Origin of the sequence: Micromonospora sp. C28ISP2-4 (assembly GCF_030519385.1) — a bacterium.
GTDB lineage: Bacteria > Actinomycetota > Actinomycetes > Mycobacteriales > Micromonosporaceae > Micromonospora > Micromonospora tulbaghiae.
This window is the reverse complement of the sequence record NZ_JAUMKG010000004.1, coordinates 1-56,656: the sequence shown is the minus strand read 5'-3', so window position 1 is coordinate 56,656 and position 56,656 is coordinate 1. Positions and strand designations below refer to the sequence as shown.

Sequence of the window (56,656 nt, the reverse complement as noted above, 5' to 3'; positions counted from 1 at the left end):
GTCGCCACCGCCAGCAGCCGGGTCTCCCAGGTGCGGCCGAGCCCCAGCTCGGCGACCCGGTCGGCGCCCCGGCGGGCCACCACCACCCCCTCCTCCAGGATGTTCAGCGGCCCGGTGAGCAGCTCGGCCAGGTGCAGGTACGCGCAGGCCACGTCCTCCGGCCGGCCGGACCGTTCGGCGGTGTCCAGCGCCTGGCGCATCACCGCCAGCCCGGCGGCCGGATCCTCCAGGAACGCCTCGCTGAACCCGAGCGCGGCGCTGGCCATCACCACCTCGGAGGTGGTGCCGGGAACGTCGGCGGCGAGCGCGAGGGCCTCCCGTGCCTGGTCCCCGGCCTCGGCGTAGCGGCCCAAATGCAGCAGCAGCTCGGCCAGCCGGGCAGCGGCGGTGCACCGCTCCTGCGGTGTGCAGTCGGGCGAGTCCAGCACCCGCCGGTACTCCTGCTCGGCGGGGGCCGACCGGCCGGCGGCGGCCAGGTAGCGGGCCCGGCGGATGCGCAGCGCGCAGACCGGCGGGCCGGACGGGTCGTCGGCCAGCTCCTCCAGCAGCGTGAGGGCGCGGGCGTGCTCACCGCTGTGGTGCGCGGCCTCGGCGGCGTGGCTGAGCAGCTCGGCCCGGTCCACCTCGACCGGCTCGGGCCGTGCCCCGTCGGGCAGCACGGCGGCCGGCTCGGTGGCCAGGGTCAGCGCGGCGGACCAGTGGCGGTGCGCCTCGGCGTACCCGTGCAGCCGTTCCGCCTCGCGGGCGGCGGCCATCGCGGCGGGCAGCGCCCGGGCCGGCTCGCCCGCGTGCCGCCAGTGGTGGGCCAGCCGGGCCTGGTGCAGCTCGGCCGGTACGGCGGTGAGCGCCTCGGCGTAGCGGCGGTGCAGCGCGGCCCGCTCGGCGGGCAGCAGCTCGTGGGCCAGGACCTCGGCGACCAGCCGGTGCCGCAGCCGGTAGCCGTCGTCGGCGCCGACCAGCAGGCGGTGCGCGACCGCCTCGCGGACCGCGTCGAGCAGCTCCTCCTCGGGCAGCCGCACCACCTGGGCCAGCAGCCAGTGCTCGACCGGCTCGACGCCGGCCGCGACCGCGTGCACCACCGCGTGCGCGGGCTGGGGCAGCGCGTCGACCCGGTCGAGGAACACCTCGCGCAGCGTGTCGGAGAGGCCGTCGCGGCCGTCGCGCCGGTCGCGGGCGAGTTCCTCCACCACGAACGGGTTGCCGCCACTGCGCTGCCAGAGCTGGTCGGCGGCCTCCGGCGGCAGCGGCGCGCCCACCACGGCGGCGGCCAGTTCGTCGGTGGCGGACCGGTCCAGCGGCAGCAGGTCGATCACCCGCACCGAGCGCAGCCGGCGCAGCTCAGTGAGCACCCGGCGCAGCGGGTGCGCGCCGCGCAGCGACTCGGCCCGGATCGCCGCCAGCACGGAGAGCTGGAGGTCGCCGAGGCCGGCCAGCAGATAGAGCAGGAGCTGCCGGGTGCTGCGGTCGACCCACTGTAGATCGTCGAGGACGAGCACCAGCGGCCGTCCGCCGGCCACCACGTGCAGGCCCTGGGCGACGCGTTCCAGCAGCGCGCCGGCGCCGTCCGGGCCGGGGGTCTCCTCGTCGAAGACCTGCAACACCCCGCGGATCGCCGACGTGGTGCGCGCCTGCGCCTGCTCGGCGTCGAGCCGGCGCAACGCCTGCCGTACCGGGTGCAGCGGCGAGGCGTCTCCGATGTCGAGGCAGGTGCCGGTGAGCACCAGTGCACCGGTCTGCCGCAGCTGCTCGCCGACCTCGGTCAGCAGGCGGGTCTTGCCCACCCCGCTCTCTCCGGTGAGGAACACCGCGCCGGTCTGCCCGGGCCGCAGGTCGTCGTAGAGCGCCGACCGCAGCGTCGCCATGGTCCCGGTACGGCCGACGAGAGGTGCAGTGTCCACGTCGCTGGCCATGGGACGCAGCCTAGTCACAGGTCCCCGCACCGTTCTACGGCCTCAGGGCCGGACCGGTACCTCTCGCGTCGACTACACGACTAATGGTTGCGGGTGCCCGACATACGTCGTCCTACAGATCCCCCGAGAACCCGGTGGTGAAAGTCTGCTGAGGTCGTCGGGCACCACGATCGGGAAAGGGTGGGTGCGATGTTGATCACCACGCCCGCAGGGAGTCGGAAAGCCGTCATCGCGGCGTGCCGGCCCGTGCCCGAGGAACGACGTACCGTGACCGTCCTCTTCGTCGACATCGTCGGCTCGACCCGGCTGGTCGAGCGGCTCGACCCGGAGGACGTACGCGCGTTGCAGCGCGCCTACTTCGGCACCGTCGCCGCCGTGCTGCGCCGCTGGCGGGGCGTGGTCGAGAAGTACGTCGGTGACGCGGTCATGGCGCTGTTCGGCGCGTCCGGTTCGGACGGTCTCGACGCGTACCGGGCGGTGCGGGCCGGGCTGGACATCCAGGCCGCGCTGGAGCGGCGGCGGCCGGGCGGCGTCCGGCTGCGCGTGCGGGTCGGCGTGGCGACCGGCGAGGTGCTGCTGGACCTGGCCGGGGTCCGCGACGGCGGCCACGGCGCGGCCAGCGGCGCGGTGATCACCACGGCGGCCCGCCTCCAGGAACACGCGCCGCCGGGCGGGGTCGTGGTTTGCCCGGCCACCCGAAGCGCGGTGGCCGGCCTGGTCGAGCAGCGTCCACTCGCCACCCTGACGCTCGCCGGCAAGGCGCTCCCGCTGGACGTGTGGCGGGTGACCGGGGCGGCCGGGAGCAGGCCGGCCCGGCACCGCGTCCCACTCGTGGGCCGCCGCCGCGAGCTGGCCGGCGCGGCCGACGAGGTGACCCGGGCGCTGCGCGAGCGGCGTCCCCGGTGGATCTCACTGGTCGGTCCGCCGGGCAGCGGCCGCAGCAGGCTGCTGCACGAGGTGACCCGCGCCGTGTCGCACGTGGACGGCGTACCGGTGCGCCGCCGGGTGACGACCTGCCCGCCGTACCCGTGCGGGGAACTGGCCCCGCTGGCCGACCTGGTCCGTCCCCGGCCGGACGGCACGGTCGCGGACGGGCCGGGCGGCGTGCTGGCCGCGTTCCTCGCCGCGCCGGACGACGACCCGGCAGCGGCCCGCGCCGTGGTCGCCTGCCGCGAGGCGCTGCTCGGCCTGGCCGCCGACGCGCCGGTGGTGGTCGCGGTGGACGACCTGGACCGGGCCGCCCCGGCGCTGCGCAGGTTCCTGCACCAGCTCCACGTGGCGGCCGCCGAGCGGGGACTGCCGCTGGCGGTGGTCACCACGTGCGGCTCCGGCTCCGCCGACCCGCTGCCCGCACCGGCGCGGCGGATCCCGGTGCAGCCGCTGGGCCCGTTGGACACCGGACGGCTGCTGCGGCACCTGCTCGACCGGGCCGGCCGGCCGTCCGCGCTCGCCGCGCGGCTGGTCGCGCTGGTCGGCGGCAGTCCGGCGGTCGCGACGGCGTACGCGTCCGCCGAGCCGGCCGAGCCGGGTGGCGTACCGGCCGCCGTGCGCCGCCTGGTGGACGCCCGGCTGGACCGGCTCGACGACGCGCACCGCGCGGTCCTGCTGGCGGGCGCCGCCCGGAGCGGCCCGGTCGTGGCCGCCGTGGTGGAGGCGATGCTCGGCTGGCCCGCCGGCCGGGCCGAGCCGGCGCTGCGGGCGCTGGCCACGGCGGGGCTGGTACGTCCGGTCGCGGCGGGCGGCTGGGCGGTCGACCCGCTGGTGGCGCGGGTGGCAGCGCTGCGGCTGTCCCGGGCGGTGCGGGCGGACTTCGCCCGCCGCCTGCGCGCCGGGAAGGACGCCGCTGCGGGCCGTGTGCCGGCAGCGGGAACCGGCGTCCCGTCCGGGGACGCCGACGAGCGGGAGGTCTGCCCGCTCGGGGCGGGACGGTCGCGCCGGTCGGGGGGAGGGGCCCGACCGGCGCCCGTCCCGCCGAACCGGCCGGATCGGGCCGGCGCGCTGGGTCCGGTACCCGGGGATGTGGTCCTCGCACAGCCCGCCCGGGCCGGGCCGCCCGGGCGGGCGGGCCGGAACCGGCGAAGAACCGAGCCCGGCGGGCACATGCTCGGGCTGGCCGCATGAGCGTGACGTCCGGGTCGGAGCGGGCACGGGGCCACTCCGGCCCGGACGTCACCCGGCTCGCAGGCGTGCGGACGCGGGCCCGCAGGCGATCAGTCGCGGGCGATGGTGCGGCTGCGGCCCCGGAACTCGGCCACCACCTCGTCGCCGCGCCGCACGCTCACGTCGTAGATGCCGCTGCGGCCGTGCCGGACCCGCTCGGTGGCGTACGCCTCCAGCAGGTCGCCCTCGCGTACCGGGCGCAGGAAGCTGATCTCGCCGCCGGCCGCCACAGTCGCCGGGCCGTGGCTGTTGCAGGCAAGCGCGAACGCGGTGTCGGCGAGCAGGAACACGAAGCCGCCGTGCCCGATCGCGTGCCCGTTGAGCATCGCCGGGGTCACCCGCATGCGGGCCACCGCCGCGCCGTCGCCGGCCGAGACGAGCTCGATGCCGAGCCCCTTGGACGCCACGTCGGCGTCGAACATGTCGCGCGCCGCGGTGCGGCCTCCGTCGCCCGCCATCTCAGGACTCCCGCCGCTGGTCGACGATGCGGCGCATCTTGCCCATCGAGCGTTCCACCCCGTCCGGCTCGATCACCCGTACCGCCACCGACACCCCGATCGTGTTCTTGACCTGCTCGACCAGCGTGGCGCCGGCCCGCTCGGCCTCGTCGGCGGCGGCGCCCGCGCGCCGCTCCACGTGCACGGTGAGCGTGTCGAGCCGGCCCCACCGGTCGAGCACGCACTGGAAGTGCGGCGACAGGGCCGGGGTACGAAGGATCAGCTCCTCGATCTGCGTCGGGAAGACGTTCACCCCCCGGACGATCATCATGTCGTCGGTACGTCCGGTGATCTTCTCGATCCGCCGCATCGGGCGGGCGGTGCCGGGCAGCAGCCGGGTCAGGTCGCGGGTGCGGTAGCGGACCACCGGCATGGCCTCCTTGGTCAACGAGGTCAGCACCAGCTCGCCCCGCTCCCCGTCGGGCAGCACCTCCCCGGTGACCGGGTCGATGATCTCCGGGTAGAAGTGGTCCTCCCACAGGTGCAGGCCGTCCTTGGTCTCCACGCACTCGACCGCCACACCCGGTCCCATCACCTCGGACAGGCCGTAGATGTCGAGCGCGTGCATGTCCAGGCGCGTCTCCAGCTCGCGGCGCATGTCCTCGGTCCACGGCTCGGCGCCGAAGACGCCCACCCGCAGCGAGGTGGCGCGCGGGTCGACGCCCTGGCGTTCCATCTCGTCCACGATGGCGAGCATGTAGCTCGGCGTCACCATGATGACCTCCGGTTCGAGGTCGCGGATCAGCATGACCTGGCGCTCGGTCATGCCGCCGGAGACCGGGACGACAGTGCAGCCCAGTTCCTCGGCGCCGTAGTGCGCGCCGAGGCCGCCGGTGAACAGCCCGTAGCCGTACGCGACGTGCACCCTTTCGCCGCGCCGGCCCCCGGCGGCCCGGATCGAGCGGGCCATGAGCTTCGCCCAGGTGTCCAGGTCGCCGCGGGTGTAGCCGACGACTGTGGGACGGCCGGTGGTGCCGGAGGAGGCGTGCAGCCGGGCGATCCGCTCGCGGGGCACCGCGAACATGCCGAACGGGTAGTTCTCCCGCAGCTCCGCCTTGGCGGTGAACGGGAAGCGGGCCAGGTCGGCCAGCTCACGCAGGTCGTCCGGGTGCGCGCCGAGGGCGTCGAAGGCGCGCCGGTAGTGGGGCACGTTGTCGTACGCGTGCCGCAACGAGTGCCGCAGCCGGTCCAGTTGCAGCGCGCGCAGCTCGTCGACGCCGATCCGCTCGACGGGATCCAGCTCGTCCGGACGGGGCGTGCGCTCCTCCACGGTGACCTCCTGGCACGAGGGGCCCCGGACGCCGCCGCCCCGGGACGCTGCCGCCCACCGTACGCCCGCCGGCCCCCTTCCCCGCACCTCCCCCGCGATCTTGCACTTACCGCCCCTCGGGTCTCCCCTTTGCGAGCTTCGTCGGGGCCGAAACCGCAAGATCGCCGAGAGCGCGGGGCGGGAGCGGAGGCGGGGTTATGCTCGCGGTGGCGGTGGGGCCCGCCGTTCCGGCGGGTGCCGGGAGAACCGCGACGTCGCCAACGGTCCCTGCCAGTGACGAGTCCTGGTGGGAGGTGTCGTGTCCGATCCCCGCGTCGATCCCGACGTCGACCTGCGCGTACCGGCGGACCGGACGGAACTGTCCGCGCACCCGGCGGCGGTGCTCGGCGTGATCGCCGCCGGTGGGGTGCTCGGCGCGCTGGCCCGGGCCGGCGCGCAGGCCGCCGTGCCGCAGTCGCCGGGCGGCTTCCCGTGGGCCACGTTCGGCGTCAACGTCACCGGCTGCCTGCTCATCGGCGTGCTGATGGCGGTACTCACCGCCCGCCCGGCCCACCCGCTGACCCGGCCGTTCCTCGGCGTCGGCGTGCTCGGCGGGTTCACCACGTTCTCCGCGTACGCGGTCGACGCGCAGCGGCTGCTGACCGACGGCGCGGCCGCCACGGCGGGCGCCTACCTGGCCGCGACTGTGCTCGGCGCGCTGGCAGCGGTGGCGGCCGGCGACACGGTGACCGCCCGGCTGGCCGCCCGGGACGGGAGCCGACCGTGAGCGTCCTGCCGCCGCGCGCCCGGAACGCGGCGGACCGGCCGCCGGGCGCACGGCAAGGGGCGGACCGGTGACCGTCCTGCTCATCGCGATCGGCGCCGCCATCGGCGCGCCGCTGCGCTATGTGACCGACCGGGCGGTGCAGGCCCGGCACGGCTCGCCGTTCCCGTGGGGCACGCTGGCTGTGAACGTGGCCGGGTCGCTGCTGCTCGGCGCGCTGCTCGCGGCACCCGTCGGCCCGGCCGTGACCGCACTGCTCGGCACCGGCTTCTGCGGCGCGCTGACCACCTGGTCCACGCTCAGCTACGAGACGCTGCGCCTGGCCCGCACCGGCGAGCGCCACCTGGCGTACGCGAACGTGGCGCTCAGTGTGATCGCGGGGCTGGGCGCGGCGCTCCTGGGCTACGCGGTCGTCACCGCGCTGACCGGCTGACCGCGCCGCTCAGACGGTCAGCGGGCCCGGCGCTCCGGGTGGGCCCGGTTCCACGCCCGCATCCGCTCCGGGTAGCCGGTGCGGGCCGCCTCGTACAGCGGCACCGCGTGCTTCTGGGCGATCCTGCCTGCGGCCCGGGGCGAGCCGGTACGGCGGCGGATCCACTCGCCGTCGTGCGCGATCGCGACGACCGTCGTGTCGGTGGCCGTGGTCTCCGGCTCCAGGTAGAACTCGACCCCGCGCCGGCTGGTGACGAACGCCTCCAGCTGCGCCAGGTCCTCCTTGGTCGCCTCGCGGTCGAGCTTCGTGGGCGTCGTCGGGTCGGCGGCCCGGCGGCTGAACCAGCCCATGCCCGCCTCCTCTCCTCGGCGTTCGCTCCAGTGCAGCACGCCCGCCTGGCAGGCGGTTGGGAGCGCGGTGGGAGTCGGCTGGACCGGCTCAGCCGACCTTCGCCGCCGGAGCGTCCGCTTGCGCGTCCGGCGCGGCGGAGCGCTCCCGCAGCACCGGCACCAGCGCGAGCGTGGGCAGCAGGAGCAGCGGCACCACGACGAGCGCGGACAGCACACCGAAGTGGTCGCCGAGGAAGCCGAGCAGCGGCGGCCCGGCCAGGAAGGCGGTGTAGCCGATCACCGCGACCACGCTCACCCGGGCCGGGGCCTTGTCCTCGTCGTCGGCGACGGCGCTCATCCCGACCGGGAAGCCGAGCGAGGCGCCGAGTCCCCACAGCGCGACGCCGACGACGGCGAGGGGGCCGTTCCCGGCCAGCACGGCGAGCGCGGCGCCGGCGGACGCCATCGCGATGGTGGTGAACAGCACCGGCACCCGGCCCCACCTGTCGATGGCGACGGTGCCGACCGTGCGGCCGATCGTCATGCCCACCACGAACACGCCGAACACCGCGGCGCCGACCGCCTCGTCGACCCCGTACCCGTCGACGAACGCCACCGCGAGCCAGTCGTTGGCGCTGCCCTCGGTGAACGCCATGACCAGCACGAGCAGCCCGATCAGCAGGGTGCGGGGCTCGCGCCAGGCGGCCAGCAGCGCCTGCCGCCGGGCCGCCGGCTCCCCGGCCCCGGCCGCCTCGGCGGTGGCCGCGAGGAACGCCCGGGCGCCGACCAGCGTGCCGGCCAGGATCAGCACGGACAGGACCGGCAGGTGCACGCCAACGGGTACGCCGAAGTGCGCGGCGCCGGCACCGAGCCCGGCCCCGGCCACCGAGCCGAGACTCCAGGCGGCGTGGAACCGGGGCAGGATGGTGTAGCCGAGGCGCTTCTCCACGGCCGCGCCCTCGACGTTCATCGCCACGTCGCACAGGCCGGAGCCGAAACCGAACGCGGCGAGCCCGAACCCCACCCCGACGACCGAGCCGGCCAGGCTGGCGGACAGACCCGCCACGGTCAGGCCGAGCGAGACCAGCACCACCGACACGGCGACGGTGCGCGCGGGTCCGAGCCGCTGGGTGACCAGGCCGGCGGTCGGCATGGCCAGCAGCGAGCCCGCCGACGCGCAGAGCAGCAGCAGGCCGAGCCGCCCCGGGTTGAGGTCGAGCGCCTCCTGGGCCGCCGGGACCCGGGAGAACCAGCTCGCCACCGCGAGCCCGTTGAGGGCGAAGACGACGGCGACGCCGTTGCGGGCGTTCAGCACCGCCCGGGGCGCCGGTGGCCGCTTCCCGGCCGGTGCGTCGATGGTGCTGCTCACGGTGCGGTGGTCCCTTCCCCCGTCTGATCCCGACGACAATCGCACACCTGAGAGCGCTTCCACCACAAGCGCGGTTATGGCTTCGCCCATCCGCGCCGGAGCAGGCATGATGCGGGCATGGGTACGCCGACCGCACGTCCCGCCACGCTCGACGACGTGGCCCGCGACGCCGGGGTGTCCCGGGCCACCGCCTCCCGGGTGCTCGGCGGCTACGGGTTCACCTCGGTCGACGCCCGCACCCGGGTGCGGGCCGCCGCCGAGCGCCTGGACTACGTGCCGGACCTCGCGGCCCGGGCGCTGGTGCGCGGGGCCGGGGTACGCCTGGTGGTGGCCGTGATCGGCCGCGACGACACGGTGCTGGACGACCCGTACGTGCACCGGGTGGTGAGCGCGGCGTCGCGGGTGTGCGCGCCGCACGGTGTCGGGGTGGCCCTGGAGTGGCTGCCGCTGGCCGACCCGTCGGGGCTGACCCGGCTCGGCGTGGATCGCGGCGTCTGCGGTGTGATCCTGGTCAACACCACCCAGGCCGCGCTGGACGCGGTGCCGTCGAGGCTGCGCGGCCGGGTCGCCTCGATCGGGCAGGGCTCGGCGACGGTGCCGTCGTTCGACGTCGACAACGCCGGTGGCGCGGGCGAGGTGCTGCGCCACCTCTACGCCACCGGGCGGCGCCGCATCGTCATGGTCACCGGTCCGCGCTGGCTGACCTGCGCCGAGCGTTCGGTCGCCACGTACCGCGAGCTGATGCGGGAGTCGGGGTCGCCGGAGCGGCTGGTCACCGGCGACTTCACCGCGGCGCGGGGCGGCCGGGCGGCGCTGGAGGCGCTGCGCCGGTGGCCGGACGCCGACGCGGTCTACGCAGCCAGCGACGCCACCGCGTTCGGCGTGATCGCCGCGCTGCGCGGACGAGGCGTGCGGGTGCCGCACGACGTGGCGGTGGCCGGGTTCGACGATCTGCCGTACGCGGCCGTGAGCAGCCCGCCGTTGACCACGGCGACCCATCCGGTGGATCGGATCGCCGCCGCGGCGGCCACGGCTGTGCTGACCCGCGCGCCGGTCGCCCCGAGCACCGCGTTCCCGTCGACGCTGGTCGCCCGGGAGAGCGCCTGAGCGCCCCGTCAGTGCCCGGCGCGTCACCGTCGGCCCGGACGGCCCGGCCCCGGGTCCGCAGCGCGTCGCACGGGAGTGGACGGGTACGGGCCGGTCGGCCCTGGCCTCCGCCGCCCGGCTGCCGGTCAATGGGTACGGGCGAAGGAGGGCCTCCGATGGGCGGTGTGCTGACGTGGATGTACCGGGGCGGCCGGCCGAACCGGCCGGCCCGGATGTTGAACGCGCTGTCGGCGTGGCAGTACGGCGCCGGCCTCGCTCCGCGGCACTGGATGACCATGGAGGTGCCGGGCCGCCGCACCGGCCGGATCGTCTCGGTGCCGATCGTGGTCGCCGATCACGACGGCGAGCGGTACGTCGTGTCGATGCTGGGCGAGAGGGCCAACTGGGTGGCGAACGTGCGCGCCGCGGGCGGCCGGGTGGTGCTGCGCCGTCGGGGCCGAGAGCCGGTCCGGCTGGTCGAGGTGCCGGTGGCGCAGCGGCCGCCGATCCTGCGCCGGCACCTCGCGCTCGCCCCCGGCGCGCGCCCGCACGCGCCGGTGGACCGGCACGCCCCGCTCGCCGAGTTCGCCCGGGTCGCCGCCGGCATCCCGGTCTTCCGGATCGTCGCGGCGGAGCCGTCGGCGCGGTGAGCGGTAGAAGGAGGTGCGGGGTGGGTCAACCACACGCGGTGGTTGTCGGCGCGGGTATCGGTGGGCTGGCCGCGGCCGTCGCGCTGCGCCGGCGGGGATGGCGCGTCACGGTGCTGGAGCGCGCGGACCGCCCGCGCGAACTGGGCACCGGCCTGACGCTGATGGCGAACGCGCTGCGCGGGCTGGACGCGCTCGGCCTCGGTGACGTCGTCCGGCGTGACGGCCGGCCCGACACGCCCGGCGGGCTCCGTACCCGCGACGGCCGGTGGCTGTCCCGGATCGAGGGTGCCGCCCTGGAGGCCGCCCTGGGCACCACGGCCCTCGGCATCCACCGGACCGCCCTGCACCGCCTGCTGCGCGACGCGCTGCCGCCCGGGGCGCTGCGCACCGGCGTCGAGGTCGTCGACGTCGACGCCACGGCGCCGGCGGTGACCTGCCGGACCGACGGCGCGACCGAGGTCCTGGCGGGAGACCTGGCCGTCGGCGCGGACGGGTTGAACAGCACGCTGCGCCGCCGGTTGTGGCCGGCGGCGCCGCCACCGGCGTACTCCGGCTCGACCGCGTGGCGGGCGGCGATCACCTGGCCCGCGCCGGTCGCGACGGCGGTCACCTGGGGGCCGGGCCGCGAGTTCGGCACCGTTCCGCTCGGCGACGGTCGCCTCTACTGGTACGCCGCGGACGTCGCGCCGCCCGGCGGGCGCGAGCCGGACGAGCTGGCGGCCGTGCGGGAGCGGTTCGGCGACTGGCACGAGCCGATCCCGGCGCTGGTGGCGGCCACGCCGCCGGAGGCGGTGCTCCGGACGGATCTGCTGCACCTGGACCCCCCGCTGCCGACCTACGTCCGGGGACGGGTGGCGCTGCTCGGCGACGCCGCGCACGCGATGACGCCGCACCTGGGTCAGGGCGCGGGGCAGGCGATCGAGGACGCCGTGGTGCTGGGCGCCGTCTGTGCCGACGGCACGGCGGACCTGCCCGGCGCGCTGGCCTCGTACGACACGCAGCGGCGACGCCGCAGCCAGGCCGTCGCGCGCGCGGCTCTGCGCACCGCGCGGTACGGCCAGCAACTGCGCAATCCGGTGGCGGTGGCACTGCGCGACACGGCGATCCGGCTGACCCCGTCGAGGGCGGCGCTGCGCGGCATGGCCCGGTACGCGGACTGGCAGCCGCCGCGCTGACCGCCGGGGGTCGGGCGCACCCGGGACCGCCGGCGATTCGGCGACGCGACAATCCTTCAGAATATCGATCGCCCGCATTTTCGAGGTCGTCCGAATGGGAGAGGACGCCGGTAAGATCGGCGACAGAACCGCGACCGATCACGGACTGCCCGGCGGCCGGCACCGGCTCACACTGAGCGCATGAATACGAGACTCCGCCGCAGCCGGGCATTCCGCCTCGCGGTGTGTCTCGCCCTCGTGGCGATATTGAGCGGCTGCATGCAGCTCAACCTCGGGCTGACCGTGAACGACGACGACACGGTCTCCGGTCAGCTCCTGCTCACCGCGCCGAAGTCCGTGCTCAAGCAGCGCAACCCGGACCCGGCGGTGGCGTTCGCCGAACTGCGGCCGAACATTCCCTCACTTCCGCCGGGAGCGGAGACCCGGTACGAGGACGCCACCTCGTACGGCATTCAGATCACGTACCGGAAAACGCCACTGGCGCAATTCACGAGCGAAAGCGTGAATCTCGTTCGGGACGAAGATCTCTATCGCTTCTCGCTCCCGCTCGACCCGAAGAAATACGGCGGCAAGTTCGGGCAGCAGGACCCGCGCCAGCAACAGGCGTTCATGACCCTGATGGAGTTCGAGATCTCGGTGACGTTCCCCGGCCGGGTGCTCGACACCAACGGCACTGTGACCGGACGCTCGGTCAGCTGGAAGGTGGTCGCCAACCAGCCCAAGCCGGCCGAGTTGCGCGCCGTCGCCCAGGCGCCCCCGCCGCCCGCCACCAGCCCGGCCGCCGTGGTGACCGGGAACGGGTCCTTCCCCTGGCTGCCGGTCGTCAGCGCGGTGATCGTCCTGCTGCTGGTCGCCGGCGCGGCGCTCGTGCTGCTGATGCGGCGGCGGCGCTCCCGGGGCGGCCCGGACGCGACGGCCACCACCCCCGCCGGACCTGCTCCGGCCACCAGCGGCGCCCCGGCCGGGCCCGACGCCCCGGCCGCACCGACTCGACCCGCCGGTCCGCCGGCCTGAGCCCGCACCGACCACCCGACGGCGCCCGCGCCGACGGCCCACCACCACACCGGGCGGACCCTGGATCACGTGGCGTCACGCGACCCGGAACGCCGCCGCACCATCCCACCCCGACCGCACCACCGCACCACCGAAAAGAGGGGGATCGCCGTGAACGATCTCTTCACCTGGGCCGCCCTGGGCAGCCTCACCGGCGCCAGCGCCGCCACCCTGCTCGCCACGAACGTCATCGGCGGGCTGATCGGACCGGGCGGCGACAAGGCGCGCAAGTGGATCGCGCTGGGCTTCGCGCTCCTGCTGTCGTACCTGACCGCCGCGTTGGCCACGGACGCCGGCCCGGAGAAGTGGGTCATCGCGTTCTTCAACGGGCTGGTGATCTTCTCGGCCGCGCTCGGCGTCAACCAGCTCCCCCCTGGCAACCGGCAGGCGACGCAGGCGTCGCCGACCCAGCTCGCCCAGGGCCGCGAGCCCCGCTTCGTCCGCTCCTGGGTCTGAGAGAGGTGACCCCATGATCTTCGGCATCCTCAGCGCCGCCGTCCAGGTCGTCTTCGGCGCCGTGCTCGGGCAGCTCGCCGCCGGCACCGTCGGCCTGCTCGTCGGCGCGGCCGTCGGCCTGCTCGTCGGCGCGCCGTTCGGCTGGGCGTCCGCCTCGGCCGGCACGTACGGCGCCGACCCGAAGGGGATCTTCCTCTTCGTCGTCGACCACACCTGGAGCCTGCTCAACACGTTCGCCGGGGCGCTGTTCCTGGCGCTGCACCTGGTCTTCGGCCACCAGCTCGACCGGGTCGTCTCGGCCGGCAGCGGCCGGGTCAACGTGATCGAGGGCGTCTCCCCCCGGTACGCGACCACGATCGGCACCGTCTGCGCCGGGTCCAGCCCGGGCATCCAGCGCCACGAGGACGTGCACGTGTTCCAGGCCCGGCTGCTCGGGCCGTTCTACCTGCCGCTGGTGGCGCTCAACTACGTGCTGTTCACCATCGCCCCGGTGTGGTTGCTCTGGCACGACCACACCAACGCGCCGATCAACCGGTTCACCCGCTACTTCGAGATCGGCGTCTACCCGCACGTGTGGAACGAGGCCATCGCGTACCGGATCCAGGGGACGCCACCGCGATGACCGGCGCGATCGAGGCGGCCGTCGCGGACGTCGCGGGCTGGCTGGCCGGGGCCGCGGGTGAGCCCGTACCGGTCGGTCCGCCGCGCGACGACCCCGACGGCGGCCTCACGGTCTGGCCGCTGGAGCTGCGGCCGGCCCGGCAGACCGCGACCGGTGGCGCGACGCGCGAGCCGTACCGGTTCGTGGTCCGCCTGCTGGTCTCCGGCGGCGGGCCGGCGGCGCTGCCCGCGCTGGACCGGGTGCTCGCCGCCGCCACCACCACGGCCGGTCGGCCGGAGCTGGTGCTCGCCGCCGGCGACCCGGCGCTGTGGCGGGCGCTGGGCGTGGCACCCCGGCCCGCGCTGCTGCTGGACGTGCCGGCCCGGATCGACCGGCCGGTCCCGGCCGCGCCGCCGGTGCGGCACCCGCTGCGGCTGCGGCAGCTCGGCATGCGCACGCTCGACGGCCGGGTGGTCGGCCCGCAGGACCAGCCGCTCGCCGCCGTCCGGGTGGAGCTGGTGGGCACCGCCCAGGCCACCGAGACCGACGCCGCCGGCCGGTTCCGGCTGATCGGCGTGCCGCACGACCCCGACGCGCCGCACGCCTCCGTGCGGATCCGGCTGGTCGGCGCGGGACGCGTCCACACCGCCGAACTCGATCCGGACGGCGACCACCTGATCGTCGTCCGCGCGCCCGACTGACGTCCGAGGAGGACCGATGCCCACCTACTTCTCCCCCGGCATCTACGTCGAGGAGGTGCCCAGCGGGGCCCGCCCGATCGGACCGGTCGGCATGAGCACCGCCGCGTTCGTCGGCGTCGCGCCGAACCGTGGCGCCCACGTCGGCGAGGCGCTGGCGGTGAACAGCTGGACCGAGTTCCTGCGGCTGTACGCCGACGGTGAGCACCTGGAGAGCACCCCGCTGGCCCGCGCCGTGTTCGGGTTCCTGGACAACGGCGGCACCCGCTGCTGGATCGTCAACGTCGGCGAGGGCGGCCGGCTGACCGGCACCGGCGGCCGGCGCGGCGGCCTGGAACTGCTGGAGGCGATCGACGAGATCTCCATCCTGGCCGCGCCCGGCTACCACGACCCGGTCTCGCACGAGGCCCTGATCAGCATGGCCGAGCGGCTGCGCACCATGGTGGCGATCTGCGACCCGCCGCCGGACGTCACCGACGTCTCGCGGCTCACCCGCGTCGCCACGCCGGGCAAGCCGGCCAGGTCCGGGTCGGCCGCACCGTCCGGTTCGGCCTCGTCTTCCGGGTCGGCCGACAAACCCGCCGAGGGTACGCCGGGCGACGGCGACGACGAGCCGCCCGGCACCGGCGGCGACCGGCCCCGGCAGTCGGACTACGCCACCTTCTACTTCCCGTGGATCCGGGTCCGCGACCCGCTCAGCGGCGACCTGGTGCTCACCCCGCCGAGCGGGCACGTCGCCGGCATCTGGGCCCGCACCGACGCGCTGCGCGGCGTGCACAAGGCGCCCGCGAACGAGCCGGTACGCGGCGCCGTCGACCTCGCGTACCGGGTGACCCGGCCCGAGCACGACGTGCTCAACCCCAAGGGCGTCAACGTGATCCGGTTCTTCGCCGGGGAGGGCATCCGGCTGTGGGGCGCCCGTACGCTCGCCGCCGAGGCCAGCGAGTGGCGCTACCTGAACGTACGGCGGCTGTCCATCTCCATCGAGCAGGCCATCGCGGGCGGAACCCGCTGGATGGTGTTCGAGCCGAACGACTTCACGCTGTGGCGCTCGATCCGCCGCGACATCGGGGCGTTCCTCACCCGGGTGTGGCGCGACGGCGCGCTGCTCGGCCGTACGCCCGAGGAGGCGTTCTTCGTCAAGTGCGACGAGGAGACCAACCCGGCCGACGTACGCGACGCCGGGATGGTGGTGGCCCACATCGGCATCGCTGTGGTCAAGCCCGCGGAGTTCGTGGTGTTCAAGCTGAGCCAGTGGGCCGGCGGCACCGAGACCGAGACGATCGGAGGCTGACATGCCCACCACTGCGACGCCGCAGCCGGGAGCACCCGTCGACCCGTACCGGGCGTACCACTTCAAGCTGCTGATCAACGGCATCACCAACGGGCACTTCACCGAGGTCAGCGGCTTCGAGGTGGCGATTCCGGCGCTGTCGTACCGGGAGGCGGGCAACGAGCGCATCCGGGCCGTGCCCGGGCAGGTCGAGTACGCCCCGGTCACCCTCCACTTCGGCCTGACCAGTTCGCGCGAGCTGTGGGACTGGGTGAACGCGGCGGCGAAGGGCACAGTCAACCGGCGCAACGTGTCGGTGGTGCTGCTGGACCCGGCCGGCACCGCCGAGGTGCTGCGCTGGAACATGATCAACGCCTGGCCGACCCGGTGGCGGGGCGCGCACCTGAACACCCTGTCGCAGGAGATCGCCATCGAGGCGCTGACCCTGGCGTACGAGGGCCTGGAGCTGGAGGCCGGCGGTGCCGCCGCCCCGGCGACCGCGTGACCGGCTGGCCCGCGCGCTGCGGGCCACCGCGGATCGCCTGTCCGCTCCGGGCTCGCCATCGTCGCCGGACGGCGCGCCGCTGTCGTCGGACTTACGGGGCTCGCCGGAGGACGTGCCGCGCCCACCCGGCCAGCCGCCCGAGCACTGGCGACGCCTGGTGGCCGCGCACGCCCCCGGCCTGCTGCGGGACCTTCCCCCGCCCGCCGCTCCTCCCCCGCCTTCCGCTCCTCCCCCGCTCTCCGAGGAGCGGGCTCAGGCGCGCCGGTGGCGGGCCTGGAAGGCGCGATTGATCAACCGCCTCGCCGCCTCCGGCAATGACCCGTCGAGATCTTGGTACGAAAGGGCCCCCATAGGGGCCGTTTCCTACCAAGATCTTCCAGGGGTCCTGGAGCGTGGGACGGGGATCCCGGGAAGCGGGAAGGCGGAGCGAGGGCGCGGCGCGACATCGCCCTGGCGTCGAGCGGCGTCGACGTGGGCGGGTGCCGAGTGGGAAGCGGGCGGGGCGGTGACCTCCGCAGCGGTGGCGGACGCCGGGTCCTACTCGGACAGTACTGCGCGGGTGTGGGATACCGGGTCGCTCGGGGATCGGCCCGCAGGCCGGGACGTGGCCGAGTCGGGCGGTGCGGCCGGGGCGCCGGAGCTGACGGGAACGGCGAGCATCTCCGACGGGACTGGATCACCGAACGCCACCGGCACGACCGACACCACACGCACGACTGACGCCAGCGGCGCGTCCTCGACCCGCAGGCCGACGGTGACCCGCGCTCCCAGGCCCGCCACCACCGGCGCACGCGGCGCGAGCGGTGCGAACGGCGCACGCCGCGTGATCGGCGCGAGCAACATGACCGGTGCGATCAACGCGAGCGGCATGACCGGTGCGATCAGCGCGAACGGCGCAAGCAGCAGCAACGGCGGCACCGGTCGGCCGACCGAGCCGGGCCCGCCCACCGGCACTGGCGGGCCCGCTCATCTGACCGAAAGCCGGGACACGATCGGCGTGACGTCCCGCGAATCCGACCGGCCGTCACCGCCCGAGCGGGCCGACCTGGGCGCGGATCGGGTGGGCGCACTCCGGAACCCGGCGTCGGCCGGACGGGACCGGAATGTGGTCGCAGGAACGAGCCCGTCGCCCAGCCGGGACGACGTTCTCCCACTCCTCCTCGCCGCCGCACAACCAGACGCACGACAGGCCGCACGATCGGCCGCACCACCGGACGCACGACCGGGACCGGGCACTCCCGACGGAGGCGACCGGTTCGGGCTCCCCGAGGCGGCCACCCAGAAGCGGGGACGCGCCGCCGAGCCGTACCCCGAAGGGCCCGGCCCGGCGACCGACGGCGATCGTCCGGCGCGACAACGGCACCGGCCCGAGTCCACGCCTTCCGGCCCGTGGCCTGCCCTGCCGGACGACGCCAGCCGGACCCGGACCGCGCCGGCCGCCGCGCACCAAGCTGCCGAGGGCGGCGGGATACACGCGGACCCGTGGCCGGCCCTGCCGGGCGAACCGGCGTGGTGGAGCCCGGCGACGCGGGCCACGCCGTGGAGCGACACGGCCCGGCTGGACCGGGAACAGGCGGGTGACTGATGGAGCGCGTCGCCTTCCTCGTGGACGAGTCCGGTACCCGGGTCGACTGCCTGCTCAACCCGGAGACCGTGCAGGTGACCCGGCTGGCCGGGGTACGCCCGCGCGGCGGGCCGGACGGACCGCTCACCGGCGCCGGGCTGGCCGACGACCCGCTCGTCTTCACCGGCGGTGGGCGTACCGAGCTGGTCCTCGATCTGCTCTTCGACGTCGACTTCGTGGAGTCCCCCACCCGGCCCGAGGACGTCCGAGCGCTGACCCGGCCGCTGTGGATGCTGGCCGAGAACTCGGCGGTCGAGCACGGCTGGCTGCGCCCGCCGCTGGTCCGCCTGGTCTGGGGCAAGACCTGGAACGTCCCGGGCGTGATCACGGCCATCGCGGAACGCTTCGACGCGTTCACCCTCACCGGTACGCCCCGGCGGTCCTGGCTGCGGTTGAAGCTGGTCCGCGTCGCGGAGGGCGCGGAGGCGGCGCACGCCGGGTTCGAGGAGGAGCTGGCCGCGGCGAGCACACCCGCCGTCGCGCCCGGGTCGGCGGTGGTGGCCGCCGCCGACGGCGCGGCCGAGCCGGGCTGGTCCGGGGTGCGGTTCGACCTGCTCGCCCACGACGCGCTGGGCTCGCCGCTGCGCTGGCGGCTGCTCGCCGAGCACAACCGCATCACCGACCCGCTCACCGTGCCCGCCGGCACCGCGCTCGCCGTCCCGCCGATCGGTGCCACAGTTCCGCCGGACGCCGTCACCACGGGAGGCACACCGTGACCGGCCACCCGACCGGCGTCACGCGCCGCCCCGCCCCGGCGAACACGACTCCCCTGACCGGCGCGACGAGAGGCGCCGCGGGACCAGCGGCCACCGGGGGTACGCCGTGAGCCGGGCCGCGCTGGTGACAGTCGACGGCCGGCCGCTGGCCGACCCGGCCCGGCTGCGCGGCATCCGCGTCGCCGCCCGCCTGGACCGGCCCGCGCAGTGCGAGCTGACCCTTGCCGCCGCACCCGGCGCCGGCCCGCTCGACCCGGCGGTACGCCCCGGCGCCGCGCTCGACGTCCGGCTCGACGGGCAGGCGACGGTGCTGTTCACCGGCGAGGTGACAGCAGTCGAGCGGGAGTACGCCGGCGACGGCGTCGCGCTGGCCCGGATCCGGGCGTACGACCCGCTGCACCGGCTGCGCAAGCGGCAGGAGCTGCGGGTGTTCGAGTCGGTGACGGCCGCCGAGCTGGCCGGTGACCTGTGCGCGGGGCTGGGGTTGAGTGTGGCGGCCGAGGACGACGGGCCGCGCCTGGACCGGCTGCTCCAGCACCGGCACACCGACCTGGAGCTGCTGTGCGAGGTGGCCGGTCGGGCCGGGCTGCACCTGGGCGTCGACGGGGACCGGTTGCGGCTGTTCACGCTGGACGGGTACGGGGAGCCGCTGCCGTTGACGCTCGGCGAGACGGTGCACGCGTTGCGGGTCACCGAGAACCTGGACCGGGCGGGCGCACAGTGCGCCGTACTCGGGTGGCATCCGCAACGCGCCGAGCCGCTCGGCCAGCGGGCGGGCGAGGCGCGCGGCGGGCGGCGTATCCCGCTGCGCCCGGACCCGGGCGACGTGGGCGCGGACGGCGTCCGCACGGCTGTGGACCAGCCGGGCCGCAGCGACGACGAGCTGGCCGCGCTGGCCCAGGCCGGGCTGGACGCCCGGGTGGCGGCGCTCGTCACGGCCGAGGGCACCGCGGAGGGCGACCCGGCGCTGCGACCCGGGCGGCGGATCGCCCTGGCCGGTGTCCCGGAGCCGCTGGCCGGGGTGTACGTGCTCACCGAGGTGGTGCACACGGTGGACGCGGACGGGCACCAGACCCGGTTCTCCACGGCGCCGCCCGGCCCGCCGCCGTCGGCCGCGCCACCGGCGGCCACCGTCACGCTCGGCACCGTCACCGACGTCGACGACCCGGACGGGCTGGGCCGCGCCCGGGTGACGCTTCCGGCGTACGGGGATCTGGACGCCGGCTGGCTCGCGGTGCTGTGCCCGGGCGCGGGCCGGGGCAAGGGGATCGTCGCGCTGCCGGACCCGGACGACACAGTGCTGGTGGCGCTGCCCGGCGGCGAACCCGCCTCGGGCGTGGTGCTCGGTTCGCTGTTCGGCGCGGTCGAGCCGTACGACGCGGGGATCGTGTCCGGGCGCTCGCGGCGCTGGTCGATGCGGACCGGCACCGGGCAGTCCATCGTGATCGACGACGACGGGCGCACGCTGCGGCTGGCCACCGACGCGGGCAGCTTCGTCGAGCTGCGTCCCGAGCTGACCACCGTGCACGCCGCCGGTGACCTGGTGCTCTCCGCGCCCGGCCGGGCCGTCGTGGTGCGCGGCCGGACCGTCGACTTCCTGCACGCACCGGCGGCCGAGGACGCCGAGACCGCCGCCGCCCAGGCCCGTACCCTCGCCCGTTCCGCCGGAGGTGGCTGATGCGCTGGATCCACCGCGACTCGCTGATCACCTGCGGACACGACGGGCGGGTGAGCAACCGCCCGTCCCAGGACTGGGTGAGGGTCCAGGCCGTGCCGGTGCTGGTCCGCCCCGACCCGGAGGGGCGCGACATCACCGCCTGCCCGAACTACGGCCCGACGATCAAGCCGTGTCTGCACACGCTGACCGTCACTGTGGGTTACAGCACCTGGGTGCGGGTGGACCGGCAGCCGGTGGTGCTGTCGCACCTGGACGGGCTCACCGACGGCACCCCGCCGGGCACCGTGCACCACCAGGTCCGCGACGTGCGGCAGGGATTCCTGGGGGCGGACGCATGAGGGCCTTCCGCTTCGTCGGCGCCGGCTTCGACGCCGGCCGCGCCGGTGGTCTCGCGCTCACCGCCGCCGGCGGGCTCGCCATGACCGACGGCGACGAGACGGTACGCCAGGCGCTGTACCTGCTGCTGTCCACCACGCCCGGGGAACGGCTGATGCGTCCCGGGTACGGGTCGCGGCTGCACCGCCTGGTCTTCGCGCCGAACGACGACACCACCGCCGGGCTGGCCATCCACTACGTGCGGCAGGCGATCCGCCGCTGGGAGCCGCGGGTCGAGGTGCTGGACGTGGACGCCGGTCCCGACGCGGACGACCCGTGGCGCCTGGTGATCCGGCTGGACTACCGGGTGCGGGCCAGCCTCTCCCCCGGTCACCTGGTGTTCTCCGTCGACCTGCTGCCGGCCGACGACGAGACCGCCGACGAGGAGGGCACGTCATGACGCTGCCGGTGCCGCACCTGGACGACCGCGCCTTCCTCGACCTGGTCACCGAGGCGCGGGAACGCATCGCCCGGTCCTGTCCGGACTGGACCGACCTGTCCGCGCACGACCCGGGCATGGCGCTGCTGGAGGCGTTCGCCTACCTGACCGAGGTGATGATCTACCGGCTGAACCAGTTGCCGGAGAAGGCGTACGTGGCGTTCCTGAACCTGCTCGGCGTCACCCGGCACCCACCGGCGGCGGCCTGGGCGGACGTGCGCCTGACCCGCACCGGCCCGGACCGCGGCCCGGTGCGGGTACCGGCCGGCACCCGGATCGCCGCGGCCCGCGGCGCCGACCCCCGGCCGGTCGTCTTCGTGACCACCGAACCGGCGGTGCTGCCCGCCGGCGAGACCACGGCGACGGTACGCGTGCACCACTGCGAGCCGGTCGAGGCGGAGCTGCTGGGCACCGGCACCGGGCAGCCCGGGCAGGTGTTCCGGGCCGCCCGCGCGCCGCTGACCCGTACCACCGAGGCGCTGGACCTGCTGCTCGGCGTGGAGGTGCCGGCCGGCTCGGTGGAGCTGGGCGCCGCCGCCCGGGAGCACGAGGGGCGCACGTACGAGATCTGGCGCCCGGTGGACAGCTTCGCCGGTGTCGGGGCGCAGGCGAAGGTCTACCTGGTGGACCGGGCCTCCGGGGTGGTCACGTTCGCCCCGGCGCTGGACCTGCGCCCGGACGTGGGTGCCCCGGCCGTCGAGGGGGCGGCCGGGGCGACCACTGTGGCGGCGGTGCCGCCGGCCGGGCGGCAGGTGCGGCTCTGGTACCGCTGCGGCGGCGGGCCGGCCGGCAACGTGGCGGCGGGCGTGCTCACCAGCCTGCGCGACCCGCTGCCCGGGGTGACTGTGGACAACCCGGAGCCGGCCACCGGCGGCCGGGACCTGGAGTCGCTGGAGTCGGTGCTGGCGCGCGGGCCGTACGAGTTCTTCGCCCAGCAGCGCGCGGTGACCGCCCGGGACTTCGAGATCCTGGCCGCCGGCTCCGGCGCGGTGGCGCGGGCGCGGGCGTTCACCAGGGCCGCCGTCTACAGCTTCGCCCGGCCCGGCGAGGTGGAGGTGGTGCTGGTGCCGTACGTGCCGGAGGGGGCCCGTCCCGGCGGGCGGCTGCCGGTGGCGGTGCTGCGGGAGCACGAGGTGGAGGAGGCCCGCCGCCGCGTCGAGGCCGACCTGGAACGGCGGCGCGCCCTCGGTACGGCGGTACGAGCGGGCTGGGCCCGGTACAAGGCGGTGTCCATCCGGGCCCGGGTGGTGGTGCGCCGCGAGGAGGACGTGGACGCGGTGCGCCGCCGCATCCACGACCGGCTGCACCAGACGCTCAGCCCGCTGCCCACGCCGCTGAACCCGGCCGGCTGGGCGTTCGGCGAGCCGCTGCGCGCCTCCAACGTCTACCGGATGCTGGAGCACGCCGAGCCGGGCGTGCGCTACGTCGAGTCGGTGCGGTTCGTGGTCGACGAGGCCCCCGACGCGCAGGTGCGCACCGTGGCGGTGGACCAGTACCAGGCCGGCACCTGGTACGCCGGTGGCGGCCCGGTGCTGTTCCGCTCCACGAACGCCGGTGCGGGCTGGGAACCGGCGGGCCGGTTCGACGGCGAGACGGTGGTGCGGGTGGTTCCCGCGCCCGCCCCGGTACGCCCCGGCGTGGTCCCACGGGCCGGTTCGGTGGCGGTGGTGACCAGCCGAGACGCCGGCGGCTCCCGGGTCCGGCTGAGCACCGACCTGGGTGAGACGTGGACGCTGCTGACCGACCTCGACTCCGGCGTCCGCGACCTGGCCTGGATCGACCGGGACGGCACCGGGGCGCTGCTGCTGGCCACCGACACCGGCCTGTACGAGGTGCCGCTGCTGCCCGGCGCGGTGCCGTTGCAGATCCTGGTCGACCCGGCCGACGCCGACCGGGGCTTCTACGCGGTGCGGGCGTTCGTCTCCGAGCGCGGCGCACCCGGGGTGGCGGTGGCCGCGCAGGCCGGATTCGGCGTCTACCTGTCCACCGCCGCCGGACGGCCCGGCACGTACGCCCACGTCGGCCTCGCCAACGTGGACAACCGGGTGCTCGCCGTGCAGTACGACGGCCCGGCCACTCTGCTGTGGTGCGGCGCGGGCGAGCCGGACCCGAAGAAGCCCGGCCAGGGCTGCCACCGCACCCGGCTGTTCGAGTCGGACGTGAAGTGGCAGTCGATGGCTTCCGGCTGGATCGGCGGCACCTGCCGGGACCTGGCGTTCAGCGGTCCGCTCGCGCTGGCCGCGACGCAGAGCGGCGGTGTGGTCCGCCTCGACACGCTCGCCGGGCAGCCGCAGTGGTCGCCGGTGATGGTCAACTGCGGCCTGCCGTTGCGGGACCGGACCCGGTTCGTCCCGGTCGACGCCATCGCCGCCACCGCGCCCACCGGCACATCGGGCGCCGGGCGGCTGGTGCTGGCCGGCGGCGAGCGCGGCGTGTTCCGCAGCGGCGACGGCGAGGACTGGACGGCCAGCGCCAACCAGGCCACCGCCGACGTGGTCACCGTCCCCGGCACCTGGCTGCTCTGCTCCGGCGAGCACGACATCGAGGTGGTGCGGCAGGATGCGCCGAGCGGCGATTGAGCGGCTGCTACCGGCCGCGTACCAGCGGGCCGCCGGCCCGGGCAGCGTGCTGGGCGCGCTGCTGGACGTGATGGAGGCGCTGCACGCCCCGGACGAGGCGGTACTGGCCGACGTCGACGCGCTGTTCGGGCCGTACCGGACGCCGGACGGGTTCGTGGCGTACCTGACCCGCTGGGTGGCGATGGACCACGTGGTCGCCGCGCCCCGCGCCGACGCGCCACTGCCGTTGCCGGCCGGCCGGCTGCGGGACCTGGTCGCGCACGGCGCGCTGCTGGCCCGGTGGCGTGGCACCCCGTACGGGATGCGGACCGCGCTGGAACTGGCCACCGGCGTGACCGGGTTCGTGCTGGACGAGCCGCCCGACCGGCCGTTCCACCTGGTGGTGCGGGTGCCGCCCGCCGCCGCCGACCGGCTCGCGCTGGTCACCCGCATCGTCGAGGCGGAGAAACCGGCGGCGGTCACCGTCGAGGTCGTCGCCGCCCCGGCCGACCCGCCCGCCGACCCGCCCGCCGACCCGACGCCACCCGCGCCGGACGTCGCCGAGCCCGCCGCCGGGGTGGCTGCGGTGCGCGCGGTCGGCCGGGCGCACGTACCCGCACCCCTGCCCCACGATCCGCCCGAGGAGCCGTCATGACCACCGAATGGACAGTCGTCGCCGCCGCCGAGCAGTTCACACTGGATGCCCGCAACGCCGGTGAGCTGACGTTCACCGTGTCGAACCCGGGTACCGCGCCGGACACCGTCGTCTTCGACGTGGCGCCCGGCGAGGGCAGCCAGCGGGCCTGGTTCACGGTGGCCGAGCCGCAGCGGGTGGTACCAGGGCAGGGATCGGTGTCGTTCCTGGTCCGTCTCGCCGTACCGCCCGGCACGCCGCCCCGGCGCTACGACATGACCGGGTTCGCGTACTCGGCGAACACCGCGCCGGAGGAGAGTTCCCGCTCCAGCGGCCGGGTCACGTACGACGTGCGGGCCGTCGTACCCCCGAAGCGCGCGCCGTGGCCGTGGATCGCGGCCGCCGCGGCGCTGGTGCTGGTCGTGGCCGGGGTGGTGACCTGGCTGGTGACCCGCGGACCGGACACCCCGGCTCCCCCGCAGGCCGGCGCGGTGGTGGTGGAGGCGGAGACGCTCGTCTCCGGTGCCGCCGTGCAGTCCACCACGGGCGCGAAGGCGGAGGTGGTGGCGCAGGAGAACTGCTGCGACGTGGTGTGGTCCGGCGACGCGCAGCTGTTCTTCCTGGGCCGGGGCGTGGGCGACCGGGTGACAGTGCAGGTGGACGTGCCGTCCGACGGCACCTGGCGGTTCTCCACAGTGCGCACCACGTCGTTCGACTACGCGAACACGATCTGGCTGGTGGACGGCCGGCAGGTCGGCGACACGTTCTTCGGGTTCAGCCCGACCGTGGTCCGCACCGACGAGGTGGACGTGGGCACCGTGGAGCTGACCCGCGGGCCACACAAGCTGACGCTCGTGGCGGTGAGCAAGACCCAGGGCACCGACAGGTACTTCGCCGGGGTGGACGAGATCCGCTTCACGCCCGTCGTCCGGCCATGACCGGGCGGCAGAAGGTGCTGCTGGTGGCGGTGGCCGTGCTGCTGGTGGCGCTGTACGCGGTGGCGGTGGCCGGGCGCCGCGACGACCCGGGTGACCCGGCGGCCGGGCCGGGCGCGCTGGCCCGGCTGGGACGCGGGACCGGGACGGTGGACCCGGCGACGGTGGCTGTGACGTGCCTGCCGCCGGCCGCCGAACCGGCCACCACCGCCGACGGGGTGACGCTCGCCTTCGGCACCGCGTGCCGGCTGCGGGTGGCCGACCCGGGCGCGCTGCGCACGCTGGTGCTGCGCGGCACGACGCCGTTCGAGGTGACCGCCCCCGCACCGGGCGACGCGGACGTCACGGTCACCGACCAGGTCGCGCCCGACGCGGACGGCCCGGCGGTGGCGAAGGTGGCCGTGGACCGGGAGACCGAGGTGCTGCTGCGCTGTCCGGGAGGTGGCGGATGTTCGGTCACGCTGGCCCGGTCCTGACCGGGACGGAGACGCGGCATGGGTGAGTTGCGCAAGCCGTTCCTGCTGCTGGCCCTGCTCGCGGTGGCGCTCGTCGTCGGCGTGGAACTGGGCGCGGCGGCGCTGACCGGCGGCGGGGACGCGAGCGGCGCGCTGCGGGACAACGCCGGCCGGCTCGGCGTCGAGCTGGGTGACGTCGGCGGGGTGTCCGAGCCGTCCGGGCGGGGCATCGGCTACCTGGCGCTGATCGACGTGGTGGCGCTCTGGACGACAGCGCTGTTCTGCCTGAGCCTGGTGCTGCCCGAGCGGATGCACGGCCGGGTGCAGGGCGTGGCCACGCTCGTCTTCTCGATCGTGCTGCTGCTGGTCTCGCTGGTCGTGCTGATCGTCGCGTTCGTCGAGCTGACGGTGATGGTCTCGCTGTTCCTGGCCCCGCCGTTCGGCACGCTCGCGTACCTCGCGGTGTGGGGGTTCTTCCCGGTCGACGACGCGGCGGTGCTGCTCGGGCTGGCGCTGCTGCTCAAACTGGTCTGGGCCGCGCTGCTGCTCGCGGCCCAGCCCCGGTTCCTGCGCAACAAGGGCCTCGTCGCGCTGGCGCTGACCACGCTGCTGTGCACAGTGGCGCTGCAGTTCCTGCACGGCCTGGTGCCGGTCATCCTGGTCAGCATCCTCGACGACCTGGGCGCCGTGGTGTTCGCAGTGGTGGCGCTGATCTGGGCGGTGGTGCTGCTGATCGGGTCGATCCCGGCGATCGTCAAGGCGGTCCGGACCACCGCCACCACGTCCGGCCGTACGGTCAGGTGACCGGCCCGCCGGCCGCGAGCGTGGCCAGGCGCGGCAGTTGCGCCGGATCGGTGAGCGCCGACCCCACCGCCACCACCCGCGCCCCGGCGGCGAGGAAGTCACCCGCGTTGCCGGCGTCGACGCCGCCGGTGGCCACGAACCGGGCCTCCGGCAGCGGCCCGGCCACCGCCCGGAACCAGGCCGGGCCGAGGCTGACCGCCGGGAACGCCTTGAGCCACACCAGGCCGTGGTCGAGCGCCCGTTGCGCCTCGGTCGGTGTGGCCACGCCCGGCAGGTGCGGCACGCCGAGACCAGCCGCCGCGTCGGCCACCGCCAGGTCCAGGCCGGGCGCCACTGTGAACGCCGCCCCCGCGGCCACCGCGTCGTGGACCTGCGCCGGGGTGCGCACAGTGCCCGCGCCGACGATCCGGTCCCGCCGCCGCCCGGCGGTAACCGTGGCGCGCAGCGCCGGCACCGCTTCCGGGGTACGGATGGGCACCTCCACCACGGCGATGCCGAGATCCCAGGCCAGTTCCGCCAGCCGGACCGTCTCGCCGGCCGGCAGGTCACGCAGGATCACCATCACCCGCGCGCCGCCGAACAGCGCCTCGAAGTCGTGCCCGCTCATCTCCCGCTCCCTTCCCCGCACTGCGCCGGGGCCTGCTCGGTCCACGCCTCGTCCGGCAGCGCCAGCGCCCGGGTGATCGTCTCCGGGTCCGGTGGCGGCGCGGTGTCGCCCGGCACGGCCAGCACCGGCGCGGCGGTCAGGTGACCCAGCCGCAGGCAGGCTCGCAGGTCGAGGTCGCGCAGCAGTCCGGAGAGGAACCCGGCGGCGAACGCGTCCCCGGCCCCGACCGGCTCCACCACGTCCACCGGCAACGCCGGCACGAACACCGCCGGCCCGGTACGCGGCAGCGCCGTCGCGCCGACCGGCCCGTCCTTGACCACCACCAGCTCCGGGCCGGGCAGCAGCGCACGAACGGCCGCCGCGTCCGCGACCGACCAGAGTGTGGTCGCCTCGTCCAGCCCGACGAGCACCACGTCGGCGCGGTCGGCCAGGTCACGCAGGACCGGCGCGGCCCGCGCGGCGGGCCAGAGCGCCGGCCGGTGGTTCACGTCGAAGCTGACCCGGGCGCCGGGCAGCGTGCGCCCGGCCAGCGCCTGCTCCAGCAGGTCACGGCAGGTGCCGGAGAGCGCGGCCGTGATCCCGGACAGGTGCAGCAGGCGCGCCCCGGCCAACCCGGGACGCCCGAGGTCCGGCACGCCGAGGCGGCTCGCGGCCGATCCCGCGCGGTGGTAGTGCACGCGGGTGCCGTCCGGCCCGGGATCCTTCAGGTAGAGGCCGGTCGGCGCGTCCGGATCCACGGCGACCGCTGAGACGTCCACGCCCGCGGCGGCGACCTCGGCCACCACCCGCCGCCCGAACGGGTCGTCGCCGACCCGGCTGACCCACGCCGCGCGGTGCCCGAGCCGGGCCAGCCCGGCCGCCACGTTGGACTCCGCGCCGCCGACGCCGACCGTCAGCCGCGCGGCGTGCTCCAGCGGCCCGCCGTCATCAGGGGCGAGCACCACCATCGTCTCGCCCACGCAGACCACCTCGGGCCCGCTCCCGGTGCCGCCTCCGTCCGCGACCGCGGCACCAACCGGCCCGTTCACCGGGTGACCGCCGCGTCCAGCCGGGCCGCGATGTCGGCCGGGTCGAGGTGGCCGTCGGCGACGAGCACGCGGTGCCGGTTGCGCCGGGGTTGCCCGGCCGCGACGACCGCCGGGCTGTCGAACGCGTATGCGACGCAGACGCCCGGGTACATAGCGGTGCGCACGAACCACCTGTCGCCCGGCCCCAGACCGGTGAACACCAGCGTGTACGCGCCGCCACCCGGCGCGGTGGCGGACAGCGCCAGCCAGGGCGCGGCCGAGCCGTTGACCGCCTCCTCGCCTTCCGCGTCGGCGGTGCGCACCAGCGGTTCCCCGTCCGCCACGGCACGCCAGAAGAAGCCGCCGTACCCGGCGCCGCCCGGGCGGCCGTTCGTCGCCGGGCTGCCCAGGTGCACGTCCGCACCGGTCGCGGCGGTGAGCGTGGCGGTCAGGTCCAGCCACCAGGCGTCCTCACCGGCCGGCGCGGCGGTGATCCGGCGGTGCTCGCGCAGCAGCACCCGGCCGTGCCGGTCCCGCCACTCCAGGTCGTGGTCGAGCCGGTCGGCGGCCCGGTCCCGCCAGCCGGTGTGCGCGATGACGCCGTGGTCGTCGCGCCAGGTGTAACCGGTGCCGCGCACGTACGTCCGGCCGCCCCACAGGTTGACGCCGTCCACGTCCTGCACGGCCAACGACGCGCCGAGGTGCCAGACGTGGTCGGCGGGGAGCGCGTCGGTCACCGGCGTGCCGGCCCGGGTCCGCACCGGATGCAGGTACGGCCGAGGGCCGTGGCGCGGGTCCAGGTCGGGCCGGACCAGGTACCGGGCCACCTCGGCACCGCCCACGACGAGCCGGGGTTCGGCGTCGGTCCCGGCAGGGCTCGACTCGGCGGCGGCGGAACGGGGTTCGGCGGTCATGACGGGTCCGGGGCGGGGACCGGGCGGCGGGCGTCCAGCGCGTGCAGGGCGGCGAGGGCGTACCCGCCGAGGATCGGCACCGCGGCCGGCGTGACCAGCACGCCCAGCAGCACGGCGAGCGCGCAGACGCCGGAGGCGGCGGCCCAGGTGCCGGGGCGCTGCGGGCAGGTGCGCGCCACCCGGCGAGCTGCCGCCCGCCAGCCCCGGCCCCCGCTGCGCCCGACCGCTACGGCGACCAGGCCCGCGTACCCGAGCAGGACCGCCACCACGACGGCGGTGAGCGCGAGCGCGGGCCCGCCGCCGGGCACCCGGCCGGTGGCGACCGCGACCAGGTCGGCGGCGAGCAGCGCGGCGGCGGCGAGCGCGACGACGCTGACCGCCAGCCCGGCGAGCAGCGCGCGGCCGAACCGGGCGAGGCTGGTCCGCACGCCGGGCCAGGACCCGGTGACCGCGCGGTCGTGCAGCGCGGCACTGGCGGTGGCGAGCGCCGGGGCGAGCGTGAGCAGTGGCAGCGCGGCGAGCGCCACGGCGAAGCCGAGCAGCGCCAGGTCGGTCGCCTCGCGCAGCGTGTCCCGCCAGTCGGCACGGGCGGGTACGGCGTCGGTGGGCGCGGCGTGTGCGGACACGGCGGTCATCCCTTCAGCCCGCTGGTGTTGATGCCCTCGACGAGCATCCGCTGGAAGGCCAGGAAGAACAGGAACACCGGCAGCAGCGACAGCACCGACATGGCGAACATCGGGCCGACGGCGCTCTGGCTGGTCGAGTCGATGAACAGGGTCAGCGCCACCGGGACGGTGTAGCCCTCCAGGTTGGACAGGAACACCAGCTGGCGGAAGAAGTCGTTCCAGGTCCAGATGAACGAGAAGATCGCCGTGGTGACCAGCGCCGGGCGGCTCAGCGGCAGGATGACGTGCCGGAAGACGCCGTACGGGGACGCGCCGTCGATGGTGGCCGCCTCGTCCAGCTCGCGCGGGATGCCGCGCATGAACTGCACCATGAGGAAGACGAAGAACGCCTCGGTGGCCAGGAACTGCGGCACCAGCAGCGGCAGGTACGGCCAGTCGCCGCCGACCAGGCCGAGGCTGCGGAACAGGATGTACTGCGGCACGATCAGCACGTGCCCGGGCAGCAGCAGCGTCCCGATCATGACGGTGAACCACAGCTTGCGCAGCCGGAACCGCAGCCGTCCCAGGGCGTACGCGGCGAGCAGGCAGGACAGCGCGTTGCCGACCACTGTCAGCCCGCTGACCAGCGCGCTGTTGAGGAAGAACCGGCCGAAGCTGATGTCGAAGTTGGTCCAGCCGTCGAGGTAGTTGCCCGGGGTGAACCGCTCCGGCAGCAGGCCGACGTTGTTGACGATCTCGGCCTGCGACTTGACCGAGGTGCCGAGCATCCAGAACAGCGGATAGAGCACCACCGCGACGATCGCCACGAGCACCACGATCCGCAGGACGTTCCGGCCGCCGCCCGGGCGGCGGCCGGCTGCGAGCGCCGTCATGAGTCGTCTCCGTCCGAGTAGTGCACCCAGAACCGGCCGGTGCTGAAGAAGACGGCGGTGACCACGCCGATCGCCACCAGGAAGACCCACGCCATCGCCGACGCGTAGCCCATCTCCAGGTCGGTGAAGCCGGAGATGTAGAGCTTCAGCGTGTACATCAGCGTGGAGTCGACCGGGCCGCCGGTGCCGTTGCTGAGCACGAACGCGGCGGTGAAGCCCTGGAAGCCGTTGATGGTCTCCAGCACCAGGTTGAAGAAGATCACCGGGGAGAGCATGGGCAGCGTGACCGCGCGGAAGCGCCGCCACGCCCCGGCGCCGTCCACCGCCGCCGCCTCGTACAGCTCAGTGGGCACCTGCTTGAGCCCGGCCAGGAAGATCACCATGGGTGCGCCGAACTGCCAGATCGCCAGCACCATCAGCGTCTCCAGCGCCCAGTCCGGGTCGGCGACCCAGGGCAGCCCTTCGACGCCGAACAGGGCGAGGAACGAGTTGAACGCGCCGTCCCGGTTGAACATGTTGACCCAGACGATGGCCAGCGCGACGCTGCCGCCGAGCAGTGACGGCAGGTAGAACAGGCTGCGGAACAGCCCGACGCCGCGCCAGGCGCGGTTGAGCAGCAGTGCCACGCCGAGCGCGGCGGCCAGCTTCAGCGGCACCGCGATCAGCGCGAACGTCAGCGTGACCCGCACCGCGTGCCAGTACGACGGGTCGGCGGTGAACATCCGCTCGTAGTTGGCCAGCCCGACCCACCGCACCTCGGACAGCGGCGTGAGGATGTCGTAGTCGGTGAAGCTCAGCCAGAGCGAGAGCAGCATCGGAATCGCCGTGACGCCCATCAGTCCGATGAGCCAGGGCGAGAGGAAGAAGTACCCGGCCAGACCCTCGCCGAGCCGGGCCCGGCCGGCCCCGCGCCGCGTGCGGCGAGGGCCGGCCGGTCCGGTCCGGTCGGTCCGGGCGGGCGCCGTGGTGAGAGCCACGGGACCGGTCCTTTCGTGGGGTCAGGCGATCGCGGCTTTGCAGGCGGTGACGAACTGCTCCGCCGCCTGGGCCGGGGTGGCGCGGCCGTACTGGGCGTTCTCGGCGGCCTTGGTCAGCTCGGACTTGACCTTGCTGTGCCCCTTGATCGGGACCTGCGGCGACGGGCCGAACTTCTGCGCCAGCTCGGACTCGACCTGGATGGACTGCTTCATGGCCGGGTCGGTGGCGGTCTCGCTGACCTTGGCCCGCAGGTCCATGTTGGACGGGAGGCCACGGTCGGTGCCGAGCAGCGCGACCGCCTCCGGGTCGTTGTTCAGGAAGTTGATGACGTCGACCGCCACGTCGCGGTGCTTGCTGCCCTTGAACACCGACCAGTACATCGAGGCCCGCGCCCACTGGGCGCTCGGGTCACCCGGGTACGCGACCACGCCCAGCTCGTCCTTGGTGTTCTTCTTCAGGTCCGGCATCTGGTTGGCCCAGACCCAGGAGGTGGCCGCCTTGCCGGTGACCACCAGTTGCTTGGTGATGTCGGTGGCGTTGCCCTCGTGGATGACATCAGGCGTCGGGGTGGCGCCCCGGTCCCGCGCACCCTTCCACAGCTCGAACCACTTCGTCACGTCCTCGGCGGTGAAGCCGAGTTCCTTGCCCTTGTACAGGTCCTTGCCCTGCTGGCGCAGCCACACCCAGAGCGCCTTGTAGTCGGCGCTCGGATCCTGGGTGCCGGGCACCTTCGTCTTCTTCGACACCTGCTCGGCCCAGGCGATGTGCTCCTCCCAGCTCATCCCGGTGGTCGGCTCGGGCAGCCCGTTCTTGGTGAGCAGCGTCTTGTTGTAGACCAGGCCCTGCGTGTTCTCCCCGGCGGCCACCCCGGCGAGCTTGCCGTCGACCACGCCGTACTCCAGCAGGCTCTTGGGGAACTTCGACACGTCGAGCTTGCCGGAGTCGCGGTAGCTGCTCAGGTCGAGCGTGGTGCTGCGGCCGGCGTACTCGGCCAGGTAGTTGTCGTCGATCTGGAACAGGTCCGGCGGGTTGCCGCCGGCGGTCAGCGTGGCGAGCTTGTCGAAGTAGCCCTGGTTGGCCTGCCAGGTCTTCTCGAACGTCACCTCCGGGTGCTTCTTGGTGTAGAGGGCCAGGGCGTCCTCGGTGAGCTTCGCCCGGGCCTCACCGCCCCACCAGAAGACGGAGAGTTTGACCGGGCCGCCGTCGCCGCCGGCGGAGTCGTCACCGCAGCCGGCCGCGCCCAGGGCGAGCGGCACGGCGAGCGCGACGGCGGCCAGGCCGCGGACGAGCCGGCGTCGGGTCAGGGGGGTACGGTGATCCCGCCCGGCGGGTGCGCCGGCGGTGGGGGACGTTGCGGGGTGCATCTGCGCTCACTCCTCGGCTGTGGGAGGCGACGACGTCACCGGCGGCCGTCCACGGGCCGCCCGGGTCCGCAGTGCTGTGCGGGCCCGGGCCACCTGCTCAGGCCCCGGTGCCGTCCCGGCCGGGCGCGGGGACGGGCCCGGTCGAGTCGCGGACGACCAGTTCGGTCTGGAGCATTACCTGTGCGGTGGTGCGACGGTCGCCGGCCGCCGTGCCCCGGCCCCGGGCGCCGCGCGGCGCGTCGGAGTCCAGTTGCAGCAGCATGTCGACTGCCGTCCGGCCGGCGGCCGCGGTAGGGGTGGCCACCGTCGTCAACTTGGGGCGGGTGAGCCGGCTCAACGCGATGTCGTCGACGCCGACGACGCTGACGTCGTGCGGCACCCGCGCCCCGAGCGCGTCCAGCCCTTCGATCAGGCCGATCGCCATCAGGTCGTTGTAGGCGAGCACGGCGGTGACGCCGCTGCGGCGTACCTGCTCGGCGAGTGCGCCGCCGCCGGTCTCGGTGGGCTGGTTGGGTCCGAGGACTGTCAGCTCCGCTCCCCCGCCCCGGGCGGCGGCGGTCGCGGCGCGGCGCATCTCCCGTGCGGTCCAGGAGCCGCGCGGGCCGCCGAGCAGCGCGATCCGGCGGTGGCCGAGCCCGAGCAGGTGCTCGATCGCGGCCCGGGCGCCCTGCCCGACGTCCATCATCACGCAGGGCAGGCCGGCGACCTGGCGGTTTATCACCACCACCGGGACCTCGCGGCTGACCTGCTCGATCAGGCTGTTGCTCATCCGGGGGCTGCACAGCAGCACGCCGTCGACCTGCTTGGCCAGGGCGTGGACCAGGTCCTCCTCGGCGACCGGGTCCTCGTTGGTGTCGGCCACGAACACGTGGTAGTCGCGGTGCCGGGCCTGCCCCTCCGCCGCCTTGATCAGCGGCGGGAAGAACGGGTTGGCGATGTCGGCCACGATCAGGCCGATGTTGTGCGTACGGCCGGTGATGAGGGCCCGGGCGGCCCGGTTGGGCCGGTAGCCGAGGTCCTCCGCGCAGGCCAGCACCCGGACCCGGGTCTCCGGGTTGACCAGGTGCGGGGCCGAGAACGTCCGGGACACGGTGGAGATGTGCACACCGGAGGCGCGGGCGACGTCCCGGATGGTGGCTGGCACGGCGGGCTCCCTCGTCCGATGTGGTGGGCGTCACGGGTGCCGCCCATTAATGCAAACGGTTGCGTCCGTGTCAACGGTCCATTGTTGCGGCTCGATTGCGCCGGCGTTCCCGCCACGTGCATGAATGCCTATCAATGCGGATGGATGGGGCGGCTTGGGCGGCAACCGTTGACGACGCATCCATCGTCGTGGTTTCTTCGGCTGCAAACCTTTGCAGCCGACTGGCGGGGAGGCCGACGTCATGTCACCACCGGCCCGGGAACGGGTCCGCCACGCCCTGGTGGGTGCCGGGGCACGCGCCGAGATGTTCGTCCGTGCCCTCGCGCTCGACCACGCCGACACCGCCGAGCTGGTCGCGCTCGCCGACGTCAACCAGAGGAGGATGGACGCGCACAACCGCTGGCTGACCGAGCTGGGCCGGCCGCCGGTGCCCACCTACGCCGCCGCCGACTTCGCCGCCATGCTCGCGAAGGAGCGGGTCGACGTGGCGCTGGTGACCAGCGTGGACGCCACCCACGACGAGTACGTGACGGCGGCACTGCGGGCCGGCTGCGACGTGGTCGTGGAGAAACCGATGACCGTCGACGCGCAACGGTGCCGCCGCATCCTGGACGCGGTCGCCGAGACCGGCCGGCGCGTGACGGTCGCCTTCAACTACCGCTACAACCCGCTGCACGAGCAGGTCCGGCGGCTGCTCGCCGACGGCGCGGTGGGCGAGATCGGGTCGGTGCACTTCGAGTGGCTGCTCGACGTGCGCCACGGCGCCGACTACTTCCGCCGCTGGCACCGCGACAAGTCCGTCTCCGGCGGGCTGCTGGTGCACAAGTCCGGCCACCACTTCGACCTGGTCAACTGGTGGCTCGACGCCCGCCCGGTCGACGTGCACGCGTACGGCCGGCTGTTCTTCTACGGCGCGGACGGCCGCCGGCACGGCTACGCCCGCGACTACGACCGGGCGCACGGCTCCCCCGCCGCCGACGGCGACCCGTTCGCGCTACGACTGGCCGACCACCCGAGGCTGCGCGAGCTGTACCTCGACGCCGAGGCCGAGGACGGCTACCACCGCGACCGCAACGTCTTCGCCCCCGGCGTGACCATCGAGGACGACCTGGCGGTGCTCGCCCGGTACGACACCGGCGCCACGATGACCTACCACCTCACCGCGTACGCCCCCTGGGAGGGCTACCGGGTGATGGTCAACGGCAGCCGGGGCCGCCTCGAACTGGAGGTGACCGAGAGCGACCACGTCAGCCCGGCCGTCGCCGGCGCGCTCAAGGGCGCGGCGCTGCACGGCGACGAGGCCGCCGTGGAGCAGGGCGCGGCCCGGCTCACGCTGCGCCCGTTCTGGGCGCCACCGGTCCAGATCCCGGTCGAGGGCTGGACCCGGCGCGGGCACGGCGGCGCCGACGCCCGGATGACCCGGGTGCTGCTCGGCGGCGAAGCCGACCCGCTCGGCCGGGCCGCCACCGCCCGGGACGGCGCGCTGGCGCTGCTCACCGGCCTGGCCGCCAACCGCTCGCTGGAGACCGGCGCGCCCGTCCGGGTCGCCGACCTGCTCACCCTCCCCTGACCGAGGAGCCCTCGCTGTGCCGATCATCTCCCGCGGCGACCTGCTGCTGCCCGCCGAGCCCGGCGTGCGCGCCCTGGCCCGCGAGCTGTACGCGCTCGCCGCCGAGCAGCCGATCATCTCCCCGCACGGGCACGTCGACCCCGCGCTGCTGGCCGACGACCAGCCGTTCCCCGACCCGGCCCGGCTGCTGATCGTGCCCGACCACTACCTGACCCGGATGCTGCTCAGCCAGGGAGTGCCCCCGGCCGACCTGGGCGTGCCCAGCGTGGACGGCAGCCCGGTGGAGACCGACGGGCGGACCATCTGGCGGCGCTTCGCCGCGCACTGGCACCTGTTCCGCGGCACCCCGTCGCGGCTGTGGCTGGAGCAGACGTTCCGGAACGTGTTCGGCATCGACACGCCGCTGGGCCCGGCCACCGCCGACGCCGTCTACGACGCGCTCTCCGCGCGCCTGGCCGAACCCGGTTTCCGGCCCCGGGCGCTGTTCGAGCGCTTCGGCATCGAGGTGCTCGCCACCACCGAGTCGCCGCTCGACGACCTGGGCCGGCACGCCAAGCTCGCCGCCGACGGGTGGGGCGGTCCGGGCGGCCGGGTGGTCACCACGTTCCGCCCGGACGACGTGGTGGACATGGAGTTCGGCAACTGGGCGGCGAACGTGGACCGGCTCGCCGAGGTCTCCGGCGAGGACACCGGCACGTACGCCGGATACCTGGCCGCGCTGCGCGCCCGGCGGGAGGCGTTCGCCGCCGCCGGGGCCACCTCCACCGACCACGGGCACCCGACCGCCCGTACCCTCGATCTCGGCTCCGCGCAGGCCGCGGCGCTGTTCGACAGGGGCCGGCGCGGACTGGCCGACGCGGCCGACGCGGAGGCGTTCCGGGCGCACATGCTGCTGGAGTTCGCCCGGATGTCGCTCGACGACGGCCTGGTGATGCAGCTGCACCCGGGCGCGGTGCGCAACCACAACCGCTGGCTGCACGCCCGGCACGGCCGCGACGTGGGCGGGGACGTGCCGCAGGCCACCGAGTACGTGCACGGCCTGGCCCCGCTGCTCGACGCGCACGGCAACGACCCACGGCTCACAGTGGTGCTCTACACGCTCGACGAGGACACGTTCACCAGGGAACTCGCCCCACTTGCGGGCGGGTACGCGGCGCTGCGCCTCGGCGCGCCCTGGTGGTTCCTGGACTCCCCCGAGGTGCTGCGCCGGTTCCGGGAGGCGGTCACCGAGACGGCCGGCTTCTACAACACCGCCGGGTTCGTCGACGACACCCGCGCGTTCTGTTCCATCCCGGTACGCCACGACGTGGCCCGCCGGGTCGACGCCGGCTTCCTCGCCCGCCTGGTCGCCGAGCACCGGCTGACCGAGGACGAGGCCGCCGAGACCATCGTCGACCTGGCGTACCGGCTGCCGAAGCAGGTCTTCAAGTTCGGAGGCGGACCCGCATGACCACAATCGTCGACGTCGAGGTGCACGACGTGCGCTTCCCCACCGCCGCGAGCGGCGACGGCTCGGACGCGATAAACAGGGGCGACTACTCGGCCACGTACGTGGAGCTGACCACCGACGGCGGACCGACCGGCACCGGGTTCACGTTCACAAACGGCCGGGGCAACGAGATCACCTGCGCGGCGGTACGCGCGCTCGCCCACCACGTACGCGGACGCACCGTCGCCGAGATCGCCGCCGAACCCGTGGCGTTCTGGCGCTCCCTGGCCGCCGACGTGCAACTGCGCTGGCTCGGCCCGGAGAAGGGCGTGATCCACATGGCCACCGGCGCGCTCGTCAACGCGGTCTGGGACCTGCGCGCCAAGCTGGCCGGCAAGCCGCTGTGGCGCCTCCTCGCCGAGATGCCCACCGACGAGCTGGTCGCGACGGTCGACTTCCACCACATCACCGACGCGCTCACCCCGGACGAGGCCGCCGCCATCCTCGACAAGGGACGCGACGGGCTGGCCGACCGGCTCGCCGGGCTGGAACGCGACGGGTTCCCGTCGTACACCACCTCGGTGGGCTGGCTCGGCTACCCGGACGAGCAGGTGCGCGCGCTGACCCGCGACGCGTACGCCGCGGGGTGGCGCGCGATGAAGATGAAGGTCGGCGGGCGGATCGAGGACGACCTGCGGCGGGCCCGGATCATCAGGGCCGAGATCGGGCCGGACGCGCTGCTGATGATGGACGCCAACCAGGTGTGGGACGTGGACGAGGCGATCGCCGCGATGGGCGTGCTCGCCGCTGTCGACCCGTACTGGATCGAGGAGCCCACGCACGCCGACGACGTGCTCGGGCACGCCCGGATCGCCCGCGCGGTGACCGAGCTGACCGGCGGACGCTGCCGGGTCGCCACCGGCGAGGTCGCCGCCAACAAGGTGATCTTCAAGCAGTTGCTCCAGGCCGAGGCGATCGGCGTGATGCAGGTCGACGCCTGCCGGGTCGGCGGCGTGGACGAGGTGCTGGCCGAACTGCTGCTGGCCGCGAAGTTCGGCGTGCCGGTGTGCCCGCACGCCGGCGGCGTGGGCCTGTGCGAGTACGTGCAGCACCTCGCGATCTTCGACCACCTGCGGGTCGGCACGAGCCTGGACGGCCGCATGGTCGAGTACGTCGACCACCTGCACGAGCACTTCACCGACCCGGTCCGCACCCGGGGTGGGCGCTACCTGCTGCCCACCGCCCCCGGCTACAGCTCCACCATGCGCCCGGAGTCGATCGCGCAATACCGGTTCCCGGACGGCCCGGTATGGCGCTGACCGCCGACCGGCTCGGCCTGGCCACGCTGCGCCACCTGCCGCGGGAGTCCCGGCCGCTGCTGCGCCCCGGCACCGTGCCGGCCGGCATCGTCCACCTCGGCGTCGGCGCGTTCCACCGCGCCCACCAGGCGGTGCACACCGAGGCGGCGGTCGGCGCGGCCGGCGGCGACTGGGGCATCATCGGCGTCGCGCCGCGCAGCACCGAAGTGGTCGACGCCCTGGCCGCGCAGGACTGCCTGTTCAGCGTCACCACGCTCGCCGCCGACGCCGCAGCGACCCGGGTGGTCGGCGCGCTCGCCGGGGTACGGCACGCCGCCAGCGACCCGGACGCGGTGGTCGCCCTGCTCGCCGACCCGGCGATCCGGGTGGTCACGCTGACGGTGACCGAGAAGGCGTACCGGCTGGACCCGGTGACCGCCGCGCTGACAGTGGACGCGGACCTGACCGCCGACCTGACGACCGGCCGTCCCCCGCGTACCGTGCCGGGTCTGCTGGTGCGCGGGCTGCTCGCCCGTGCCGCCGCCGACGCCGGGCCGATCGCGCTGGTGAGCTGCGACAACCTGCCCGCAAACGGGCGGCGGCTGCGCGGTCTGGTCGAGCAGTGCCTCGCGCTGGCCCGGGTGCCGGACGCGAGCGCCGAACGGGTGCTCACGGCGGTGACCTGCCCCGGCACCATGGTGGACCGGATCGTGCCGGCCAGCACCGACGCCACGCGGGACACCGCCCGGCGGGCGCTCGGCGTGACCGACCTGGCGGCGGTCGCCGCCGAACCGTGGTCGCAGTGGGTGATCGAGGACGACTTCCCCGGCGGCCGCCCGGCCTGGGAACGCTCCGGCGCGATCCTCACCGGCGACGCCGGCCCGTGGGAGCGGCTGAAACTGCGGGCGCTCAACGGCGTGCACTCCGCCACCGCGTACCTCGGTGCGCTCGCCGGCGCGGAGACGGTGGCCGAGGCGCTGACGCTGCCGCACCTGGACGCGGTGCTGCGCCGGCTGGTCACCGAGGAGATCGCGCCCAGCTTCACCCCGCCACCCGGCGTCGACGTGGCCGACTACGGCGAACAGGTGCTCGCCCGCTTCGGCAACCCGGCGATCCGGCACCGCACGGCGCAGGTCGCCATGGACGGTTCGCAGAAGCTGCCGCAGCGGGTGCTGCACACCATCGCCGACCTGCGCGCGGCCGGCCGGTCGGCGCGGTGGAGCGCGCTCGTGGTGGCCGCGTGGCTGCGGTTCCTGCTCGGGTACGCCGACGACGGCCGGCCGCTGCCGCTGGACGACCCGCTCGCCGACCGGCTGCGCGCCGCCCTCGCTGCCGGAGCGCACACCCCGGCCGGGGTGGTGGACGCGGTCTTCGCGCTGCGCGAGGTGTTCCCGCCCGACCTGGCCGCCGACGACGAGGTCCGCGCCGACGTGACCGGCTGGCTCACCGCGCTGGAACGCCACGGCGTCCGGGCCACGCTGGCGGACGCCCGGTGACCGGCGCGCCGGGTGGGCGGCGACCCGCCGGGGGTGGCCGGTGAGCGGCGGCGGGCCGCCTCGGGTGGCGCTGGTCGGGGCGAACGGGCACGGCCGCTGGCACCGGCGGACCATCGCGGCGCTGCACGCGGCCGGGCGGGCGCGCCTGGTCGCCCTGGTCGACGTGCGCCCGCTGGAGGACGAACCGGAGGCACCCGTCCCGCCGGAGGCGGCCGTCCGCACCGACCACCGGGCCATGCTCGCCGAGTCCCGGCCCGACGTGGTGGTGGTCTGCACGCCGCCGCACACCCACCTGCCGATCGCGCTCGACGTACTGGCCGCCGGGGCCGACCTGCTGCTGGAGAAGCCACCCGTGCTCGACCTCGCCGAGCACCTGACGCTCACCGAAGCGGCGGACGCCGCAGGCCGGGCCGTGCAGGTCAACTTCCAGGCGCTCGGCTCGGCCGCGCTGACCGAACTGGCCGGCGCGCTCGCGCGGCTCGCCCCGGTCACCGGCATCGCCACGCTGGCCGCCTGGCAACGCCCGGACGCCTACTACGCCCGCTCCCCCTGGGCCGGGCGACGAACCGTCGACGGCCGCCCGGCGCTCGACGGCGCGCTCGCCAACCCGCTCGCACACGCGCTCATGCAGTGCCTCGCCGTCGCCGAAGCGGTCACCGGCACGCCGGTACGCCCCGCCCGGATCGCCGTGGAGCGCTACCGCGTCCGACCGATCGAGGTGGACGACACCACCGTGCTGCGGCTGACCCCGCGTACCGGGCCGCCGGTGCTGGCCGCGCTCACCCTCGCCGCCGAGGACCACGTGCCCGGGGAGGTGCTGGTCACCGGTGAGCAAGGGCGGGCGGTGCTGGAGTACCCGACCGACCGGCTGCGGCTACCCGGCGACGACGCGCTCCGCCCGGTGCCCGGCCGGCGGGGACTGCTGGCGAACCTGCTCGACCACCGCGCGGACGGCACGCCGCTGATCGCGCCGCTGGCGCGTACCGAGCCGTTCACAGCGGTGCTGGACGCGCTGCGGGACGCGCCCGTTCCGACGCTGCTCGACGGGGACCTGGTGGGCGTGGCGGGCGACGGTCCGCAGCGGGTGCGGATGGTGCGGGGCGTCGGCGCGGTGCTGCGGGCCGCCGCGGAATCCGGCGTGCTGCCGTCCGAGGCGGGCGTGCCGTGGGCGGTCGAGCCGTACGTGGTGGACCTGCCAGCGCAGTGAATGTCCCTCCAGGAGAACGGAACGAGCCATGCGTACCCGAACCGCAGTCGTCGCGGCGCTGACCGCCGCGCTCGTCCTCACCACCGCCGCGCCCGCGCCGGCCGCGCCCGGCAAGCCGTCCCGCGCCGCCGAACTGATCGGCCGCCAGACCCTTCCCGCGAACGACGGCTGGGCCGCCGCGGGCACGGGCACCACGGGCGGGTCGGCCGCCGCGCCGGACCGGGTAAGCGTCGTGCGTACCCGGGCCGAGCTGGTCGCCGCGCTCGGCGGCGACAACGCCACGAACGCCGCCGACGCCACTCCCAAGATCGTGTACGTGGCCGGAACCGTCGACGGTTTCGAAGGACCGGACGGCACGCCACTGGACTGCGCCGACCTGGCCGACCCGGAGTACTCGCTGCCCGCCTACCTGGCCGCGTACGACCCGGCGACCTGGGGCCGGGTGAGCCCGAGCGGGCCGCTGGAGGCCGCCCGGGTGCGGTCGGTGGCCAACCAGACGCGGCAGACCCAGATCAACGTCGGCTCCAACACCACGATCATCGGGCTGCGCGGCGCCCGGCTCACCGGCCTGACGCTGATGATCGACCGGGTGGACAACGTGATCGTGCGCAACATCGAGTTCGCCGACGCCCGGGACTGCTTCCCGGCCTGGTCCCCGACCGACGGCGACACCGGCAACTGGAACTCCCAGTACGACCAGATCTCGGTGCGGCGCAGCGAGCACGTCTGGATCGACCACAACACGTTCACCGACGGCGACAACCCGGACAGCGCGCAGCCCGTCTACTTCGGGCGGCCCTGGCAGGTGCACGACGGCTCGCTGGACGTCACGCACACCGCCAGCCTGGTCACCGCCTCCTGGAACCGGTTCACCGGCCGGGACAAGGTGATGCTCATCGGCTCGTCGAACACCGTCGGCCCGGACGTGGGCAGGCTGAACGTGACCGTGCGGCACAACCTGTTCGACGGCACGCTGCAACGGCTGCCCCGGGTGCGGTTCGGCCAGGTCGACGTGCACGAGAACCACTACCGGCTCGGCGGGCCCGGCTTCGCGTACGCCCTCGGCGTGGGTGTGCAGTCCGCCCTGTACGCGGAGGACAACTTCTTCACGCTCACCGGCGACACCACCCCGGCCGACCTGCTGTACGACTGGGGCGGCACCGCGCTCACCGAGCGGGGCAGCTGGGTCCGGCAGGGTGACCGCCTGCCCCGGCCGGTGGACCTGCTCGCCGCGTACAACGCCGCCCACGAGCCGGACCTCGGCGGTGACGCCGGATGGACGCCCACGCTGCGCGCCGCCCGGCCGCTGCCGGCCCCGCTGGTCCCGTTCGTCGTCGACGCCTGGGCCGGCGCCGGCCGGCTGCCGCTCTGACCTCCGCCGGGCCCACCCCGGCGACCGGGCCGGTGTCCTCCTCGGGACGCCGGCCCGGTGCCGTCACCGGCCCGGCGGCTGACACGCCGCCCCCGATGCGCAATGATCACGTTGACGGACACCGCCGCCGGGGGAATGAATCGGCGGCCACCGGGGACAACAGGGTGAGAATCAGGCGGTGACAGCGCGAGTGGGCGCCCAGGTCCGGGGACGGGCACGGGACGGAGGGCCGGACGTGACGGGTGGGGCATCCGGCGACGTCGGCCCGGTTCTCACCATCGACCTGCCGGCCGACCCGGCCCGGCTCGCCACCACCCGGGAGCGGCTGCGTGGCTGGCTGCACGCCCAGGGCGTGAGCGAGTGGGACGTCGACACCGTCCTCATCGCCACCGGCGAGGCGTGCGCCAACGCCATCGAGCACGGCTACCGCTTCGCCCGGGAGGGCATCACCACGCTGCGGGCCGAGCTGCGCGGCGACCGGCTGGAGATCGAGGTACGCGACCAGGGCGGCTGGCGCCCGGCGGACGGCGACGACACCGGCGACCGCGGCCGGGGACGACTGATCATGGCGCGAGTGATGGACGAGGCCACCATCGTCGGCACACCGGAGGGCACCTGCGTACGCCTGGTCAAGCGCCTCACCGGCGACGTGAGCGGCCCGGCGGACGCCGGATCTAGCGAAGATCAGCTATAAGGGACGCATGGAGTTCCCCGCCTACCTCGCCACCATGCCGATGCACGCGATCACCGAGATCCACGGTGAGCCCGGCCTGCTGGCCCGGTTCCGGCTGGAGATCGCGGCGTTCGACGAGGCCGCCCGGGACCGGCTGACCGAGGCGCTCGACCTGGCCGCCGACCTGCACCGTGACGACCGGCGGGTACGCGAGCCCTACCTCAACCACCTGCTGCGGGTGGCGATCCGGCTGATGCACCACTACCAGGTGCGGGACGTGGACGTGATCGTCGCGGGGCTGCTGCACGACGCGGTCGAGGACCACCCCGCCGAGCTGGCCGGGCTCGATCCCGGCTCGGGGGCCGACGCGACCCCGGCGGCGCTCGCCGCGCTGTCGGACCGGTTCGGGGCGCGGGTCGCCCGGCTGGTCGCGGCGGTCACCAACCCGGCGTACGACCCGGGGCGGGACCGCGACGAGCAGTACCGGGAGCACGTGGCGGCGAGCCTCGAACGGGAGCCGTGGGCACGGGTGATCAAGGTGTCCGACTTCACCGACAACGGCGTTGGCGTGATCCACACGGTCGGGCCGAAGGTGACCCGCGCCGCCACCAAGTACCGCCCGCTGGTGCCGGTCTTCCGCGACCTGGTCGCCCGCCCGGACACACCGCTGTCCCCGCCGGTCAAGCAACACATCCTCGCCCAGCTCGACCTGGCCGAGGAGCGCTTCAGCGCCATCCTCGACCACCCCGCCTAACTGCCCCGCTCCTCTCCCCGCCCCGCCCCGCCGATCATGAAGTTGACCGCCCGGAAAGCGCTCCCCACCCCCGCCAACCTCAGGATCACCCCCTCCCCGACCCTGCCCGGCCCGCCCCGAGCCACCGCCGCGGCGTTGATCAAGGAGTTTGTGGCTCTGCGGGAGCCTGATCCGGACGCAAACTCCTTGATCAACGCCTGGTCCGGGGGCCGGGCGGCACGCCGGCGACGGGCCCCGGCGCGGCGGCCAGGCGAGGGCGGAGCGAATGGGCGCGCGGCGAGGGCGGGTGGCTCGGGGACGGGTGGGCGCGTGGCGAGAACGGGTGGCCCGGGGCGGGTGGCTGAGAGGGCGGGTGGCGGGCTCAGCCGATGGAGGGTGGGCCGCCGACCCGTCCGCCGAGCAAGGCGGCGACGCGGTCGCGCAGGGTGGACAGCCGGTCCGGTTGGTCGCGCAGCACCACCCGCAGCGTCTCGTGCCCACCGGCGGCGATCGCGCCGAGCACGTCGAGCAGTGTGCCGAGCTGGGCGGGCGGCTCGTCGGCGAGCAGGTCCGCCGCGTCGGCCACGACCACCGTCAGGGGACCGGCGTCGAGGCGGTCGGCGAGCACGTCGGCGAGCGCGTCCCAGTTGCGGCCGTACCAGCCGGGCAGCGCCAGCACCCCGGCCAGCGCCTCGTGCAGCCCGGCCCGTGTCCGCGCCTGCGAGCCGGAAATGAGCACGCCGCCTGGCAGCCCGCCGCCACCCGCCAGCGCCCCGCCGCCCGACTGCAGGCCACCGCCCGACTGCGGGCCACCGCCTGAGCCTGGTACGGCGACACCGCCGGCCGGCTCGGCGTCGTACACGAGCCAGGCCGGTGCCTGCGAGGACGCCGCGCCCATGGATCCGTCCTTTCCCGACGGCGCCGGCCCGGGTCGCCCGGCCGGCGCCGAGGCGACTCAGAGCCGGTAGAAGTTGGCGTAGTGGTCGGGCGAGAACCAGGTCACCCCGGTGCTCTTGTTGACCACGATCCGGTACGCGTCCCGGGAGGCGTTGCAGGCGCGCGGGTAGACGTCGTACTCGTAGTAGGTGGCGCCGGAGGGCAACTGGCCCTCGTAGTTGTAGAACCGGCCGCCGGCGAAGTTGCACTGCCCGCCGCTCCACGAGTACCAGCCACGGCTGGTCGGGAAGCTCTTCGCCGACCAGCCGGACCGGGCGGTGCGCGCGTCGGCGCAGCGGGACTGCGTGCAGGAGCCGTACACGGCGGCCGCGGCGGGCTCGGCGAGCCGGGTGGAAACCGTGGACGGGGCGACGAGCGCGGCGGCGGCCACGGTGGCGACCAGGGCGTAAGCGGCGAGGGCGCGGCGTACGCGGGTGACGGCGGCGCGGAACGGGGTCAAGGGATCCTCCTTGAGCGAGCCGGCAGGACATCGACAGGCATCATTAACCGGTCGCGCTCAGTCTGGCGAGGATCCTGCCCGTGGTACAGCCCCGATCCGGCGACGGCACCCCGAACCCCGTGTGAACACACGATGGCGGGTGCGGGCGGGCGACCGATCCGCCCGTCCGCACCCGCCATGTGGATCAGTGCGTGAAGGCCTGGAACTCGGCGATCCGCACGTTCTGCGCCTGCGGGCTGGCGGTGGCGCAGTCGGTCGCCGCCCGCGGGTCGTCGTCCTGTTCACCGGCGTAGTCCGGCGCGCCCGTGCACTGGTTGGTCAGCACCTCGACGCGCAGGTGCGTGGCCTTGGTGCGCGGGATGTCGAACGACCGCATGATCAGCTCGGGCGCCCGGGGACGCGGCGCCACAGCCGGGAACGCGTCCGGCCGGCTGGTGTAGACCGGCCGGAAGTCCGCCGCGTCTGCGCAGGTCACCGGACCGGTCGCGGTGCACGCCAGGACCCGGAACTGCCGCACCGCGGAGTACCGGCTCTGGGTGCCGGCGTCCGCGTCACCGACGACCGGCGGGCGCAGCATGGCGCTCACCTGCACCCGGCGTACCTGCTGGACGCCACCGGCCAGGTCGACTGTGACCTGGCGGCCGGCGACCGGCGCGCCCAGCGAGGCCCAGTTGGTGGCCTCGTCGTCGTCGACGACCTGCGCCAGGTTGATGCCGTCGCCGGCGACCGTCGCGCCCGCCGTGGCCGAAGCCAGGTTGGGACGCAACGACACTGCCAACGTCCGGTTCTGGCCGGCCTTGACCTTCACCGGGCCGATGCGGGTGTGGCCGTAGCCGGGCGCCCGCACCACGAACTCGTACGTGCCGGGGACGAGGTCCACCCGGTCGGTCAGCGGGGTGGCGGCGTCGGTGTCCGCCACCGGCACCGCCCGCGCCTGGTAGCGCCCGACGAACAGCTGCGCCCCGGCCACCGGGCCGCGCTCGCCGACCGGCAGGAGCCGCAGCGAGCCCTCCCGCGCGTACGGCGAGGTGAAGCCCGGCGTGGGGTCGGCGTCGGTGTGGCCGACGCTGGCCGCGCCCTCGCCGAGGCCGCGCCCGGCGAACGCGTTCCACAGCAGGTCCTGGTTGGCCCCGCCGAAGCGGATCCGGTCGGCGGCGAGCATCGCGTCGCGGGCGTCGACCATGCTGACCTGGCTGACGGACATCAGCAGGAACGAGTCGAAGACCAGCTGGATCCAGCGCCGGTTACCCGGGCAGGCGGTCACGTCGCGGGCGCCGGTGGCGCACGCCTTCTGCACGGCCGGGGTGCCGCTGCCCCAGCGGCGCATCATGGCCGCGCGGATGTCGGTGTTGGTGGCGCTCCACAGCTCTCCGGAGGCGTGCACCTGGAGGCCGACGAAGTCGTAGTCGACCGAGCTGTAGTTGAGCGGGCTGTCGCTCATGTTGTAGTTGCGGATGCCCGCGTTCGGGTCCCCGGTGGTGTACTCGCCGATGGTGAAGCCACGTCGGCCGGGTGCGGCGTACCCGTGCTCGAACAGGTACTCCATGGCGAGCTGGTCCGACCAGCTCTCGCTCATGCCCTGCGGCGAGCTGACCCCGGCGCTCGGGCCGGCGATCATGCGGTTGGTGACCGCGTGGCCGTACTCGTGGGCGATCACCGACATGTCGAAGTCGCCGTCGACGCAGGGCGCGTAGAACGATCCCGCAATCGGCTGCCACAGGTACATGTTGGTGGTCGGCGCGACGCCGTCCGGCGGGGTGATCTGATTGGCGTTGTTACGCGCCGCGAACGTGGGCGGACCGCCGCTGATGCCGCCGGCCTGCGCGTTGCCCTGCTCGGGGTCGTTACCGAGACCACCACGGCCGAGGTTGTCCTGCTGCATGTTCCAGGTCTCCTCGGTGAACCCGAGGTGATACGTCCAGTCGTGCATCCGGTTGTGCATGGCGAACAGGTTCGCCCGCGCCGCGTCGATGTCGTTCGCCTGCGGCGAGGTGAACACCTCCGGGTTGCAGCGCTGCTCCTGCCACTGGTTCGTCCACGGGTAGTCGTACCTGCGGTCCGGGCGGGGCGTCGCGGTCTCGGTGCCGACGCTGAACGGGTCGTTGCTGTTCCAGTTCTGCACCGCGATCGCGTTGTTGCCCTTGGTCGTGGTCGTGGACTGGCCGGTGGCCGGGTCCACGTCCCACGCCGGGTGCCCGGGCACGCCCACCACCTCGGCGCATCCGCGCGCCGGCACGGCACACCACCGCTTGCGGGTGTCGACCGAGGACCCGTCGACACGCGGCGAGTTCGGGAAGACCTCCCACGAGGGATGATCGGCGTCGTGGTCGATCAGGTCCTCGCGAACGAGCACGGCGCCGTCGCGGGCATCCACGTAGGTGGAGTAGGCGGCCGGGTCCGCGCCTGTGGTGTCCGCGCCGAGGACCACCTCCCACGCCGCGCGCGGCCCGCGGTCCGCGGTGGGCACCGCGACCAACGAGGTACGCACGACCTGCGCGTCGGCACGGCCGGCGTCGGCGATGGCGGCCTTGCGGGCCTGATCGGCGCCGATCGTGGCGGGGGCCGGCGTACCGGCGTCACGGGCCAGCGAGGAGCTGACGTGCCACACCGATCCGTCGCGTACGCCGACCGACAGCATGCCGTCGACGGCGGCCGGCAGCTCGCCGAAGCGCTGCCGGAACAGCACCGTCGCGCCCTGCCCCATCGGCGCCACGGTCAGCAGCTCCAGCGCGGCGGCGCCCTCGGCGGTCAGCCCCAGCACGTCCCGGTTCGCTGCCACGTACGCCCGCGCGGCGGCTGCCGGGTCGGCGGGCAGGCCGGTGGCGAGCGGCTTGCCGGTCGAGGTGAGCGTGGCGGGCGTACCGAAGTCGGTCCAGCGGACGCGCGCGCCGAGCGCGGCGGCGCGGTCGCGCTGCCGGTCGCTGGCGAGGACGCGGCCCTTGCGGTTGTCCTTGGCCTTGGTGTCGTGCCGGTCGCCCGGCAGGTGGTCGGGTGGCGCCTGGGTACGGGTCTGTTCCCGGGGTGCCGCCTGGCCGCCGCCAGCGGCGGTCAGGACCAGACCGGCTGCCAGCAGCAGCGCGGTGGTCCCCGTCAACGCACGGGATGGTGTGCGCACGGTCCCTCCTGTCATCGTCGAACGGCGATGTCCGTTCCGCCATCCGACCAGGACGATCGACGCGCCGACACCATCCGAACATCCATAAATGTTGCTGCGTCGATTTCTCGGCGGCCCGCACGGCGACTCGGGGCAGTTTCGAGACTCGCGTCTCACCAGGCGGGACACAAGTAGATCTTGGTACGAAACGGCCTCTATGAGGGCCCTTTCGTACCAAGATCTCCATGGCGTCAGCGGCTGCCGCTCGACGGGAGGCGACTCAGTAGTCAGGCTGCTTTGAACACTGACTCCAAGTGCCACTCCAGGAACTCGGCCTTCGGGCGGTCTCCACGTCGCTCTGGGATCGCGATGACGGACCCGGCCTTCGCGTAGAACTGGTCGCCGTTGCCGAACTCGCTTCGCAGGCGCGGACTCACCATCAGGCGGTACCTCGGGTCCACACCCAGGTAACCCTGATCGAAGAGGATGTGGACATCGGACCTGAGCAGCATGCCGTTGTCGATCCGATGCTCGCCGCCCGCCGGCAGTGGCCGGATGTGCGCCGCCTGGAGCACCGGTTGCAGCTTGTTGCCCGTGATCGCACAGCGGCGGCCGTACGCACCGAGCACCACCGCCTTGAACGACTTCTGGCCGAGACGCTGGGGCACGAGCCGTGGATCTCCGTAGACCGGACCGGGGCGATGCCATGGCTCACGAAGGTCCAATTCGACGTCTCCACCCAGAAGGCGGTGAAGGGCAAGACCGAAGTAGTCCGCAGCGGCTGGATCAGCAAGGTCGTACGTCTTGCCCTGTACGACGTTCGGCGCGAAGCCAGGGGGCGGATCGACCGTAGAGCCGTCGGGGAAGAAGACGCTGTCACGCACGAAGATGCACCCGATCACCGGATCCTCCCCCGGCTCGATCGGCTGCTTTCGGTACCGCCCGACGCTACGCCTCATCTCGTCGAGGCTCGCAACGCCGTTGCCCTCACCGAAGAGGTTCCAGGCCTCCGAGATCTTCAGTTGCGTGAAGCCGCTGAAGAAGCCACCGCCGACGACCCGGTTGAGCGGATAGTGGGCTTTGAAGAAAAACGGCTCGCCAGGCGTGAGCGCACGAAATGCACCACCCGACGGACGCCAGAAGTTCACCTCGTTCAGATCAGGACGCGCCGCCAGAAACCGATACCACTTCTCGTCCGTGACTCCGACGAAGACCTTCACAACGCCAGCCTGCACCAGAGCGGATCTTGTGGCTACCCTACCGGCGCCACGAACCCGAACCGACCAGTCAGGGCTCGCGCCTCCACTCGTCCAATCCGTTACGAAGACGTAGACAGCGGGGGTCCCGGTCAGTCCTCCGCCACACCAGGCGCGGACATGTGGCCAGCGTCAGGGCACGTCCTCTCTCCTGATCAAGCGTCCCCACTCTTCTCCTTGAGCTCGTCGTCCTCCCCGCGCCGACGCAACGCCCACCCGCCGACCCGGCCGGAGAGCTTGCCCGTCGCCAATTTGGCCCTGTCGAAGGTGTCGTTGCCGAGGCGCCGGGCGGCATCAACGCCGTCTGCGCCGGTCTCGAGCGCCTTGTCTCTCGCCTCCTTGGCCGCGTCCGTCCATCGTCTCGCCTCCGACGACTGTCGATCGCCCTCGATCCCGAGTCGCCCGTGGAAGTCGACGATGGCTGCCGAGACGTGGTTGCTCGACTTCACCACAGCCGGTGAGTCCATCGGGTTCAGCAGCACCTTTGCGTTCGCCCTGCCCACGGCCGCTTCCATGCGGGCCAGCAGACGCTCGGTGCACCGGGAGATGAGTTCGAGCCGGTTCTGCCGGGCGTTCCTCAGCCCGACGCGGTGCCCGTCCAACTCGTCGGGCGACGCGTCCAGCACCCGGTCGAGTTCGAGCACCGCGATGGCGTCCTGTAGTTGGAAGCAGCGGGCCAGGACGACGAGCCACTCCTGTGCCTTCGACTCCGCTTCCCTTGCCGCCTTCGCAAGATCACCGATCGCGGCTTTACGCTCCAGCTTCTCCGCGAGCGCGTCGAGCTGACGCAACGCGTACGCCTGGGTTTCTGCGATGGTCGCCGGCGCGCCCTGCACCTTCGACCACGTGACTTCGTCGACCCGGCCGCGCTGCTCGCGGATGGTCATGGACTCCTCGATGACGAAGCCCACGCCGATCATCCGGGCCAGCACCGCATCCTTCTGGGCACGGAGCACATCGTCGACCTTCTCGTCGATGGTGGCGAGATAGTCGGTGATCTCCTTCATGCTCTGCTGCATCGCGAGCTGAGCCATGAGCCCCGCAGCGCCGGCAAGCAGCGCCGGGTTGCCGGCGACCGCCCCGGGCCCCTTCGAGATCTGAAGCCATTTCTGGATCGAGCCTGGATCTCCCACCATCGCGTGGCTGACCCCGGGGGTCTTGGTCGGCATCAGACCGAACTTGTGGACGATCTGCGCTGACTCCCGGGTCAGCTGCACCCAACGACCCGAGTTGGCGGCGATCTCGGAACCGGCCTGAGCCGCTGCCGCTCCCACCTTGAGAACAGACCCGAGCCGAGGCAGCCCGAGGTCCTTCGACGGCAGGCCCTCGGAGACGAGGAAGCGCTCGACAGCCGTCGGATCTCCGATGACCGCCAGTCCGTCGCCGTCGCTGACCAGCTGAATCTCGTTGCCCATTCTCGGCTCCTGACGGGTAGGGAGGGTGGAGAGCGACGCTGTCCACTCTGTTCGCAGCTTGAGATGCAGACGGTTAGTGGTCCGGGCGAGGAACTACGTGCTCATCGGCGAACAGGTCGGCGATCACCTTGTCGAGATCCTGGCCGGGCGCGTAGATGCCCGCGACGGTGAGCACATCGGTGTCGCGGCGCAGCTCGTCGGCGAGCTGCGCGGTGGTCAGCGAGCGCGGCTGCTCGAGGCCGCCGACGTGGTGATACCAGAGCTCCCGTGCCACGCACCGGTCGAGCAGCCAGTCCCGCAGCGCCTCGCGCTGCATCACGTCCCAGGCCTCGGTGGTCCACCGGCGCTTGTACTCCGGCCGCTCGATCAGCCCGATGGTGCGGTTGCCCTCGACTACCGCGATCCGCCGCTCCACGATCGCCCGGTACTCAGGCCGCCAGTACGCCGGCAGCTCGGTGATCGGCTTCGACCGGTGCCGCTCGAACCACTGCGTCGCCAGGCCCTCGTCACGCATCTTGCGTGCGAGCACGATCTCGAACGCCCGTTCCCCCAGCGCCTGCATCGGCGGCCGGACGCTCTCCGGCGCGGTCAGGTCCTCGTCCAGCAGCCCGCAGAGCGAGTAGACCTGCCAGTCCAGCTCCTCCTGCAATCCGATCATCACGCCACGCACGCAGTGCCACTCGTAGCCGGCGGCATCCAGCCGCTCGCGGGTCGGCACCCCGGAGCCGGCAACCGCCGCCGGGGTCACCCTGGCGAGCCGCCGCGCCAGATCGTCGATCTCCCGGCCCAACTCCACGGGGTACGCCGCTGAACGGTTGACGGCCGTCCTTACCGGATCCGGCAGGCAGTGGTAATGCGTCGCCACAAACGCAGAGGCAAGCGACCAGGAATGCGCACCCTCATCCTTCGAGAGCGGCTGGTTGAGGCGTACCTCCTCGACCGGATCGGCCCGCTCCCGCAGGTCCTTCTCCCGCCTTTTGACCTGCTCCCGCAGGCGGGACAGGAGCAGCTTCCGGTCGATCACGCGAAGACTCTAGCCGTCCCGCCGCCGGGACCGCGGCACCCGTAAGTACCGATCTCCTCGACAGACCGCCACCGATGGCTCCGCGTTCCAGCGGGTCGACGCCGACCCGGCGAGCCGATGCCGCCCGATCAGTCCTGGGTGCCGGCGAACAGCGTCCAGGCGTCTATCTCGGTCGGCGCCAGCGGCCGCGCCGGCAGGTAGGACGCCAGGTCGCGGAAGTCCGCCACCGCGTTGTGGACGCACACCGCGAGCGAGAAGTGCAGCAGTTCCCGTACCGTCTGGGCGTCGGGCGCCGTGACGTCGTCGAGCAGCGGGCTGCGCACGTCGAGCGCGAACACCACGTGGCAGGCGCTCTGGTCGGACTTGACCACACAGTAGTAGCGCCCGGCCTCGGCCAGCCGGTTGCGGATGTTCGCCCAGGCCATCGCCCCGGAGATGTCGGGCACGTCGGCGCCGGCCACGCAGGCCATCCGGAAGACCCAGCGGGCCGGGTCCTCCGGCGACACCGCGCCGTAGACCAGCACCAGGCCGCCGCGGTGGAACACGGCGAAGCCCTGCACGTCGGGGGTGAGGTGCAGGAAGTCCGGGGTCCAGACCCGGTCGTACTGCCGCTCGGCGAGGGACCGCAGGTACTGCACGGTCCGGCCGGCGGCGTGGCGAGCGTCGACACCCATGGGTTCTGGTCCTCCCCGAAGGATCACGGAAGCTCACGCTATGGAGCGGCACGGACACGGATCAAGGTGTGCCGATCGACTCTGGATGGTCGGTCCCGTGAACGGGACCGAACTCGCGCCGAGTCCCACGGATAGGACTACGAGGCGGCTCGTCCGATCGGTCAACACCCGACGCGCGGCTGCGCGCGTACACCGGTCGGGGTTGTTAGCGTGGATCGCGGACCGGCACGGCGGTCCGGCCACCCCTCGCCCGACGGCCCGCGCGTCCCGGTGACGCCGCGGGACGCGGTGCTGCGATCCGGCATGGAGGGGGTGCGATGACCGCGGTGCCGGAGGATCCGGGGCCGGGCGACCGCCGGCCCGCGCCCGGCGCGCCGGTCGACGGCTGGCGGCGGCGCTGGAGCGTACGGACGCGGGCGCTCGGCGAGGCGGCGCGCGTGCGGACCCGGCGCTTCTGGGACGGCGCGCAGCCGACGCTGCGGCAGCTCTGGTGGACCGAGGCGCCGGTGACGCCGGTGACCACGGTCGACAGGCGCGTCCCGGAGCCGCTCGCGGTGCCCGCGCAGGGCCAGGTGTACGTGTTCCTGGTCCGCGCCACCTACACCTGGTCGTCGGAGACCGCCCGGCCGGAGCTGTTCGGCTGGTACGTGGACTACTTCCAGCAGCAGGCCGCGCAGCGCCTGCACCGGCTGGCCGTCCGGTGCGCGGCGGAGGTGCCGCCGCACCGCCCGCGTGACCTGCACGCGGCGTTGACCGCCGCGCTGGCCGAGGACGACCCGTCGCCCTGGACGTACGCGCGCGGCGAGGTGACGTTCGCCTGCGAGCCGGACGTCACGGTGCACCTGGACGAGCGGGTGCGCAAGCTGCTCCAGCCGTACTGGGAGCAGCGCATCGCGCTGGAGTGCGAACGCGACCTGGCCCGGCGCCGCGCCGAGTACGCCGCGGAACGCGACCGGCGCGACCACCGGCCGGAGCAGACGAGGACGACGGGCGAGGCGGGGCGGGCGCGGCGTGGATCGCGGCCGGACGGACCGGTGGAGTCGTTCACCCCGTTGGAGCCACTGCTCCCCCCGCCCGCACCGCGGCCGGCCCCGGGACAGCGGCCCCGCTCCGGTGAGCCGGAGCCGCCCCAGGTCTGAGCTTGACGGCGTCAGCCCGCTACGGCGGCCGCCTCGGGGCGGGCCTGCCGGACGGCCAGGTACGCGGCGATCCCGGTGCTGTCCTCGGTGGCCAGGAACGCACCACGCGCGTTGACGAGCGCCTCGTCGGCATGGGCCAGGCAGCCCCACACCGTGTCGCCCCACGAGTCGGCGAGCTTGACCTCGGCCGGCTCGGCGCAGGGTTCGCCGCGCGGCCCGCCGATCCGGCAGTGCCCGGGGGCGCCGTCGCGCCGCGCGGCGACCTGGGCGGCGCGGCGGACCTGCGAGGGCCGCCCGTCCGCGGCCTGCGGGGCCGGGGCGGGCAGGGACGAGGACCGGGTGAACATGATCGTGTTGCCGTCCGGGTCGGCGGTGCGGCACTCCCCGCCGGGCAGGTGCTCGACCGGGTGGCCGGCCGCGACGAGGCGTTCGGCGGTCGCGGCGTCGTCGTCGACGTAGAGGTACAGCGCGGCCGGGACCGGGACCGGGCCGGCCTCGACGAGCAGCAGGGTCATCTCGCCGCAGCGCAGACGGGACCGCCCGTCCTCGCCGGGCTGCCCGGTGTAACCGAACAGCGCGTAGAAGCGACGCGCCGCGTCGGCGTCGCCGACATACAGCACCGGAACCTGAGCCTGCACCCCACTGCGCACCGCGCCACTCTACCCATTGGCGCTCTGCAAATCACGTCTTGCAGATCATGTTTTGGTCGGCCGGTGTCGCGACGGGTCAGCAGCCGTTCGTGCTGGTCTGGTTGCGCTTCAGCCCATCGGACCACGTGACGCCCTGGACGACCGCCACCACGACGGCGCCGTCGTGGATCTGCTCGTAGTGCAGGTGCGGGCTGAGGTCGTACTTCGCCGACGTCGCGCCGACCCGGCCGATGACGTCGCCCCGCTTCACGGTGTCACCCTTGGCCACCGCGCGTGAGTCGAGGTGGGCGTACCGGGTGCGCCAGCCGTCGCCGTGCCCGATGACGATGGTGTTGCCGTAGCCGGAGGTCGTGGAGTAGTACGACTCCAGGACGGTGCCGGCGGCACTGGCGACCGTCCGGCGACCGAGGTCGTCGGGACTGCCGTTGGCGTCGTAGTGGTTCCAGTCGATGGCGTGGGCGGGGCTGTGCCCGTTCCAGTTGTTGCCCTGCCAGGTCTGGCCGCACAGGAACGGCATCCGGAAGCCCGGCCGGGCGGCCTGCGCTGGCTGCACTCCGAGCAGCGCCCCGGCGACGACGGCGACAGTGAGCATCGCGGGCACGCGCATCCGGGCGGCGGTAAACGTCGGGGACATCGGCCCTCCTCTCCGATTAACAACGATGAAAATCGATGCTATGGGCCGGCCCCCAGCCGGGTAAATAGCTACACGGAGGAATATCTAGGCAAAAGTTTCCTACACTCCGCCGCGGTCGCGGGTACCGCCGGCGGTGGAACGGCCGGGCGCGCGTACGGCAGAATCGCGGGCGATGGAGGCGGCCAGGATCCTCACCGCGCTCGCCGACCTGGCCCCGGCCGGCGCCGAGCGGACCTTCGACGTGTCCGGCACCGGCCGTCCGCTGATCTGGCTGTCCGAACCCGACCGCGCGCCGCGCGACGCCACGCTGGAGAGGCTTGCCGCACTGGACGCGCTGCACCGCGACCAGCGGATCCTGCGCCGGGGTCTGGCCTTCGTCGTCGGCGCGGCCGACCTCGACGGCACCCGCCTGCGGGTCCGCGTGCCGTTGCTGGCCCAGCCGGTACGCCTGGACCGCACCAGCCGCAGCTACCGGATCGTGCCGGCCGGGGACCTGGAACTGACCCCGCTGATCGAGGACCGCAGCCTCGCCGCCAGCCTGGAGGCCGCTCCGGGGTTGGCCGGGCCGGGGTGGCTCGGCGCGCCCGGCACGACCGCGTGGATCACCACAGTCGCCGAGGCGGCGGGCCTGAAACTGGAGAAGGTGCTGGCGCGGCCACCCCGCCGCATCGACGACGACACGCTCGTCGGAGTCGCCGCCGCGGCGCTCTTCACCACCCGCGACGTGCTTGCCCGCCGGCTGCGCGACACGCTGCTCGCCTGGGCGGCCCGGCCCGGGCTGGCGGACACGGCACTGAGCCGCCTCTACACCGACCGGGGCGACCCCGACCCGGGCGACGACACCAGGCGTCACGACGACGTCAGCGGCCGCGGCGGCGAGGACGGCGTGCTGTCGCCGCTGCCGTTGAGTCCGGCCCAGCGCGACGTGGTGCGGCGCACCCGTGCCGAGCCGGTCGTGGTCGTCTCGGGCGCGCCCGGCAACGGCAAGAGCCACGCCCTGGTCGCCGCCGCGCTGGATACCGTGGACCGGGGCGGGTCGGTGCTGGTGGCCACCCAGTCGGTGCACGCCGCCGACGTGCTGGGCGAACTGCTGCGCCGGCACAGCGGGCCGGCGCCCGTGCTGTTCGGCGACGCCGAGCGCCGCGAGACGATCGCCGCCGAGCTGGCCGGCGGCACGGCAGCCGGAACGGACGCCGCCACGCTGCGAGCCGCCGAGGCCGCCGTGACGTCCGCGAACGACCGGGTGACTGCCCTGTCGACCGGGATCGCCGCCGCGCTCGACCAGGAACGCCGCGCCGCCTCGCTGCCCGACTGGCAGCCGTTGCTGCCCGTCCTGGGCCAGGACGTCCCCCGCCTGTTCGACCCGGACACCGACCTGGACGCTGTCGCCTCCGCGCTGGCGAAGGCAACAGCAGCAGGCGACGGCTGGTGGCGGCGCTGGCGGCGGGCCCGCGCCGGGAAACGGCTGCGCCGCCTCACCGGCGCCGACGTACCGGCGGAACGGCTGCGCACCGCGATGGACGCGGCGGGCGCGGTCCGGGCGGCGGCGCGGCTGGCCGCCACCGGCGGCACCGACCTGGCCGCCTCCTGGCGCGCCCTGACGACGGCGGAAGCCGCGCTGGCCGACGCCATCGGCAC

General features: G+C 74.4%; 54 protein-coding genes (1 of these 54 cut by a window edge). 31 read left to right on the top strand and 23 right to left on the bottom strand.

Annotated features, from left to right (window positions below; all coding sequences use genetic code 11):
* Window positions 1–1,910 carry the 5' portion of a helix-turn-helix transcriptional regulator gene (locus Q3W68_RS16370; protein ID WP_302906256.1) on the bottom strand. It extends 1,030 nt beyond the left edge of the window, so only the first 1,910 of its 2,940 coding nucleotides appear in the window; its start codon is at window positions 1,908–1,910; its stop codon lies off the left edge, out of view.
* 189 nt (window positions 1,911–2,099) lie between these two features.
* Between Q3W68_RS16370 and Q3W68_RS16365 the strand changes: the two genes are divergently transcribed.
* The gene (locus Q3W68_RS16365; RefSeq protein ID WP_302906255.1) at window positions 2,100–4,031 is read left to right on the top strand and encodes an adenylate/guanylate cyclase domain-containing protein; all 1,932 of its coding nucleotides are present in this window, start codon (window positions 2,100–2,102) and stop codon (window positions 4,029–4,031) included.
* An 89-nt stretch (window positions 4,032–4,120) separates the two neighbouring features.
* Here the strand turns inward: Q3W68_RS16365 and paaI are convergent, their stop codons facing one another.
* Both paaI and paaK read right to left on the bottom strand, forming a co-directional pair.
* Complete coding sequence (gene paaI / locus Q3W68_RS16360) at window positions 4,121–4,528, bottom strand: hydroxyphenylacetyl-CoA thioesterase PaaI (RefSeq protein ID WP_302906254.1); 408 nt, start codon at window positions 4,526–4,528, stop codon at window positions 4,121–4,123.
* A gap of 1 nt (window position 4,529) precedes the next feature.
* Entirely contained in the window at window positions 4,530–5,837 is a 1,308-nt protein-coding gene (paaK, locus tag Q3W68_RS16355; RefSeq protein ID WP_302906253.1) for a phenylacetate--CoA ligase PaaK, read from the bottom strand.
* Window positions 5,838–6,135: 298 nt separating this feature from the next.
* Between paaK and Q3W68_RS16350 the strand changes: the two genes are divergently transcribed.
* Together Q3W68_RS16350 and Q3W68_RS16345 are read left to right on the top strand one after the other, a co-directional pair.
* Window positions 6,136–6,603 (top strand): CrcB family protein, encoded by a 468-nt coding sequence (locus tag Q3W68_RS16350; protein ID WP_302906252.1) that lies wholly within the window; start codon window positions 6,136–6,138, stop codon window positions 6,601–6,603.
* 67 nt (window positions 6,604–6,670) lie between these two features.
* A complete protein-coding gene (locus Q3W68_RS16345; protein ID WP_302906251.1) occupies window positions 6,671–7,033 on the top strand; it encodes a CrcB family protein in 363 nt (120 codons plus the stop codon).
* 17 nt (window positions 7,034–7,050) lie between these two features.
* Here Q3W68_RS16345 and Q3W68_RS16340 read toward each other — a convergent pair whose 3' ends face one another.
* Window positions 7,051–7,383, bottom strand: a complete 333-nt coding sequence (locus tag Q3W68_RS16340) for a hypothetical protein (protein ID WP_302906250.1) — start codon at window positions 7,381–7,383, stop codon at window positions 7,051–7,053.
* 88 nt (window positions 7,384–7,471) lie between these two features.
* Window positions 7,472–8,731 carry an MFS transporter gene (locus Q3W68_RS16335; protein ID WP_302906249.1) on the bottom strand — a complete coding sequence of 420 codons (1,260 nt, stop codon included), beginning with the start codon at window positions 8,729–8,731 and terminating at the stop codon, window positions 7,472–7,474.
* Window positions 8,732–8,848: 117 nt separating this feature from the next.
* Between Q3W68_RS16335 and Q3W68_RS16330 the strand changes: the two genes are divergently transcribed.
* The 9 genes from Q3W68_RS16330 to Q3W68_RS16290 all read left to right on the top strand — a co-directional run bounded on the left by Q3W68_RS16330 (window position 8,849) and on the right by Q3W68_RS16290 (window position 16,228).
* Window positions 8,849–9,838, top strand: coding sequence for a LacI family DNA-binding transcriptional regulator (locus tag Q3W68_RS16330; RefSeq protein ID WP_302906248.1), 990 nt, complete (start codon window positions 8,849–8,851; stop codon window positions 9,836–9,838).
* Window positions 9,839–9,993: 155 nt separating this feature from the next.
* Window positions 9,994–10,467, top strand: coding sequence for a nitroreductase/quinone reductase family protein (locus Q3W68_RS16325; protein ID WP_302906247.1), 474 nt, complete (start codon window positions 9,994–9,996; stop codon window positions 10,465–10,467).
* Window positions 10,468–10,487: 20 nt separating this feature from the next.
* Window positions 10,488–11,642: an FAD-dependent oxidoreductase gene (locus Q3W68_RS16320; RefSeq protein ID WP_302906246.1), complete on the top strand. Its 1,155-nt coding sequence runs from the start codon at window positions 10,488–10,490 to the stop codon at window positions 11,640–11,642.
* A gap of 180 nt (window positions 11,643–11,822) precedes the next feature.
* Window positions 11,823–12,656, top strand: coding sequence for a DUF3153 domain-containing protein (locus Q3W68_RS16315; protein ID WP_302906245.1), 834 nt, complete (start codon window positions 11,823–11,825; stop codon window positions 12,654–12,656).
* A 150-nt stretch (window positions 12,657–12,806) separates the two neighbouring features.
* A complete protein-coding gene (locus tag Q3W68_RS16310; RefSeq protein WP_302906244.1) occupies window positions 12,807–13,151 on the top strand; it encodes a hypothetical protein in 345 nt (114 codons plus the stop codon).
* A 13-nt stretch (window positions 13,152–13,164) separates the two neighbouring features.
* On the top strand, window positions 13,165–13,773 hold the full coding sequence (locus Q3W68_RS16305) for a glycine zipper family protein (protein ID WP_302906243.1): 609 nt from the start codon (window positions 13,165–13,167) through the stop codon (window positions 13,771–13,773).
* Window positions 13,770–14,453 (top strand): carboxypeptidase-like regulatory domain-containing protein, encoded by a 684-nt coding sequence (locus Q3W68_RS16300; protein WP_302906242.1) that lies wholly within the window; start codon window positions 13,770–13,772, stop codon window positions 14,451–14,453. The genes Q3W68_RS16305 and Q3W68_RS16300 overlap by 4 nt, the downstream gene beginning before the upstream one ends.
* Before the next feature lie 16 nt (window positions 14,454–14,469).
* Window positions 14,470–15,744, top strand: a complete 1,275-nt coding sequence (locus Q3W68_RS16295) for a phage tail sheath subtilisin-like domain-containing protein (protein ID WP_302906241.1) — start codon at window positions 14,470–14,472, stop codon at window positions 15,742–15,744.
* A 1-nt stretch (window position 15,745) separates the two neighbouring features.
* The gene (locus Q3W68_RS16290) at window positions 15,746–16,228 is read left to right on the top strand and encodes a phage tail protein (RefSeq protein WP_013286679.1); all 483 of its coding nucleotides are present in this window, start codon (window positions 15,746–15,748) and stop codon (window positions 16,226–16,228) included.
* A 537-nt stretch (window positions 16,229–16,765) separates the two neighbouring features.
* Here the strand turns inward: Q3W68_RS16290 and Q3W68_RS16285 are convergent.
* Window positions 16,766–17,137: a hypothetical protein gene (locus tag Q3W68_RS16285; protein ID WP_302906240.1), complete on the bottom strand. Its 372-nt coding sequence runs from the start codon at window positions 17,135–17,137 to the stop codon at window positions 16,766–16,768.
* A gap of 675 nt (window positions 17,138–17,812) precedes the next feature.
* Between Q3W68_RS16285 and Q3W68_RS16280 the strand changes: the two genes are divergently transcribed.
* The 9 genes from Q3W68_RS16280 to Q3W68_RS16240 all read left to right on the top strand — a co-directional run bounded on the left by Q3W68_RS16280 (window position 17,813) and on the right by Q3W68_RS16240 (window position 26,446).
* Window positions 17,813–18,568 (top strand): hypothetical protein, encoded by a 756-nt coding sequence (locus Q3W68_RS16280; protein ID WP_302906239.1) that lies wholly within the window; start codon window positions 17,813–17,815, stop codon window positions 18,566–18,568.
* Window positions 18,569–18,674: 106 nt separating this feature from the next.
* Window positions 18,675–20,246 carry a phage baseplate assembly protein V gene (locus Q3W68_RS16275; RefSeq protein WP_302906238.1) on the top strand — a complete coding sequence of 524 codons (1,572 nt, stop codon included), beginning with the start codon at window positions 18,675–18,677 and terminating at the stop codon, window positions 20,244–20,246.
* Complete coding sequence (locus Q3W68_RS16270) at window positions 20,246–20,584, top strand: hypothetical protein (RefSeq protein ID WP_302906237.1); 339 nt, start codon at window positions 20,246–20,248, stop codon at window positions 20,582–20,584. The genes Q3W68_RS16275 and Q3W68_RS16270 overlap by 1 nt, the downstream gene beginning before the upstream one ends.
* Complete coding sequence (locus Q3W68_RS16265; protein WP_302906236.1) at window positions 20,581–21,021, top strand: GPW/gp25 family protein; 441 nt, start codon at window positions 20,581–20,583, stop codon at window positions 21,019–21,021. The genes Q3W68_RS16270 and Q3W68_RS16265 overlap by 4 nt, the downstream gene beginning before the upstream one ends.
* Entirely contained in the window at window positions 21,018–23,639 is a 2,622-nt protein-coding gene (locus tag Q3W68_RS16260) for a putative baseplate assembly protein (RefSeq protein WP_302906235.1), read from the top strand. Before Q3W68_RS16265 ends, Q3W68_RS16260 begins: the two co-directional genes overlap by 4 nt.
* Window positions 23,620–24,273: a phage tail protein gene (locus Q3W68_RS16255; RefSeq protein WP_302906234.1), complete on the top strand. Its 654-nt coding sequence runs from the start codon at window positions 23,620–23,622 to the stop codon at window positions 24,271–24,273. Before Q3W68_RS16260 ends, Q3W68_RS16255 begins: the two co-directional genes overlap by 20 nt.
* A complete protein-coding gene (locus Q3W68_RS16250; RefSeq protein ID WP_302906233.1) occupies window positions 24,270–25,190 on the top strand; it encodes a hypothetical protein in 921 nt (306 codons plus the stop codon). Before Q3W68_RS16255 ends, Q3W68_RS16250 begins: the two co-directional genes overlap by 4 nt.
* Window positions 25,187–25,663, top strand: a complete 477-nt coding sequence (locus Q3W68_RS16245) for a hypothetical protein (RefSeq protein ID WP_302906232.1) — start codon at window positions 25,187–25,189, stop codon at window positions 25,661–25,663. The genes Q3W68_RS16250 and Q3W68_RS16245 overlap by 4 nt, the downstream gene beginning before the upstream one ends.
* 18 nt (window positions 25,664–25,681) lie before the next feature.
* The gene (locus tag Q3W68_RS16240) at window positions 25,682–26,446 is read left to right on the top strand and encodes a hypothetical protein (protein WP_302906231.1); all 765 of its coding nucleotides are present in this window, start codon (window positions 25,682–25,684) and stop codon (window positions 26,444–26,446) included.
* Here the strand turns inward: Q3W68_RS16240 and Q3W68_RS16235 are convergent.
* The 8 genes from Q3W68_RS16235 to Q3W68_RS16200 form a co-directional block, all read right to left on the bottom strand.
* Window positions 26,439–27,053 (bottom strand): bifunctional 4-hydroxy-2-oxoglutarate aldolase/2-dehydro-3-deoxy-phosphogluconate aldolase, encoded by a 615-nt coding sequence (locus tag Q3W68_RS16235; RefSeq protein WP_302906230.1) that lies wholly within the window; start codon window positions 27,051–27,053, stop codon window positions 26,439–26,441. The two genes, Q3W68_RS16240 and Q3W68_RS16235, sit on opposite strands and share 8 nt — an antisense overlap.
* The gene (locus Q3W68_RS16230; RefSeq protein WP_302906229.1) at window positions 27,050–28,012 is read right to left on the bottom strand and encodes a sugar kinase; all 963 of its coding nucleotides are present in this window, start codon (window positions 28,010–28,012) and stop codon (window positions 27,050–27,052) included. The genes Q3W68_RS16235 and Q3W68_RS16230 overlap by 4 nt, the downstream gene beginning before the upstream one ends.
* A gap of 65 nt (window positions 28,013–28,077) precedes the next feature.
* Complete coding sequence (locus Q3W68_RS16225) at window positions 28,078–28,974, bottom strand: PmoA family protein (RefSeq protein ID WP_302906228.1); 897 nt, start codon at window positions 28,972–28,974, stop codon at window positions 28,078–28,080.
* Entirely contained in the window at window positions 28,971–29,600 is a 630-nt protein-coding gene (locus Q3W68_RS16220; protein ID WP_302906227.1) for a hypothetical protein, read from the bottom strand. Before Q3W68_RS16220 ends, Q3W68_RS16225 begins: the two co-directional genes overlap by 4 nt.
* A 5-nt stretch (window positions 29,601–29,605) precedes the next feature.
* Complete coding sequence (locus Q3W68_RS16215) at window positions 29,606–30,472, bottom strand: carbohydrate ABC transporter permease (RefSeq protein ID WP_302906226.1); 867 nt, start codon at window positions 30,470–30,472, stop codon at window positions 29,606–29,608.
* Complete coding sequence (locus Q3W68_RS16210; RefSeq protein ID WP_302906225.1) at window positions 30,469–31,449, bottom strand: carbohydrate ABC transporter permease; 981 nt, start codon at window positions 31,447–31,449, stop codon at window positions 30,469–30,471. The genes Q3W68_RS16215 and Q3W68_RS16210 overlap by 4 nt, the downstream gene beginning before the upstream one ends.
* 21 nt (window positions 31,450–31,470) lie before the next feature.
* On the bottom strand, window positions 31,471–32,814 hold the full coding sequence (locus Q3W68_RS16205; RefSeq protein WP_302906224.1) for an ABC transporter substrate-binding protein: 1,344 nt from the start codon (window positions 32,812–32,814) through the stop codon (window positions 31,471–31,473).
* Window positions 32,815–32,911: 97 nt separating this feature from the next.
* Window positions 32,912–33,958, bottom strand: coding sequence for a LacI family DNA-binding transcriptional regulator (locus tag Q3W68_RS16200; RefSeq protein ID WP_282309921.1), 1,047 nt, complete (start codon window positions 33,956–33,958; stop codon window positions 32,912–32,914).
* 241 nt (window positions 33,959–34,199) lie between these two features.
* On the opposite strand from Q3W68_RS16200, the gene Q3W68_RS16195 reads away from it, so the two are divergent.
* The 8 genes from Q3W68_RS16195 (at window position 34,200) to Q3W68_RS16160 (ending at window position 43,757) form a co-directional block, all read left to right on the top strand.
* Window positions 34,200–35,528, top strand: coding sequence for a Gfo/Idh/MocA family protein (locus Q3W68_RS16195; RefSeq protein WP_302906223.1), 1,329 nt, complete (start codon window positions 34,200–34,202; stop codon window positions 35,526–35,528).
* A 16-nt stretch (window positions 35,529–35,544) separates the two neighbouring features.
* Complete coding sequence (gene uxaC, locus Q3W68_RS16190; protein WP_302906222.1) at window positions 35,545–36,978, top strand: glucuronate isomerase; 1,434 nt, start codon at window positions 35,545–35,547, stop codon at window positions 36,976–36,978.
* A complete protein-coding gene (locus tag Q3W68_RS16185; protein WP_302906221.1) occupies window positions 36,975–38,276 on the top strand; it encodes an enolase C-terminal domain-like protein in 1,302 nt (433 codons plus the stop codon). Before uxaC ends, Q3W68_RS16185 begins: the two co-directional genes overlap by 4 nt.
* Window positions 38,267–39,751, top strand: a complete 1,485-nt coding sequence (locus Q3W68_RS16180) for a mannitol dehydrogenase family protein (RefSeq protein ID WP_302906220.1) — start codon at window positions 38,267–38,269, stop codon at window positions 39,749–39,751. Before Q3W68_RS16185 ends, Q3W68_RS16180 begins: the two co-directional genes overlap by 10 nt.
* Window positions 39,752–39,791: 40 nt before the next feature.
* Window positions 39,792–40,958: a Gfo/Idh/MocA family protein gene (locus Q3W68_RS16175; protein WP_302906219.1), complete on the top strand. Its 1,167-nt coding sequence runs from the start codon at window positions 39,792–39,794 to the stop codon at window positions 40,956–40,958.
* A gap of 28 nt (window positions 40,959–40,986) precedes the next feature.
* Entirely contained in the window at window positions 40,987–42,330 is a 1,344-nt protein-coding gene (locus Q3W68_RS16170) for a polysaccharide lyase family 1 protein (protein ID WP_302906218.1), read from the top strand.
* 178 nt (window positions 42,331–42,508) lie between these two features.
* Window positions 42,509–43,024, top strand: a complete 516-nt coding sequence (locus tag Q3W68_RS16165; RefSeq protein ID WP_302906217.1) for an ATP-binding protein — start codon at window positions 42,509–42,511, stop codon at window positions 43,022–43,024.
* A gap of 7 nt (window positions 43,025–43,031) precedes the next feature.
* Window positions 43,032–43,757 (top strand): HD domain-containing protein, encoded by a 726-nt coding sequence (locus tag Q3W68_RS16160; RefSeq protein WP_302906216.1) that lies wholly within the window; start codon window positions 43,032–43,034, stop codon window positions 43,755–43,757.
* Between the two features lie 361 nt (window positions 43,758–44,118).
* Here the strand turns inward: Q3W68_RS16160 and Q3W68_RS16155 are convergent, their stop codons facing one another.
* The 7 genes from Q3W68_RS16155 to Q3W68_RS16125 form a co-directional block, all read right to left on the bottom strand.
* Window positions 44,119–44,634, bottom strand: coding sequence for a barstar family protein (locus tag Q3W68_RS16155; protein ID WP_302906215.1), 516 nt, complete (start codon window positions 44,632–44,634; stop codon window positions 44,119–44,121).
* A gap of 57 nt (window positions 44,635–44,691) precedes the next feature.
* Complete coding sequence (locus tag Q3W68_RS16150) at window positions 44,692–45,132, bottom strand: ribonuclease domain-containing protein (protein ID WP_302906214.1); 441 nt, start codon at window positions 45,130–45,132, stop codon at window positions 44,692–44,694.
* 184 nt (window positions 45,133–45,316) lie between these two features.
* The gene (locus Q3W68_RS16145; RefSeq protein ID WP_302906213.1) at window positions 45,317–48,226 is read right to left on the bottom strand and encodes a M36 family metallopeptidase; all 2,910 of its coding nucleotides are present in this window, start codon (window positions 48,224–48,226) and stop codon (window positions 45,317–45,319) included.
* A gap of 287 nt (window positions 48,227–48,513) precedes the next feature.
* Window positions 48,514–49,446 carry an HNH endonuclease gene (locus Q3W68_RS16140; RefSeq protein WP_302906212.1) on the bottom strand — a complete coding sequence of 311 codons (933 nt, stop codon included), beginning with the start codon at window positions 49,444–49,446 and terminating at the stop codon, window positions 48,514–48,516.
* A gap of 191 nt (window positions 49,447–49,637) precedes the next feature.
* Window positions 49,638–50,897, bottom strand: a complete 1,260-nt coding sequence (locus Q3W68_RS16135; RefSeq protein WP_302906211.1) for a hypothetical protein — start codon at window positions 50,895–50,897, stop codon at window positions 49,638–49,640.
* A gap of 73 nt (window positions 50,898–50,970) precedes the next feature.
* Window positions 50,971–51,921, bottom strand: a complete 951-nt coding sequence (locus Q3W68_RS16130) for a hypothetical protein (protein ID WP_302906210.1) — start codon at window positions 51,919–51,921, stop codon at window positions 50,971–50,973.
* Window positions 51,922–52,049: 128 nt separating this feature from the next.
* On the bottom strand, window positions 52,050–52,595 hold the full coding sequence (locus Q3W68_RS16125; protein ID WP_302906209.1) for a hypothetical protein: 546 nt from the start codon (window positions 52,593–52,595) through the stop codon (window positions 52,050–52,052).
* A gap of 317 nt (window positions 52,596–52,912) precedes the next feature.
* Between Q3W68_RS16125 and Q3W68_RS16120 the strand changes: the two genes are divergently transcribed.
* Complete coding sequence (locus Q3W68_RS16120; protein WP_302906208.1) at window positions 52,913–53,734, top strand: hypothetical protein; 822 nt, start codon at window positions 52,913–52,915, stop codon at window positions 53,732–53,734.
* An 11-nt stretch (window positions 53,735–53,745) separates the two neighbouring features.
* Here the strand turns inward: Q3W68_RS16120 and Q3W68_RS16115 are convergent, their stop codons facing one another.
* Together Q3W68_RS16115 and Q3W68_RS16110 are read right to left on the bottom strand one after the other, a co-directional pair.
* Entirely contained in the window at window positions 53,746–54,384 is a 639-nt protein-coding gene (locus Q3W68_RS16115; RefSeq protein WP_302906207.1) for a glyoxalase/bleomycin resistance/extradiol dioxygenase family protein, read from the bottom strand.
* Between the two features lie 76 nt (window positions 54,385–54,460).
* The gene (locus Q3W68_RS16110) at window positions 54,461–55,018 is read right to left on the bottom strand and encodes a M23 family metallopeptidase (protein WP_302906206.1); all 558 of its coding nucleotides are present in this window, start codon (window positions 55,016–55,018) and stop codon (window positions 54,461–54,463) included.
* 172 nt (window positions 55,019–55,190) lie between these two features.
* On the opposite strand from Q3W68_RS16110, the gene Q3W68_RS16105 reads away from it, so the two are divergent.
* On the top strand, window positions 55,191–56,656 hold a 1,466-nt coding region (locus Q3W68_RS16105; RefSeq protein ID WP_368045742.1), incomplete at its 3' end, for an AAA family ATPase.

What these genes read in the sequence shown, in the direction of transcription:
- Q3W68_RS16205 (WP_302906224.1), bottom strand. Translation starts at nt 32,814, where the DNA reads ATGCACCCCGCAACGTCCCCCACCGCCGGCGCACCCGCCGGGCGGGAT.
- Q3W68_RS16250 (WP_302906233.1), top strand. Translation starts at nt 24,270, where the DNA reads ATGACCACCGAATGGACAGTCGTCGCCGCCGCCGAGCAGTTCACACTG.
- Q3W68_RS16365 (WP_302906255.1), top strand. Translation starts at nt 2,100, where the DNA reads ATGTTGATCACCACGCCCGCAGGGAGTCGGAAAGCCGTCATCGCGGCG.
- Q3W68_RS16280 (WP_302906239.1), top strand. Translation starts at nt 17,813, where the DNA reads ATGGAGCGCGTCGCCTTCCTCGTGGACGAGTCCGGTACCCGGGTCGAC.
- Q3W68_RS16120 (WP_302906208.1), top strand. Translation starts at nt 52,913, where the DNA reads ATGACCGCGGTGCCGGAGGATCCGGGGCCGGGCGACCGCCGGCCCGCG.
- Q3W68_RS16340 (WP_302906250.1), bottom strand. Translation starts at nt 7,383, where the DNA reads ATGGGCTGGTTCAGCCGCCGGGCCGCCGACCCGACGACGCCCACGAAG.
- Q3W68_RS16110 (WP_302906206.1), bottom strand. Translation starts at nt 55,018, where the DNA reads ATGTCCCCGACGTTTACCGCCGCCCGGATGCGCGTGCCCGCGATGCTC.
- Q3W68_RS16215 (WP_302906226.1), bottom strand. Translation starts at nt 30,472, where the DNA reads ATGACGGCGCTCGCAGCCGGCCGCCGCCCGGGCGGCGGCCGGAACGTC.
- Q3W68_RS16195 (WP_302906223.1), top strand. Translation starts at nt 34,200, where the DNA reads ATGTCACCACCGGCCCGGGAACGGGTCCGCCACGCCCTGGTGGGTGCC.
- Q3W68_RS16270 (WP_302906237.1), top strand. Translation starts at nt 20,246, where the DNA reads ATGCGCTGGATCCACCGCGACTCGCTGATCACCTGCGGACACGACGGG.
- Q3W68_RS16300 (WP_302906242.1), top strand. Translation starts at nt 13,770, where the DNA reads ATGACCGGCGCGATCGAGGCGGCCGTCGCGGACGTCGCGGGCTGGCTG.
- Q3W68_RS16240 (WP_302906231.1), top strand. Translation starts at nt 25,682, where the DNA reads ATGGGTGAGTTGCGCAAGCCGTTCCTGCTGCTGGCCCTGCTCGCGGTG.
- Q3W68_RS16155 (WP_302906215.1), bottom strand. Translation starts at nt 44,634, where the DNA reads ATGGGCGCGGCGTCCTCGCAGGCACCGGCCTGGCTCGTGTACGACGCC.
- Q3W68_RS16225 (WP_302906228.1), bottom strand. Translation starts at nt 28,974, where the DNA reads ATGACCGCCGAACCCCGTTCCGCCGCCGCCGAGTCGAGCCCTGCCGGG.
- Q3W68_RS16295 (WP_302906241.1), top strand. Translation starts at nt 14,470, where the DNA reads ATGCCCACCTACTTCTCCCCCGGCATCTACGTCGAGGAGGTGCCCAGC.
- Q3W68_RS16265 (WP_302906236.1), top strand. Translation starts at nt 20,581, where the DNA reads ATGAGGGCCTTCCGCTTCGTCGGCGCCGGCTTCGACGCCGGCCGCGCC.
- Q3W68_RS16180 (WP_302906220.1), top strand. Translation starts at nt 38,267, where the DNA reads ATGGCGCTGACCGCCGACCGGCTCGGCCTGGCCACGCTGCGCCACCTG.
- Q3W68_RS16260 (WP_302906235.1), top strand. Translation starts at nt 21,018, where the DNA reads ATGACGCTGCCGGTGCCGCACCTGGACGACCGCGCCTTCCTCGACCTG.
- Q3W68_RS16330 (WP_302906248.1), top strand. Translation starts at nt 8,849, where the DNA reads ATGGGTACGCCGACCGCACGTCCCGCCACGCTCGACGACGTGGCCCGC.
- Q3W68_RS16125 (WP_302906209.1), bottom strand. Translation starts at nt 52,595, where the DNA reads ATGGGTGTCGACGCTCGCCACGCCGCCGGCCGGACCGTGCAGTACCTG.
- Q3W68_RS16185 (WP_302906221.1), top strand. Translation starts at nt 36,975, where the DNA reads ATGACCACAATCGTCGACGTCGAGGTGCACGACGTGCGCTTCCCCACC.
- paaI (WP_302906254.1), bottom strand. Translation starts at nt 4,528, where the DNA reads ATGGCGGGCGACGGAGGCCGCACCGCGGCGCGCGACATGTTCGACGCC.
- Q3W68_RS16135 (WP_302906211.1), bottom strand. Translation starts at nt 50,897, where the DNA reads ATGGGCAACGAGATTCAGCTGGTCAGCGACGGCGACGGACTGGCGGTC.
- Q3W68_RS16305 (WP_302906243.1), top strand. Translation starts at nt 13,165, where the DNA reads ATGATCTTCGGCATCCTCAGCGCCGCCGTCCAGGTCGTCTTCGGCGCC.
- Q3W68_RS16245 (WP_302906232.1), top strand. Translation starts at nt 25,187, where the DNA reads ATGACCGGGCGGCAGAAGGTGCTGCTGGTGGCGGTGGCCGTGCTGCTG.
- Q3W68_RS16235 (WP_302906230.1), bottom strand. Translation starts at nt 27,053, where the DNA reads ATGAGCGGGCACGACTTCGAGGCGCTGTTCGGCGGCGCGCGGGTGATG.
- Q3W68_RS16325 (WP_302906247.1), top strand. Translation starts at nt 9,994, where the DNA reads ATGGGCGGTGTGCTGACGTGGATGTACCGGGGCGGCCGGCCGAACCGG.
- Q3W68_RS16160 (WP_302906216.1), top strand. Translation starts at nt 43,032, where the DNA reads ATGGAGTTCCCCGCCTACCTCGCCACCATGCCGATGCACGCGATCACC.
- Q3W68_RS16315 (WP_302906245.1), top strand. Translation starts at nt 11,823, where the DNA reads ATGAATACGAGACTCCGCCGCAGCCGGGCATTCCGCCTCGCGGTGTGT.
- Q3W68_RS16255 (WP_302906234.1), top strand. Translation starts at nt 23,620, where the DNA reads ATGCGCCGAGCGGCGATTGAGCGGCTGCTACCGGCCGCGTACCAGCGG.
- Q3W68_RS16290 (WP_013286679.1), top strand. Translation starts at nt 15,746, where the DNA reads ATGCCCACCACTGCGACGCCGCAGCCGGGAGCACCCGTCGACCCGTAC.
- Q3W68_RS16170 (WP_302906218.1), top strand. Translation starts at nt 40,987, where the DNA reads ATGCGTACCCGAACCGCAGTCGTCGCGGCGCTGACCGCCGCGCTCGTC.